The organism is Geodermatophilus siccatus (assembly GCF_900103785.1).
In the GTDB taxonomy this organism is placed as follows: domain Bacteria; phylum Actinomycetota; class Actinomycetes; order Mycobacteriales; family Geodermatophilaceae; genus Geodermatophilus; species Geodermatophilus siccatus.
This window is the reverse complement of the sequence record NZ_FNHE01000002.1, coordinates 57,672-113,768: the sequence shown is the minus strand read 5'-3', so window position 1 is coordinate 113,768 and position 56,097 is coordinate 57,672. Positions and strand designations below refer to the sequence as shown.

The window sequence follows — 56,097 nt, the reverse complement described above, 5'->3', positions numbered from 1 at the left end:
GACCCCGCGGGTGGTGAGGTCCAGGTCGGCCGACGGCGTCACGATCGCGGCGTTGTTGCCGCCGAGCTCGAGCAGGGAGCGGCCGAAGCGCTCGGCCACCCGCGGACCGACCGCCCGCCCCATGCGGGTCGACCCGGTGGCGCTGAGCAGGGCCACCCCCGGCGAGTCCACCAGCGCCTCCCCCACGTCGGCGCCGCCGAGGACGACCTGGCTCAGGTCGGCGGGGGCGCCGGTCTCGGTGATCGCGCGGTCGAGCAGGGCGGCCGAGGCGAGGGCCGAGAGCGGCGCGAGCTCCGACGGCTTCCAGACCACCGGGTCGCCGCAGACGAGGGCGATCGCGGTGTTCCAGGACCAGACGGCGACCGGGAAGTTGAAGGCGCTGATGACCCCGACGACGCCGAGGGGGTGCCAGGTCTCCATGAGCCGGTGACCGGGGCGCTCGGAGCTGATCGTCTTCCCGTAGAGCTGCCGCGAGAGCCCGACGGCGAACTCGCAGATGTCGATCATCTCCTGGACCTCGCCCCGGGCCTCGGAGGTGATCTTGCCGACCTCGAGGCTGACCAGCGTGCCGAGGTCGGCCTTGTGCTCGCGGAGCAGCTCGCCGAAGCGGCGCACCAGCCCGCCGCGGACCGGCGCGGGCACCGTCCGCCACGCCTGGAACGCCTGGCCGGCGCGGGTGACCGCGTCCTGGACGTCGGCCGCGCCCTGCCAGCGGACGGAGGCCAGCCGTGCTCCGTTGACCGGGGAGGTCACCGGGTGGTCGCCGGCGACGGCGTCGAGGTCGACGCCGCAGCGGGCGGCGGCCTCCCGCGCCGAACGGCTGAGGTCCTCGGCGGTGGGCAGGGCGGTCACGTGCGGCTCCTCGGATCGATGGCTGCCGTGCAGGGTCCCGCCACGGCCCCGTCCAGGGCGCCGCCCCGAGCCTGCGAGGGGTGGGGAGGACGGGGTCCTTCCATGGTGGGGGGCACGGTGGTCCTCTCTCAGACGATGTTCAGCTCGGGCCGGACGTCGGCGCCCGTGAAGCGTGCGGCGCTGAGTCCGGAGACGTCGACGAAGGGCTCCCGCCCCAGGTACAGGTCGCGCACGACCTCGCCCACGGCCGGCCCCATCAGGAAACCGTGCCCCGAGAACCCGGTCGCGTACAGGAAGCCCTCCACCGTGTCGGCGCGGCCGATGAGGGCGTTGTGGTCCGGGGTCATCTCGTACAGCCCGGCCCAGCCGCCGGCGACGCCGACCTCGGCGAGCGCCGGCGCGCGCCGCTCGATCGCCGCCCCGAGACGGGGCAGCCAGGCCTCGGACCGGGACAGCGCGAAGCCCGGGGTCTCGTCGGGGTCGGACATGCCCAGCAGCAGCCCGGGCCCCTCGCGGTGGAAGTAGAAGCTGGTCGCGAAGTCGATGGTGAAGGGCGTGTGCGGGTCGAGGCCGGGCACCGGCTCGGTGACCAGGATCTGCCGCCGCAGCGGGGTGACCGGGAGGTCGACGCCCGCCCAGGAACCGACCTCGGCCGACCAGGCTCCCGCGGCGCAGACGACCGCGTCGGTCCGGATCGTCCCGGCCGCGGTCCGCACGCCGCTGACCCGGCCGTCCCGGACGTCGATCCCGGTGACCGGGCAGTGCGGCAGCAGCGTGGCGCCGGCCCGGCGGGCGGCCGAGGCATAGCCGAGGACGACGGACTCCGGCGTGCAGTGGCCGTCGGTCGGCGAGTACGCCGCGGCGAGCAGGCCCTCGGGATCGATGAGCGGGGACAGGCGCCGGGCCTCGTCGACGCCGACCACGCGACTGGGGACGCCGAGGGAGTTCTGCAGCGCCACGTTGGCCTCGAAGGCGGCGACGTCGTCCGGGGTGTCGAGCAGGAAGAGGTAGCCGACCTGCTGGAGGTCGATCTCCTGACCGAACAGCCGGGGGAAGTCGCGGAAGGTCTCCAGGCTGCGTGCGCCGAGGGCGATGTTGACGGGGTCGGAGAACTGCGCCCGGACGCCGCCGGCCGCCCTGCAGGTCGAGCCGGACCCGAGGGCGCCGGCGTCGAGCAGCACGACGTCCCGCACCCCGGCCCGCGCCAGGGCGTGGGCCGAGCTGAGGCCGGTGATGCCGCCGCCGATGACGACGACCGAGGCCGAGGACGGCGGTGGGCGCCGGGGAGCGGTCATCACGGTCCTCACTCGAGGCGGGGCGAGTGCCGGGTGCGCTGCGATCATGCTGCCCCGCGACGTGCAGCACCAGCCACGGTTCGTCGACCCCGCCGTTTAGCGTTCCTGCATGGACACCGGCCTCGACCTGGTCAAGCTGCGCACCCTGGTCGAGATCCGGGAGACCGGCAGCATGACGGCCGCCGCCGCGGCCCTCGGCTACACGACCGGTGCGGTGTCCCAGCAGATGGCCGCCCTCGGACGCTCGGTCCGGGCCGAGTTGTTCACCCAGGTCGGGCGCCGCCTGCAGCTCACCGACGCCGGTCGGCTGCTCGCCGACCACGCCGTGGGGCTGCTGTCCCTGGCCCGGCAGACCGAGCTCGCACTGGCGGGCCTGTCCGGGGGCCCGCGGGCGCAGGTCCTCATCGGCGTCTTCGGGACGGCGGCCGCGCTGCTGCCGCGGGCCCTGCTGCGGGTGCGCGAGCACTGCCCCGGCGTCCGCCTGCGGTCGGTGGAGGTCGACGTGGACGACGCCACCTCGGCCGTGGCCGCCGGGCGCGTCGACCTCGCCTTCGGCGTCGACTACCCGCAGGCACCCATCCCGCGGGCTCGGGACGTGGCGCTGCTCGTCCTCGGCACCGAGCGGTTCGCGATGGCCACCGCCGCCGGCCGCACGGCACCGGAGGGCCCGGCCTCGCTGCGGGACTTCGCCGACGAGCCGTGGATCCTGCCGCCGGAGCAGAGCTCCTACGGCCGTGCCGTGCGCCTGGCCTGCCGCCGGCTGGACGTCGAGCCCCGCGTCGACCACGTCGTGACCGACACCGCCTCGACGCTGTCCCTGGTCGCCGCCGGCCTCGGCGTCGCGCCGGTCACGGACCTGATGCTCGCGCTGCGCCGGGAGGGTCTGGCCACGGTGCCCCTCACCGACCGGGTGGAGCGGACCATGGTTCTGGCGCACCGCCGGGAGCCCGCGCCGCAGCCGGGGGTGCGCGCGGTCATCGACGCCGTCCGGACCTCGGTGACGCCCGGCCGCCACGGCTGAGCGGACGGGGCGAGGGTCGTCCCCCGCCCCTCGAGCGGTGCCGACCTAGCCTGGGAGCGTGTCCACCCGCGCCCGGTCCCGGCTCTCGACGTACGCACGCATGCCGGAGCGGGCCTGGCAGGCCATCGCGGGGAACTCCCCACCGACCGCGCCGATCGGCCTGCGGGCGCAGCGCGGCGGGATGGACGACCTCACCGCGCACGCCGCGCTGGGGCTGGCCCTGCGCATCGGGGCGTCGATGCTGGCCGTCGGGGCCTCCGCGGCCGACGTGACCGCGACGGTGCTGCGGGTGGCCGCCGGCTACGGGCTGGCGCACTGCCAGGTCGACGTGACCTTCACGTCGATCACGGTCAGCTACGACCGCGAGGACGCGGTGCCGCTCACCGCGATGCGGACCGTGCGCACGAGCCGGACGGACTACACCCGCCTGCAGGGGATCACCGCGCTGGCCCGCGCGGTCGGCGGGGGCGGCCTGGACGTCGAGGAGGCGCACCGCAGGCTCGATGGCATCGTGTCGGCACCCTCCACCTACCGCCGCACCGTGAGCGCGCTGGGCTGGGCCGGCGTCGCCGGTTCCGTCGGGTTCCTGCTCGGCGGCGGGTGGCTGGAGGCCCTCATCGCGGCGCTGACCACCGCCCTGATCGAGCAGGTGCTGCGCGTGCTCAACCGGCGCAGCCTGCCCTCGTTCTTCCAGCAGGCGGCCGGGGCCGCGCTCGCGACGGGCGTCGCCGTCCTCCTGCTCGCCTGGGACGTCGACGTGCGCACCTCGCTGGTCGTCGCGGCCGGCATCGTCGTGCTCCTCGCCGGGCTGTCCCTGGTCGGCGCCGCCCAGGACGCGATCAGCGGCTTCCCGGTGACCGCCGCCGCCCGGGCCTTCGAGGTGGTCACGCTGACCGCCGGCATCGTCGTGGGCATCGCCGGCGTGCTGGACGTCGCCCAGCGGGCCGGGATCCCGATGGACGTCGTCGACGCCTCGCCCTCGACCGTGCCCTTCGCCGTCGGGCTGGCCGCGTCGACCGGGATCGCCGGGGGCTGGTCCCTGGCCTGCCACGCCCGGCCGCGCGCCGTCGTCCTCGCCGCGGTGGCCGGGGCCCTGGCGTGGACGACGTCCTGGGCGGCCGGCGGACTGGGTGCCGGGCCGGCGCTCGCCAGCGGGGTGGCGGCCGTCGTCCTCGGGTTCTGCGGGGAGCTGCTGACCGACCGGCTCCGGATCCCGCCGCAGCTCGTCGCGGTGTGCGGGATCGTCCCGCTGCTGCCGGGGCTGGCGATCTACCGCGGGCTGTTCGCGATCGTCGTCGAGGCCGACATCGAGGGTGGGCTGACCGCGCTGGTGGGGGCGGCGGCGATCGGGCTCGCCCTCGCCGCCGGTGTCACGTTGGGCGAGTACCTCGGCCGGCCGATCAGTGCGCGGCGGGACCGGTACGACGAGCGCGTCCGCCGTCGGGCCTTGACCGCCGACTGACCTCCGGTCCCGCGGTCACGGGGCCTCGGTCGGGTAGCCCTCCTCGTCCATCCGGCGGACCACCTTCGGGTCGAGCCGCCCCTCCCCCACGGCGGCGTCCACCTCGGTGTCGACCACGGCACCGTGCTCGTGCATCCACCGGTCCGCACGCTGTTCGGCGGCGGTCCCCTCCGCCGTCAGGTGGGCGTCCCCGATCGCCCTGCGCCGGACGGCGTAGGCGACCAGCACGAGTGCCCAGGCGAGCAGGCTGAGCAGGAGCTGCGACCGGGTGTCCGGATCGACGAACATCTGCACGAGGATCGCGACGATCGCGGCCGCCGTGAGCAGGGTGAGGACCGGGTAGAACCACATCTTCACCCGCAGCCGCTCCGGCGGGATCGTCGGCCGCATCCGCAGCTCGGAGAGCGCGATCAGCAGGTAGACGAACAGGATGATCGCGCCGGAGGAGTTCAGCAGGAACAGGAACACGGTGTCCGGGGACACGTAGGCGGCGACCACGCAGAGGAACCCGATCACCGAGGACGACAGGATCGCCCAGGCGGGCACCCCCCGCCTGTTGATCGAGAGCATCCGGCCCGGGGCCTCGTGCCGGGCGGCGAGCACGAAGAGCATGCGCGAGGCGGTGTAGAGGCCGGAGTTCAGGCACGACAGGACGGCGGTCAGCACCACCGCGTTCATGATCTCGGCCGCCGCCGGGATCCCCATCTCCTCCATCGCGGCCACGTACGGCGAGTCACCCAGCTCCGTGGAGTTCCAGGGCAGGATCGTGGCCAGCAGGAAGATCGAGCCGACGTAGAAGATCGAGATCCGGAAGACCACGGAGTTCGTCGCCTTCGCGATCCCGCGCTCGGGTTCGGCGGACTCGGCCGCGGCGATGGTGGCGATCTCCGCACCGACCATCGAGAAGATCACGATGACGATGCCCGAGAAGAGCGCGCCGACGCCGTTGGGGAGGAACCCGCCGTTCGCGGTGAGGTTGGAGAAGTCCAGGTCGCGGCCCGGCCACAGCCCCAGGACGAAGAGCGTGCCCAGGGCGATGAAGGCCATGATCGTGAGGACCTTGACCCCGGCGAACCAGTACTCGAACTCGCCGTAGGAGGCCACCGAGAAGAGGTTGGTCGCCGTCATCAGCAGCATCAGGACGAGCGCCATGACCCACAGCGGTACGCCGGGCAGCCAGCGCTGCAGGATCTCCGCCCCGGCCACGGCCTCGAAGCCGACGACGATGACCCAGAAGTACCAGTACAGCCAGCCCACGCTGAAGCCCGCCCAGCCGCCGAGCGACTGCCGCGCGTAGTCCGCGAAGGACCCCGTCGACGGGTTGGCGACCGCCATCTCGCCGAGCATCCGCATGACCATGACGATCAGGACACCGGTGATCGCGTAGGTGAGGAAGGCGGCGGGGCCCACCCTCCCGATGACCGCGCCGGAGCCGACGAACAGGCCCGCGCCGATGACGCCGCCGATGGCGATCATCGTGAGGTGGCGCTGCTTGAGGCCCTTCTGGAGGTGGCCGCCCTCGGCGGCGGGTCCGTGTGCCATGTCCGCTCCCTCGCGCTCTGCGGGACGGTTGGGTCCAGGCGTCAGCAACGAATGATGGGGGATGGCGAGCAGCTCCGCAGAACGACGCCGTTCCGTGGACAGGGACGTCCACGGCACGGGACGTGCGTCGGCGTGGGGACGAGGGTCAGACCTGCCAGGGCGTCGCCTCGTCGAGGGTCAGCAGAGCGCGGACCTGGGTCTCGGTGAGGTCCCCGGAGCGGGTCCACTCGTCGCGCAGCTGCCGGCGCGCGGCCGCGGGAGAGCCCAGGCGGTGGCTGCCCGGGGACCAGGAGTCCAGGAGCCCCAGCTGCCCCACCCACCGGACGACGGCCGCGGGGCGGGCGCTCCCGCGGGGCGCGCGGACCAGGCCGCGCACCAGGCGGCGGGTCCGCCGTGCTGCGTCGGAGGCGGAGGGGTGGGGCATGTCGCTGTCCTCGGTCTCGCGGGACGCGGTCGTCCCGCTGTGTCGGGTCTCGGGGATGGGCGCCCGAGCCGCGGGCCGGCGTCCCGGCGCGTCGTCTCCACCGTATGAGCGCGCCGGGCCCTGCCGGCGGATCGCCGCGGTGAGGCCCCGCACACCGCGCGGGGTACGGCCGCGTCCCCCGGGCCGGCGTCATGCTCCGGCGCGGTCTCCGGATCGCCCCGCCACCCGGCACCGCCACGCTGTGCCGACGGCGGCGGATGTGCCAACCTCGCCCTCGTGCCGACACCGGTGGCGTGGGTGCACGCCTTCGTCGACGTGCCCGCCCGGCACGTCGAGGGAACGCGGGCGTTCTGGTCGGCGGTGACCGGCTGGCCCCCGGGCGGGGCGTGGCCCGGCCACCCCGAGTTCACCTCGCTCACGCCGCCGACCGGCACCCCCTACCTGCACGTGCAGACCATCGACGGCGCGCCGCGGGTGCACCTGGACCTGCTGGGCGACCTCGACGTCGACCCCGCCCGCCTCGAGCGGCTCGGTGCGGCCCGCGGACACCCCGGGGACGGGTGGCAGGTCATGACCTCCCCGGCCGGGCTGCCCTTCTGCGTGTGCGCCGAGTCCTCACCGCACCAGCGGCCCGCCGCCACGGCATGGCCGGGCGGGCACCGCAGCCGGCTGGTGCAGCTCTGCGTCGACGTCCCCGCGGAGCGGTACGACGCCGAGCTGGCGTTCTGGCGGTCGGCGACGGGCTGGGCCGACGAGCCGGTCGAGGACCCGGAGTTCGCCCGCCTGGTGCACCGTGCCGAGAGCCCGGTGCAGCTGCTCGTGCAGCGGCTCGGCGACGACGACGGGGCTCTGCGGGCCCGCGCCCACCTCGACCTCGGCAGCGACGACCTGGCGGCCGAGGTGGCCCGGGTACGGGCGCTGGGCGCGCGGGAGCTCTGGCCCGGCAACGGGTTCGTCGCCCTGGAGGACCCGGCCGGCCTGCCCTTCTGCGTGACCGCCAACGACCCGGACCGCTGACCCCACCCCCGGCGCCTCCAGCCCGCTGCCGTGGACTCCGCCGAGCGCCGACCCGGCCGGGCGGTCAGGGAGCGGGGAAGGACCGGTCGCCGAAGAGGATGCGGCGGGCCGCCGCGCGCCCGACCGGCGTGCGCAGCAGGGTGAACGCGGCCGCGGCGACGGCCGGCGTGCGCACCTGGGCCAGTCCCCTGCGCAGCGCGAGCCGCCCCCGGAAGCGGGCGCGCAGCGCGGCACCGTCGTACCGCTCGAGCGCGTCCGGCCGCCCGCTGCGCAGCGCGTCGTCGAGGACGTCGGCCGCGTGCACCGACAGGCGCAGGCACGGGTCGAGGCCGCCGGCGGTGAGCGGGGAGACCGCACCCGCCGCGTCCCCGACGAGCAGCCCGCCGGGACCGCTGATCCGGCGCAGCAGGCCCCCGACGGGGATCGGGCCGCCCCGCCGCTCGACCTCCCCGGGACGGTCGGCGTCGGGCAGCCCGGGCGCCGAGGCGCCGAACCGGTCCAGCGCCCGTCGCATGCCGTCGGGGAAGCGGTCGGCGTAGCCGGCGACGCCGACGTGGGCGTGCCGCCCGTCGTTGACCACCCAGGCCAGGTAGCCGGGCGCCAGGGAGGGGTCGAGCACGCAGTGGAACGTGGGCGGCGCCGTGCCGCGCGGGATCGCGAAGACCTCCTCGGCGCCGACCAGCAGGTGCCGGTTGCGGTCCAGCCCGAGGTCGCGGGCCACGCGCGAGCGGGCGCCGTCCGCGCCGACGACGAACCGCGCCCGCACCCGGGTCGGCCCGTCCGGGCCGGTCAGGAGGTGCGCGCCGTCCCGCCGTCCCTCGTAGCGGGTGCCCAGCGCCATGCGGACGCCGGTGTCGGCCGCGGCGCGGGCCGCCGCCGCGTACAGCGGGCCCATGTCGCCCACGCGGTACTCGTCGCGCTCGCTCTCCAGGGTCACCGGACGGCCGCGTCCCGGGGGGTGGAGGACCACGCGCCGGATCGGCGGGCCGAGGTGCTCCGGGGGCAGCGGGAAGTCGTCGAGCGTCTTGCGGACGAAGATCCCCGTGGTCCGGATCGCGCCGGTGAGCCCGGGTCGCCGTTCGGCCAGGAGCACCTCGTGCCCCTGGCGGGCGAGCAGCGTGGCCGTGTGCAGCCCGGCCAGGCCGGCCCCCACGACGAGGACGTCGGCGTCGTCCCTCACCGGCGGGCCCCGTGGGCGGCGTGCGGGGCCTCGTGCTCGTCGGGGACCCACTCGAGCAGGTCGCCGGGCTGGCAGCCGAGCACCCGGCACATGGCCTCCAGCGTGCTGAACCGGACGGCCTTGGCCCGGCCGTTCTTCAGCACCGCGACGTTCGCCGGCGTGAGCCCGACCCGGTCGGCGAACTCCCCCACGCTCATCTTGCGCTTGGCCAGCTCGACGTCGATGCGCACGACGATCGGCATCAGATGACCGCTTCCATGTCCGTCCGCAGCGTCGTGGCCTGGCGCAGCAGCGCCCGCATCACCACCACGAGCAGCCCGACCACGGCCCCGGCCACCAGCACCAGCAGGAGCACGACCGGCGGGCCCGGGAGGCCCACGGCCACGAGGGACCAGACGAACGTGCCGAGCAGGAGGAGCTCCGCGGCGGCGATCGCCGCCACGATCGCGTCCACCCAGACCATGGACGCCGCACTGAAGATGCGGTCGTCCTCGACCAGGGTGAGCAGCTTCCAGGTGCACACGATGACGACCTGGACGCAGCCCAGCCCCAGGACCGCGACCACGAGCGTCGGCCACCGCAGGTGCGCCAGCTCCGGCGAGTCCTCCGCCATCGCCCGGGACAGCGCCGGCAGGAAGAGCACCTGTGCCAGCACCAGGGCGGCGAACGCCACCGCGAGCAGGAACCTGAGCGGGCCGACCACCCGGCGCGTCGTCGTCACGCATCGAGTGTCGAGAACTACCTATCGAGTGTCAATCGACCGACCGGGTGTGTCCTCCGGCGTGCGCGGCGCCCGGGTCAGCGCGCCGCCTCCCCGAGGACCGCGGCCAGCGCGTCCACGGCCCGGTCGACGTCGGCGGGCTCGACGACCAGCGGCGGGGACAGCCGGATGGTCTGCCCGTGGGCGTCCTTGACCAGGACGCCGCGCGCGGCCAGCCGCTCGCACGCGGCGCGCCCGGTCATCAGGGCGGGGTCGACGTCGATCCCGGCCCACAGCCCGCGCGTCCGCACCGCCTGGACGCCGTGCCCGACCAGGTCGTCGAGCCGGTCGCGCAGCTGCACGCCGAGCTTGGCCGCGCGCTCCTGGTACTCGCCGGTCTCCAGCAGCCCCACCACGGCGTGCCCGATCGCCGCCGCGAGCGGGTTGCCGCCGAACGTCGACCCGTGGCTGCCGGGGGTGAGGACGTCGAGGACCGCGGAGGTGGACACCACCGCCGACACCGGGACGATGCCGCCGCCCAGGGCCTTGCCCAGCAGGTAGACGTCGGGGACGACGCCCTCGAGCTCGCAGGCGAAGGTGGCCCCCGTCCGGCCCAGCCCGGACTGCACCTCGTCGGCGATGAACAGCACCCCGGCGTCGGTGCACGCCTGCCGGACCGCCGCGAGGTAGCCGGGCGGCGGCACGACCACGCCGGCCTCCCCCTGCACCGGCTCGAGCAGCACCGCGACCGTCTCGGGCGTGAGGGCGGCCCGCAGCGCGTCGGCGTCGCCGTAGGGCACCACGGTGAAGCCGGGGGTGAAGGGGCCGAAGCCCTCGCGCGCCGAGGCGTCGGTGGAGAAGCTGACGATCGTGGTGGTGCGGCCGTGGAAGTTGCCCGCCGCGACGACGATCTGCGCCCGGTCGGCGGGGACGCCCTTGACCCGGTAGCCCCAGCGCCGGGCGACCTTGATCCCCGTCTCCACCGCCTCCGCCCCGGTGTTCATCGGGAGCACGCGCTCCATCCCGGCCAGCGCGGCCAGGTCGCGGGCGAAGGGGCCGAGCCGGTCGTTGTAGAACGCGCGGCTGGTGAGCGTGACCCGCTCGAGCTGCTCGCGGGCCGCCCGGAGCAGGACCGGGTGCCCGTGGCCGAAGTTCAGGGCGGAGTACCCGGCCAGGCAGTCGAGGTAGCGACGGCCGTCGACGTCGGTCACCCACGCCCCGCGCGCCTCGGCCACCACCACCGGCAGCGGGGCGTAGTTGTGCGCCGTCGCCGTCTCGGTGAGCGTCGCGTGCTCGCTGGAGGACAGCGACCTGTCGGTGCGCCGCGGCGTGGTCATGGGGGGGCCTCCTCCGGGTCGGCGTCGGACTCGCCACCGGCCGGCCCCGGGGTCACCGGGCGCCGGCCGTGACCAGAGGCTAGAGAGGCCGGACACCGGCATCAATGCACCTGCGTTGCGGCCTCAGCATGGATCCGTTGCGTTCCAGGGCCTACGGTGCTCGATGTGTTGCAGAGGCCCGTGGACCGGCTGGACCCGCTCGACCGGCAGATCATCGGCTGCCTGACCCGCGACGCCCGCGCCACGTACGCCGTCATCGGCGACGAGGTCGGCCTGTCCGCGCCCGCGGTCAAGCGCCGCGTGGACCGGCTGGTGGCCGACGGGGTGATCCGGGGCTTCACCGCGCTGGTCGACCCGGAGGTGCTCGGCTGGACGACCGAGGCCTACGTGGAGGTGTTCTGGGAGGGGACGCCGTCCCCGCTGGAGCTGCGGCGCAGCCTCGGGGAGGTCCCCGAGGTCGTCGGCGCGTGGAGCGTCACCGGCTCCGCGGACGCGCTGGTGCACATCCTGGCCGCCGACATCCCGCACCTGGAGGAGGCCATCGAGCGGCTGCGGCAGCAGCCCAACGTCCACCAGACGCGCAGCGAGGTCGTGCTGTCCCGGCTGATCGACCGCGCGCGCCCCTGAGGCCGTCGCTCCCCCGGCCGGAGCGGCGAGGGGCCGGGCCGGTCAGGCGCCGTCGGCGGTCAGCGGGTCCCAGAACGCGCACTGGTGCTCCTCGGCGACCGCGGCGTCGGGGACGGCGGCGCTCCGGCCGGCGGGCTGCAGGGAGAGCACGACCTGCTCGGCGCCGTACGACGGCCAGGCCGCCTGCCCGGGGACGCCGGGGTCGCCCTGCCGGACGAAGGCGCCCCAGTACTGCTTCATCTCCGCCGCCAGCTGCTGCTCCCCGGCGTCGAACGTGGGCGCGATGGGCACGCCGTTGTGGAAGCTCGGGAACAGGTACGCCAGTTCGGCGGCGTGTCCCGCACCCCACTCGTAGCCCGGGATCGGCCGCACCCCGGGCCCGGTGCGGGCGGCGAACTCGTAGGCCCACGTCGGCACGTGCGCCGCGAGGTCACGGGTGAGCGCCCGGTTGGGGCAGCCGCCGATGCCGAACCCGAGGCCGGCATCGGTGACGATCGCGCCCGCGAGGTGGGCGCCGGTGGACTCGTCGGCGTCGGCCGGCCACGGGTAGCGGGCCAGGACGGCGTCGGCGTCCTCGGCGAAGGCCTCGCGGACCCACGTCTCGTACTGCTCCCGGGTCCACCCGATGCTCCCGGCCATGAAGGTGCGGCCCTCGTCCCGGGTGGCCCCGACGACCACGGGGACCTCCGCGAAGTCCCCGGTGGCGACCGCTCCGCGCGGGTCCGAGGGCAGGAACGGTGTGCCGGCGACCGGCGGGACGACCGGGGTCGGGGCGTCGATCAGCTGGCCCACCGGCGTGTCCCGCAGGCAGGCCACCGCGCTCGCGAACGGGGCGCACCCCACCGCCTGCGCGACGACCTGCCCCTCGGCGTCCGCGGCGTCCTGGCTGCGGCTCGGGCAGGAGCCGCTCTGGATCATGGCCGCGGCGAACAGGTCCCGGGACCCCGGGGCGACGAGGTGGGAGCAGACCGACCACCCGCCGGCCGACTCCCCGCCGATCGTCACCCGCCCGGGGTCGCCGCCGAAGGCGGCGATGTTCTGCTGCACCCAGCGCAGCGCCGCCTGCTGGTCCATCAGCCCGTAGTTGCCGGACTCGCCCTGGCGCGCGGTGAGCTCCGGGTGCCCCAGGAAGCCGAGGAGGCCCAGCCGGTAGTTCATCGTGACCCCGACGATCCCGGTCGCCGCGACGATCGCGGCCATGTCGGCCTGGTCCGAGCTGCCGTTCACCAGGCCGCCGCCGTGGATGAACACGTAGACCGGCAGGCGGTCGTCGGGCGTGGTCCCCGCGGGTCGCTGCACGTTGACGAAGAGGCAGTCCTCGGTCTCCGAGCGCGGGCCGTTCACGCTCTCGGTCGCCGGACAGCGGTTGCCGTAGGCGTCGGCCGCGCGGACGCCGTCCCACCGCGCGGGTGGCTGCGGTGGACTCCACCGCAGCTCTCCGACGGGCGGTGCGGCGTACGGGATGCCGAGGTAGCCGTCCACGCCCTCGGCCTGCACGCCGCTCACCGCGCCCGACTGCGTGTGGACGACGGGCGGCCGACCGGGCGCGGCCAGGGCGGCCGGCGCGGGCAGGCAGGTGAGCAGCAGGCCGGCCAGCACCGCGGCCGACGTGCTCCGGGGGGAACGGGACATCTCGGCTCCTCCTGGCCCGCTGCGCGCGGCTGGGGAGGTGAGGGGCGGACGCGGTCCGCACCGTCGGTCCGGGTGGCTGCGACCGGCGCCGCCCATCCTGCCCCGGACCGGCCGCCGGCGACAGCCGGCAGGACGGCAGCCGGAGGTCGTCACAGGCAGTAGGGGCAGTCCGTGCCGCCGCCGGCGACCGTGCGCAGACAGCGGAGCAGCGGACCGAGGCGGGTGCCCTTCGGCACCAGGGCGTGCGCACCGGCGACCACGGCCTCGGGTCGCGCCTCGGGGCCCTCCCCGGTCAGCACGATGATCCGGGCCTCGGGTCGGGCCGCACGCAGCGCCGCCGTGGCCGCGAACCCGTCGGTCCCGGCCATGGACACGTCCATGAACACGACGTCGGGTCGCAGCCGCACGGCGGCCTCCACCGCCTGCGACCCGTCCTCGCACTCGCCGACGACGGTGAGGTCGTCCTCGTCGGACAGCGCATCGGCCAGGGCCCTGCGCACCATCGGGTGGTCGTCGACGAGCAGCACCCGGATTCCGGCCGGGGCGTCGCGGGCGCAGCAGTCTCCCGCCACCTGCCCACCTCCTCCCCCTCCGGCGCGGGTCGCCGGCCGGTCCCGCCCCGGTGGTCAGCGGTCGTCCACGGGCCCCGGTTGGCCACCACGCCGCCCCGCCGAGGGGCTCCACCGGCCGCTCGACGCCCGGCGCCGCTCCGGCCCCCCTCGCCGACGTCCACAGCGGACGGCCAGCCACCGTGCAGGGCGGTCACACCGCGCGGACCGAGAGTCACGGGCATGACCGCGACCCCTGTGCAGCCTGCCCCCGACGCCGTCGCGGCGCACCTGCTGACCGTCCCGCTCGCGCTCTCCGGCCCGGCCGCCGTGCTGCGGCCCGCCGCCCCGCTCCGGACGGCGCCGGTGGGCGCGCCTGCCGGGGTCCCCACGTCCGGTGGGTGATGCTCCCGGGCAGCGGTCCCGCGCGGTGCGGGGGAGGCTCCGGACGGCACGAGGCCCCGCCGGGGACGGCCGCGGCCGCGCGGCCGAGCGGCCGGTCGGCCCCCGGCGCGGCGGGACGACCTCCAGGCGGGAGCGAGCGGGGTGGACGTGCAGGAGACCGACGGGGTGGCCGGCCTCGCCGGGGTGGCCGGCTCACCTCGCGGGAGGCCCAAGCCCGGCGGCGGCGCGGGGAGGGCAACGTCGCCGTCAGCGCGTCGTCCCGCAGCTACGCCCGGATCCTGCGCACCAACGTCCTCTCCTTCTTCAACGTCATCCTGTTCGTGATCGGCGCGGCGCTGCTGGCGCTGGGCCGCTACAACGACGCCTTCACCAGCGTCGGCCTCGGGCTGGTCAACGCGGCGATCAGCGCCGTCCAGGAGATCCGGGCCAAGCGCAAGCTCGACCGGTTGCGGCTGCTCAGCCGCAGCCCGGTCACCGTGCTCCGCGACGGCCGGGAGAGCTCGCTCGCGCAGGAGGACGTCGTCCGCGGGGACGTGCTGCGCGTGCGTCCGGGCGACCAGGTCGTCGTCGACGGCCCGGTCCTCGACGGCGGCCGGGTCGAGGTGGACGAGTCGCTGCTCACCGGCGAGTCCGAGCCGCAGCTGCGGGGGCCCGGCGAGGACCTGCTGTCGGGCAGCTCCTGCGTCGGCGGCGGAGGACACCAGCTCGCCCGGGACGTCGGCGCGTCGAGCCACGCCAGCCGGCTGACCGCCGAGGCCCGCCGGGCGTCCACGGACACCACCCCGCTGCAGCGCCGCATCGAGTTCGTCGTCCGGCTGGTCATGGTCCTGGTGGCGCTGATGAGCGCCACGATCCTGCTGCAGGCCGCGCTCGAGGGGTTCTCGCTCGTGCGCGTGGTGCAGACCACGGCGGTGCTGTCGGGGCTGGTGCCCTACGGGCTGTTCTTCCTCGTGGCGGTGGCCTACACCGTCGGCGCGGCGAAGAGCTCGGGCAGGGGCGCCCTCGTGCAGCAGGTCAACGCGGTGGAGTCGGTGAGCAACGTCGACGTCGTCTGCACCGACAAGACCGGGACGCTGACCACCGGCCGCCTCTCGGTCGCGGAGGTCCGGCCGGTCGGCCCGGTCGGGGCCGCGGCCGTGGAGCACCTGGTCGGCTCCCTGGCCCGCAGCGCCTCCGCCGCCAACCTGACCTCCTCGGCACTGGCCGCGGCGCTCCCCGGCGCGCCGTGGGAGGTGCGCGAGGAGGTCCCGTTCTCGTCGTCGCTGCGGTGGAGCGCGCTGCGCACCGACGACGGGGCCGTCGTGCTGGGCGCGCCGGACGCGCTGGCCCCGGCCCTGTCCGGCGCACCCCTCACCGGCGCGGTGACCGCGCTGACCGGGCAGGGGCTGCGGGTCCTGGTCGTCGCGCGCGCCGCCGATCCGGCTGCGCGACGGCACCGGGCGGCCGCGGCTGCCGGCGCTGGAGCCCCTCGCCGTGGTGGCGCTCGCCGACGAGCTGCGGCCGGACGTGCACGCGACCCTCGCCGGACTGACCGCCGGCGGCACCGCGGTGAAGGTGGTCTCCGGCGACGACCCCCGCACGGTGGCGGCGCTCGCCCGGCAGGCCGGGCTGGACGGCGGGGCCCCCGTGACCGGCGCCGACCTCGACGCCCTCTCCGACGGGGAGTTCGACGCCGTGGCGGCCCGGACGACGGTGTTCGGCCGGATCGCCCCGGAGCAGAAGGAGCGGCTGGTCGCCTCCCTGCGCCGGCAGGGCCGCTACGTGGCCATGGTCGGCGACGGGGTCAACGACGCGCGCGCTCTCGAGCGGGCCCACGTCGGCGTGGCGATGCGCAGCGGCAGCGCCGTCACCCGCGACGTCGCCGACATCGTGCTCACCGACGACTCGCTGACCGCGCTGCTGCCCGCGCAGCAGGAGGGCCGGCGGATCATCTCCGGCATCGGCACCTCGATGCAGGTGCTCCTCGCCCGGGTCGGCAGGCAGGGCCTGGTGATCCTCGCGGTGACCATGCTGGGGCTGGGGTTCCCCTACTCCCCCGCCAACGTCGGGCTGACCCTGCTCACCGTCGGCCTGCCGACGCTGTTCCTCACGACGTGGGCCCGCCCGGCCCCGCCGGACCCCCACCTGCTGACGTCGCTGTGGCGGTTCGTCGTCCCGGCCATGGTGGTCACCGCTGCCGGCGGCGTCGCGGTGTACGCCTACCACTACACGACGCTGCTCGAGGGGTTCAGCGGCTCCGACGTCCCCGACGTCGTCGTCACCGCCTTCGAGCGCTGGTCCGGGGTCTCCTCCGGCGACGTCGGCTTCGCCGAGGCCGCGGCCACGATCGGCGCCCAGACGGCGCTGTCGACCTTCGTGTCCTACGCCGCCTTCCTGCTGGTCCTGTTCCTGCGGCCGCCGAACCGGCTCTTCGCGTCCTGGACCCGGCCCGACGGCGACCGTCGGCCCGCGGTGCTCGTGGCCGTGCTGGTCGTCGCGTTCACCGGCGGGCTGTTCGTCGAGCCGTTCACCGACCACTTCGGGCTCACCCACGCGGCCGACCCCATCTTCCGGACGGTCCTGCCGGCGCTGGTGCTCTGGTTCGTCCTGCTGACGGCGGCCTACCGGTTCCGGTTGCTGGAGCGGGCGCTGGGGCTGCAGCCGCTCCCCGGGGCGACGCACGGCTGAGCGACCGGCGCCACCGCCCCGCCCGGTGGTCCTCGTCAGTGCTCGGTGGCCGCGCGGATCTCCGTGGTCGCCCGCTCGATCTCCCGGCGCAGCTCCCGGCGGCGGCCGGCGGCCTCGTGCCGCCGGCGTTCCTCGGCGGTCCGGGGCTGCCACGGCGGGACCTCCACCGGACGCCGGTCCGGCCCGATGGCGACCATCGTGAAGTAGCAGCTGTTGGTGTGCCGGACGACCTGGCTCACCAGGTCCTGCGTGGTCACGCGCACCCCGATCTCCATCGAGGTGCGCCCGGTGCGGTTCACGCTGGCCTGGAAGGTCACCAGCTCACCGACGTGGACCGGTTCCCGGAAGACGACCTGGTCGACCGAGAGCGTGACGGCGTAGGTCCGCGCCCAGCGGGTCGCGCAGGTGTAGGCGACCTGGTCGAGGTACTTCAGCAGCAGGCCACCGTGGACGTTGCCCGCGAAGTTGGACATGTCGGGCGTCATCAGGATCGTCATCGACAGGCGGTGGAGGTCGTCGTCCCTGCTGCCGCGGTCCGCCGGTGGGTCGGTGTTCGTGGACATCTCCGGATCCTCCCCGGGCGCGGTGTCGGAGGGGTCCGCCACCGCCGTGGAGCAGGCGTCGTCGGGCGGTCCCCGCCACACTCCTGCCCCCCTCGGCGGAGCAGCCGGGAACGCCCGACGCCGTCCTCGCGCCCGGTCAGGGTCCCGTGCGCGGCGCGGGGGTCGCTCCGTGGCCGAGGCGCACGTTGATCTGCTTGGTCTGGGTGAAGCCGGCGATCATGCCCTCGAGGGAGACCTCCCGGCCGATGCCGCTCTGCTTGTAGCCGCCGTAGGACTGCCCGACGACCTGCCCGCCACCCTGGTTGACCTGCACCCAGCCGGCCTCGAGCCGGTGCGCGGTGGTGATCGCCAGGTCGATGTCGGAGCTCCAGACGTAGGCACCCAGCCCGTAGGCGGTGTCGTTGGCCATGCGGACGACGTCGTCGACGTCGGTCCAGGCGATGGCGACGACCACGGGCCCGAAGATCTCCTCACGGGCCAGGCGGAAGCTGTTGTCGCCGCCGGAGAACAACGTGGGCACGTGGAAGAAGCCCTCGGCCAGCGGGCCCTCCGACGGCGGCAGCCCACCGGTCTCCACGTGCAGCGCCGGGTTGGCCAGCCCGTCCTCCAGGTAGTCCCGGATGGAGTCGAACTGGGTCTCGTTGATGACCGCGCCGATGTCGCTGGCCTCGTCCAGCGGGTCCCCGACCCGCATCGACCCCAGCCGCTCGCCCAGCCGGGCCAGGACCTCGTCGTGCACGTCGCGGTGCAGGAACAGCCGCGAGCCGGCGGTGCAGCTCTGCCCCTGCCGGCTGATCCGCGAGGACAGCACCAGCCCCTCGATCAGCTCGTCGGTCACCGCACCGGGGAACACGATCGACGGGTTCTTCCCGCCCAGCTCCAGGGACAGGTGGGCCAGCCGCTCCCCCGCCTTGCCGGCGATGCCCCGGCCGACCTCGGTGGAGCCGGTGAAGGAGATCTTGTCGACGCCGGGGTGCTCGACCAGGGCGTTGCCCGCCGCCCGGCCGGTGCCGGTCACCACGTTGAGCACGCCGGGCGGCAGGAACCCCTCGCAGATCTCGGCCATCAGCAGGATCGACAGCGGAGCGTCCTCGGCGGCCTTGAGCACGATGGTGTTCCCCGCGGCCAGGGCGGCCGGGACCTTGAAGCCGGCGATCATCAACGGCGAGTTCCACGGCAGGATCGCGCCGACCACCCCGAGCGGCTCCTGCCGGGTGTACTGCAGCTGGGTCGCCCCGGCCGGCAGCGTCGTCCCCTTCACCTCCCCGGCGACACCGCCGAAGTACCGGAACAGGTCGACCAGCAGCGCCGCCTCGGGCCGGGCCTGGGTGCGCAGCGCGTTGCCGGTGTCCTCGGCGGTGACCCGGGCGAGCTCCTCGGCGCGACCCTCGAGCGCGTCGGCGATCCGCAGCAGCACCCGCTGGCGCTCCTTGAAGTGCTGGTCGCGCCAGGCGGGGAACGCCTCCCGGGCGGCGGTGACGGCGCGGTCGACGTCGGTCGCGTCGCCGCGGGGCACGCGGGCGATCACCTGGCCGCGGCGGGCCGGGCTGGTGATCTCCCGCCACTCCCCCTCGGCGGCCTCCACCCAGTCCCCGCCGATGAGCATCAGCCGGGTCGGCGGGGACGCCGTGCCGGGAGACGGGCTCAGGACGCTCTGCTGGGACATGGACTCCTCCTGTGCCTGGGTGGTGGGAGCCGGCCGGGCCGGACGTCCCGCTCGGCGTGCGTGCCTCGAATCGTCAGCCTGCCCCTTCCGGTCGGCGACCCGGAACCCCGGCGTCGCGCTGCCCGCCGGGATCGGTCCGGCCGGCGCTTCCCGACCGTCGGGTCAGGAGGCCGGCCGGCCTCCGCCGCGCGGCCCACGGCTGCGCGCCTTCGGGACGACGGTGGTGCCTGTCGCCCGGACGACGACGGGCTCGGCGAGCACGTCGGCGCCGGACGGGCTCTCGTCGTACCGGGAGGCGATGACCTCGCGGGCCTCCAGCGGGGACCGGGCGACGGGTGGCGCCGATCCGGCTGCGCGCGAGGCGCGGATCCTGGACGGCGGCGCCCGCCGCGGACGCACGCTGGTGCGGGTCTCCTGACCGCGCCGCACGGGAGCGACGTCCGGCCTGCTCGAGGTCGACGTTCCCTAGGCTCATGGCCCACCACCGCCGTGCCGCGGAGCGGCTTCCCGGCACCGTCCGAGGAGCTCGCCTGTGGCCGGCATGACCGTCCGGGACGCACTGGCCGTGCCGGCCCTGCGCGGCGCCGGCCCCCAGGTGCTCGCCGGCGCCGCGGGCCTGGGTCGCCAGGTGCGCTGGGTGCACACCACCGAACTGGTCGACATCGCTCCCCTCCTGCGCGGGGGTGACCTGGTGCTGAGCACGGGGATCGCCCTGCCGGACGCCCCCGACGACCTGGCGGCGTTCGCGGGCAGCCTCGACCAGAGCGAGGCCGCTGGCCTGGTCATCGAGCTGGGACGGCGGTGGACGGAGGTCCCCGCGGCGCTGGTGGCCGCCTGCGAGCGGCTGTCGTTGCCGCTCGTCGCGCTCACCCGGGAGGTCCGGTTCGCGGCCGTGGCCCAGGCCGTGGGCGAGCGGATCGTCGACTCCCAGCTCCAGGAGCTGCGCGAGGCGCAACGCGTCCATGACGTCTTCACCGAGCTCAGCATCGCCGAGGCCGGCCCGGGAGAGATCCTCGAGTCGGTGCAGCGCCTGGCCGGCGCCACGGTCGTCCTCGAGGACGCGCAGCACCGGATCCTCGACTACCGGTCGGCCCCTGGCGACACCGCTGCGCCCCTGGCCGACTGGCAGGCCCGCTCCCGCCTCGTCGTCCTGGACGGGCGCACCGCGTGGGACGAGGCCAACGGCTGGCTGGTGACCCGGGTGGGCAAGCCGGACCGCGGCTGGGGCCGGCTCGTCATCGAGTCACCGGACGAGCCCCCGCAGCGCCTCGTCGCGACGGCGGAGCGGGCGGCGGCCGCCCTGGCCCTCCACCGGCTGCACGACCGGCAGCGCGACAGCCTGGTCCGCCGCACGCACCACGAACTGCTCGTCCGGCTGCTCGCCGACCCCGGCGCCCCCGAGGTGCTGCAGCGCTGCGAGCTCGCCGGCGTCCCGCTCGCCCGCCGGGCGCTCGTCGGCCTGACCCTGCGCTCCCCGGTGGGAGCGAACGAGCCCGGCCGGCGCCCCGGACAGCTCGACGCCGCGGTGGCCGCGGTCGTGCACGCGGTGCACGAGATGAGGCTGCCCGCCCTCGTCTGCGAGATCGACGGCGCCGTGCGGGTCCTGCTGTCCTTCAGCCCCTCGGTCGACAGCACGCGGGCGACCGAGGACCTCGCGCGCCGCGTGCACCGGCGGGTCCGGGTCGTCGTCGGCGCGGGCCGCGCCGTGGACCGCGTGGGCGACATCGGGCGGACCCTGCGTGAGTCGCTGCACGTGGTGGACGCGGTGCGACCGGGCGCCCGGGAACGCGCCGTGCACCGGCTCGAGGACGTGCACCTGCGCGGCCTGCTGACCGTGCTCGTCGACGACGACCGGCTGCGGCTGTTCACCGCTCGGGAGCTCGACCCGCTTCGGGACCACGACGCCCGCGCCCAGTCCGGGCTGCTGGACACGGTGCGTGCGCTGGTCCGTCACCCGGGCAGCAAGTCCGAGGCGGCGGCCGAGCTGCACCTGTCCCGGTCGGCCTTCTACGACCGGCTGGCCAAGGTCGAGCAGGTGCTCGGCGTCGACCTCGACGACCCGGACATCCTCGTGTCCCTCCACGTCGCCGTCCTCGCCGACGAGGTGTTCGGCGACCGGACCGGCTGAGAGCTGGGTCGGCAAGCGCCGACGGCGATGCGCTGCCCCGGGCGCACCTGCCGAGCAGGTGCCCCCAAGGGAGGCGAACGGGTGGTTCAGGCGGTCATGACGCGGGAGTGGTGGTGCTCGCCCTGCTCGGTCGGGCTGGTGAAGATCACGTCGTGCCAGTCCTTGCGCGGCTGCGGGGACAGCGCGGACATGACGTGCTTGACCTGGGTGTACTCGTCGAACGAGTACGTGGACATGTCCTTGCCGAAGCCCGAGGCCTTGTACCCGCCGTGCGGCATCTCGCTGATGATCGGGATGTGGTCGTTGATCCACACGCACCCGGCGGCGATCCCGGCGGAGGCGCGTTGGGCGCGGAAGACGTCGCTGGTCCAGGCCGAGGCGGCGAGCCCGTAGGGGGTGTCGTTGGCGAGCGCCAGCCCTTCGTCGTCGCCGTCGAAGGGCAGCGCGACCAGGACGGGGCCGAAGACTTCGTCCTGGACGATCTCTGAGTCCTGTGCCGCGTCGACCACGAGCGTCGGCTCGTAGTACGCACCGGCCTCCAGGGCGCCGGTGCCGGGACGACCGCCGGTGACGACCTTGGCGCCGGCCTCGCGGGCGCGGTCGACCATGCCGGCGACGTTGTCGCGGTGGTCGAGCGAGATCAGTGAACCGAGGTCGGTGGCGGGGTCGTCGACGGGACCCACCACGACCTGGGACATGAGCTCGGCGACGCGGCCGACGAAGGCGTCGTAGAGCGGGCGCTGGACGTAGGCGCGGGTCGCGGCGGTGCAGTCCTGGCCCGCGTTGATCAGCGACCCCGCGACCGCGCCCCGGGCGGCGGCCTCGAGGTCGGCGTCGTCGAAGACGACGAACGGAGCCTTGCCGCCGAGCTCCAGGTGGACCCGCTTGACCAGGCCCGCGGCCAGCGAGCCGACCCGGCTGCCCGCCCGGGTGGAGCCGGTGAAGGAGACCATGCTGACGTCGCGGTGGGTCACCAGCGCCTCGCCCACGACCGAGCCGCGCCCGGTGAGGACGTTGACCACGCCGTCGGGGATGCCGGCGCGCTGCGCGGCCTCGGCGAAGGCGACCGAGGTCGTGGGGGTGAGCTCGGCGGGCTTGAGCACGATCGTGTTGCCAGCGGCGATGGCGGGCAGGATCTTCCAGGCCGCCATCTGCAGGGGGTAGTTCCACGGGGCGATCGAGCCGACCACCCCGATCGGCTCGCGGCGGATCGTCGAGGTGTGCTCGCCGGAGTACTCGGCGCTGGCCTTGCCCTCGAGGTTGCGGGCGGCGCCGGCGAAGAAGGAGACGTTGTCCACGGTGCCCGGGACGTCGAAGCCCTGGGTGAGCCGGATCGGCTTCCCGGCCTGGCGGCTCTCCGCCGTGGCGAGCTCACCGGCGACGGCGTCGAGCTCGGCGGCCAACCGGTGCATCGCCGTCGAGCGCTCGGCGGGCGTCGCGCCCGCCCAGCCGGGGAACGCGGCCTTCGCGGCGGCGACCGCCTCGTCGACGTCGTCGACCGAGGCGAGGGTGTCGGTGGCGACGACGTCGCCGTTGGAGGGGTTGATGACCCTCAGGGCGTCGGACGAGCGACCGCGGCGGCGCCGTCCGTCGATGAACTGCTGGCCCGTGTCGTCGATGGCGGTGGACATGCTGCTCCTCGGGGATGGGAAGGGGTCGGGTGTCGCTCGGGACGACGACGTCCGCGCGATCAGTCGCGGACGGTGCTCCAGATGTCGCCCACGGTCAGACCCGTGGGAAACGGGTCGTCGGGCTGCAGGACGTGCTGCGCGTAGCCGGTGATCCACGCCCGGCCCTGGATCGAGGGCACCACGGCGTCGCGGCCCCCGACGGTCGTGCTCTCGTGGAGCAGCCCGCGGAACGTCGTGCCGAGCACGCCCTGGTGCACGAACGGGACACCGAGGTCCAGCTCGCCGCGGGCGTGGAGCGCGGCCATGCGGGCGCACGTGCCCGTTCCGCAGGGTGAGCGGTCCAGTGTCCCGCGCCACGACGTCGGGTCGTCGAGGGCGATCCGCCCGGCCGGCAGGACGACGCTGTTGCGCCCCGAGACGCCGGCCGAGTCGCCGGGGCCGTGCAGCATGACCAGGGCGATCTCGCCGACGTCCGGCTTCTCGGGGTGCGCGACCGGCACCTGCTCGCGGGCTGCCGCGAGCAACGCCGTGCCGGCGCGCGCGATCGCGGGCGCGTGCTCGGGGCCGAGCGTGACCCCCATGTCGGCGGCCCGCGCCTGCACGTAGAACTGGCCGCCGAAGGCGATGTCGGCGGCGACGGTGCCGTACTCCGGGACGGCGATCGGCTCGTCGAGCGCCCAGGCGAACGACGGCACGTTTCGCACCCGGACCCAGCGCACCCGCCCGCCCTCGACCCGTGCGGTGGCCTCCACCGGTCCGACGGCGGTGTCGATGCGGACCACCGTCTCCGGTTCGGTCGCAGGCAGGCTGCCCGTCTCCAGCAGGGCGGTGACGGCGCACATCGTGTTGCTGCCCGACATCGGACGGAAGCCGCCCTGCTCGAGCACGATGATGCCCACGTCGGCACGCGGGTCCAGCGGCGGCAGCACGAGGACGGCGCACATCGAGGGGTGCCCGCGCGGCTCGCGCAGAAGCAAGCGGCGCAACCAGTCCAGCTCCGTCGCGCACCAGCGCATCCGCTCGGGCCACGTCGCACCCCGCACGAGCAGGTGGGCGCCGAGCAGGATCCGCCCGGGCTCACCCTCGGCGTGCACGTCGATCGACGCGATGCCCGTCGTGCCGGTGGAGGACGGGGTCACCATGTCGCGCCTTCCTGTCCAGGACTCCGGTTCGCCCCCCCGGTCGGGGAGGGGCTTGACGAACCGCGTGACGCCGTTCACTCTTTCGAGTCATCTGCAGATTGTCAAACAATCTGCACGGCTTCCGTAGAGCCTGCGTCGCCGGAGCTCCTCGAACACCCCCCCCCGCCAACCGAGAGGCACATCGTGACCACCACCGACCTCACCGGCATCCTCGTCGCACTCGTCACCCCCTTCACCGCGGACGGCAGCGAGATCGATGCCGTCGCCCTGGACACCCACGTCGACCGGCTGATCCGGGAGGGCGCGCACGGCCTCGTCCCCGGGGGGAGCACCGGGGAGTTCACGACCCTGACCCTCGACGAGCGCAAGCAGCTCACCGAGCTGGTCGTCAAGGCCGCCGGTGGGCGGGTGCCCGTGGTGGCCGGCACCGGCGCCCTGTCCACCCGCGACGCGGTCGAGCTGGCCGCGCACGCCGCTCAAGCCGGCGCATCGGCGCTGATGGTGGTGCCGCCGTTCTACGACGCGGTCGAGCTGTCCACCTTCAAGGAGCTGCTGCGCGAGGTCCACGCCGCTTCGCAGCTGCCGATCATGTTCTACAACATCCCGTCGGCGAGCGGGCTCAGCCTGTCCCCCGCCGAGATCGCCTCGCTGGCCGAGGTCGAGGGCGTCCGCTACCTCAAGGACACCTCCGGGGACGCCGTCGGGCTGACCGAGCTCCTGCAGCTCCACGCGGACCGCATCACGGCGTTCAACGGCTGGGACACCCTCACCTTCTACGGCCTCGCCGCCGGCGCCAAGGGCTCGGTGTGGGGGGCGACCAACGTCATCCCCGAGCTGTCACGCCAGCTGTGGGACGCCCTCGCCGCGGACGGCGACCTGGTCCGCGGCCGCGAGCTGTGGGCGAAGATCTACCCGATCTGCCGGCTGCTCGAGGCGCACAACTACGCCGCCGCGGTCAAGACCGGCATGCAGCTGCGCGGGTACGCCACCGGCCCGGTGCGCAAGCCCTTCGCGCTGCTCGACGGGGAGGCCCGGGCCGAGTTCGCCCGGCTGCTGCGCGCCGCGGGCGTCGAGGTCGTCGACTGACGCACCGCACCGGCCCACCCAGAGGGGAGGCAGAGCAGTGGAGATCGTGGTGGTCGGCGGCGGCATCGTCGGCCTCGGCAGCGCGTACGAGCTGGTGCGCGACGGACACGACGTGACCGTCCTGGACGCCGGTGCGCTGGGCGCGGGGGCGTCGCACGGCAACGCGGCGAAGATCACGATGGCCGAGGCGACGCCGGTACCGGCGCCGGGGATGGTGCTGCAGGGCCTGAAGTGGATGCTCAAGGCCGACAGCCCGCTCTTCGTGCGGCCGTCGCTGTCCCCGCCCTTCGTGCGGTTCATGGTCACGATGGCGCGCCACTGCAACGAGGGCGACTTCCGTCGCTCGCTCCAGGTCCACCTCGAGATGGCCTCGACCTGTGGCGAGGTGCTCGACGAGTGGGCCGATGACGGGCTGTCGTTCGAGATGCACCGCAGGGGCGTGCTGCTGGTCTACGAGGAGCGGGAGAGCTTCGAGCACCGGGTGGCGCTCAACGACGCGTTCGCACCGTTCGGGATGGTGCCCGAACTGCTCGACGCGGACGCGCTGCACGACCGTGAGCCGTGCCTGTCGGAGCGGGCGCGCCACGCCTTGTTCTTCCCCGACGACCGGCAGGTCGAGCCGGACTCGCTGACCGGGGCGCTGGCGAAGCGGCTGCGGGAGCTCGGCGCCCAGCTGCGCGAGCACACCCGCGTGCTGGACTTCGAGCAGGCCGGTGACCGCGCCACCGCCGTGGTCACCGACGCCGGCCGGTTCGAGTGCGACCAGGTCGTCCTCGCCACCGGCGTGTGGACCGGCGTGCTCGCCGCGAAGCTGGGGCCCGCCCTGCCCATCGGCCCGGGGAAGGGCTACAGCGTCGACTACTTCCCCTCCCCCGTGCCGCTGAACACGCCGCTCACCTTCGAGGACGCGCACGTCGCGGTCACGCCCCTGGACGGGCGGCTGCGGCTGGCCGGCACGATGGAGTTCGCCGGGCTGGACCTCGGCGTCAACGCGCGCCGGGTCGCGGCGGTGAAGCAGGCGGCCGCCCGCGGGTTCCGCAACTGGGACGAGGACACCCCGCACGCCGAGCCGTGGGCGGGGCTCCGGCCGATGACGGCCGACGGGCTGCCGATCGTCGGGCGGCTGCGCCCGGAGGGCAACGTCCTGGTGGCCTCCGGGCACGGCATGCTCGGCCTGACGCTGGCACCCAGCACCGCCAAGACCGTGCGCGACCTCGCCCGGGACGTCGCGGCGGGCCGACCGAGCCCGCTCACGCCCTACGGGCCCGAGCGCTTCCTGCGGTCGTCCCGCAGGAGGGCCCGCCGAGCAGGGGCCCCCATCCGCGACTGAGGCGGCCCCTCCACGTCGACGCCGGGCACGTCGGCCGGGAGGCCCGCGCCCTCGTGCCCCAGGCCGGCGCACGGCCCACCCAGCACCTCGGCCGACCCGTGGCGGTCGAGCCCCTGTGCTGCCCGCAGATCGACGTCCTCCGCCCGACCACCCCCCGGAGGAGGCGGGACCGGTCGCGCCCACCCCCGGGCGGCAGCGGAGCACGCACCGAGATTCATGAGGACCGCACAGCGACACCACCGCACCGGACCAAGGAGAGATCCAGCATGTCCGCAACGCCAGATGCCCTCCCGGTGGAGGGCGCGTACGAGGCGAGCGACGCTCACCTCAAGCAACAGATCAGCCTCTTCGGCCTGATCGCCCTCGCCGTCAGCGTCCAGGTCGGCTCCGGCTGGCTGCTCGCCACCCTCGCCGCGGCGAGCATCGCCGGTCCCGCCTCCATCCTCACCTGGGTCCTCGGCGCCGTCTTCTTCGGGATCATCGGGGTCACGTGGATGGAACTCGGCGCCATGCTCCCCCGATCGGGCGCGGGCGTCCGCTACCCCCGGCTGACGCACGGCGCGTTCCTCAGCTGGTTCAACGGCTGGGGCTACCTCATCGCGGCGCTGGCACTGCCCGTGATCGAGGTCCAGGCCGTCCTGACCTACATCGGCGGAAACTGGCCGGAGCTCGGCTTCCTGGAGGAGCGGGCGGGCATCACGGTGCTCTCCTGGCCGCGCGGCATCCTGGTCGGCTTCGTGCTGCTCTTCGTCTTCTTCCTGCTCAACTCGTTCGGGGCGAAGCTGCTCAGCGAGTCGAACAAGTACGTCACCATCTGGAAGATCGTCATCCCTCTGGTCACGGCGGGACTCATGTTCACCGCGTTCTCCTCGGCGAACTTCACCATCGGCGGCGGATTCGCACCGCTGGGCACCGGCGCGGCCTTCGGTGCCCTCGCAAGCGGGGGCATCGTCTTCGCCTACTCGGGGCTCCGGCAGATCCTCGACTTCGGCGGCGAGGTCGTGAACCCGCAGCGCAACATCCCGATCGCGATCGTGGTCGGCGGCCTCATCATCCCGCTGGTCATCTACATCCTGCTGCAGATCAGTTTCCTCGGGGCGATCGACTGGGCCTCGGCCGGGGTGGAGCCCGGTGACTGGACAGGCCTGATCGGTAGCGGCTGGGCGTCCGCTCCGCTGCTGAACGCCGTCGTCGCGGCCGGCTTCACGTGGTTCTCGATCGTGCTGCTCTCCGACGCCGCGCTCTCCCCCGCGGCCACCGGTTGGGTGTGGTTGGGCATCGGCACCCGCACGGTGTACTCCATGTCGGTCAACAAGGAGTTGCCGACGGTCTTCCAGCGGATCAACCGGCACGGGACCCCGATCCTGGCCCTGGCCGCGTGCACCGGGCTCGGCCTGCTGTTCTTCTTCCCCGCTCCGAGCTGGTACCTCTTCGTCGGGATGGTGTCGATCGCGCTGACCCTCAGCTACGTCATGGGCGGCCCGGTCCTGGCGGTACTGCGGCGTACGGCACCGGACTTCCCTCGTCCGGTCAAGCTCAAGGGGGCCGTCTTCTGGGCCCTGGCGGGGTACGTCGCGAGCCTGATGCTCATCTACTTTGCGGGATGGGTGCCCTTGATCAACCTCTTCACCCTCGTCTTCTTCGCGCTCCCGCTCTACGGGGCCTACACCAGTGTGAGCGAGGGGTGGAGCCGGCCGGGCCCGAGCTGGCTGCTGTCCGCGGCGTTCACAGCCGCCTGGGTCGTCACCGCGGTCGGCGGTGGCTGGCTGGCCACGCTGGACCAGGAGCAGCGCGAGGGTGGCTGGGGGTTCCCGGTGTACTTCACGGCGATCGTGCTCGTCGTCGCCCTGTTCATGGCGGGCCTCTACGCGGTGAGCACGGAAGTCGGCCGGCGACACATCCGCGGCGGAGCCTGGCTGGTAACCACGATCCTGGCGCTGCTCCTCCTCGCCTACCTGGGCCAGTTCGGGCCGGTGGACTCCCCGGTGCTCCCCAACCCGGTCGACCTGGTCCTCATGGTGCTGGTTTCCGTCGGCTCCTTCTTCTGGTCGGTGCGCGCGGGCGGTCCGACCGAGGAGCTCGGTGAGATCCTCGCCGCCCAGGCGGAGCGGGACCGCGCCCGGGCGATGGGGTGATCGGCGTGGCGCGGGCGGCCCGGGTGCTCCGTGGAGGGCGCCCGGACCGTCCGCGTCTCCGGCGCGCGACGTCCGGGCACCTGCGCGGCGACCTACCATCGACGGTCGTGCCCGCCGCCCACACGATGGACCTCGACGTCGCGACGTTGACCGACTTCCTGGGCTCCTGTGCCCCGTTCGACGCCCTGGAGCCGACCGAGCTGGCCCGGATCGCGGCGCACGCCGTCGTCGAGCGGTACGAGGCCGGCGACGTCGTCCTCGACGCCTTCGACGCCCGCGTCGCCGAGCTCTTCGTCGTGTGGGAGGGCCGGGTCGACGTCTGGATCAACACCGACCGGCTCACCGAGCTGCCGGACAAGACAGAAGGAACTGGTGGCCTCTTCGGCTACGTCGCCGCCCTCACCGGCGCGGCGCTGCGGCCGCGGGCGGTCGCCGTGGGGCGGGTCGTGGTCGTCCGGCTGCCGGCCGACCTCGTCGCACCGGTCTTCGCGTCCCGCCGCGGTGCCCGCTTCCTCGCGCAGGAGGTCTGGTCGACCAACCAGCGTGCCGTCGGGGTCCCCGCGTACACGCTCGTCGACGACCTCGTGGCGCACGCACCGCTGGTCGTCGACGCCGGGGCCTCGATCGCCGACGCCGCCCTGCGGATGGCCCAGGCCGACCTCGGCTACGCCGCCGTCCGGATCGCCCCGGGACGGTTCGGGCTGGTCACCGACGCGTCCATCCGCGACGTCGTCGCGGCAGCCCTCCCGACGACCGCTCCGGTCGCTGAGATCATGGACCCCGCCCCACCGATGGTCCCGCTCGGCGCCTCGGCGAACGAGGCGCTCATCAGGGTCCTGGAGCGCGCGGCGGACGTCGTCCTCGTCACCGACCGCGCAGGTGGGCTGTGCGGCGCTGTCGGGCCGATGGACTTCGTGGTGTCGTCGACGACGGCGGGGGCGGCGCTCCACGAGCAGCTCCGTCGCGCGACCACGGTGACCGAGCTGGAGCACCGCTACCGCGGGGTCCCGCAACTGATCGGCGACCTCATGGCCCGCGGCCTGGCCTCGAGCCGGGCCATCACCGTCCACTCGGCGCTCGTGGACACCCTCGTGCGTCGGGCGATCCAGCTGGTCGTGGCGGCACACCCCGACCTCGACGTGGACTCGTTCACCTGGCTGTCCCTCGGCAGCAACGGGCGACGCGAGGCGGTGCTCAGCTCCGACATCGACGCGGCGGTCTCGTTCGCGAACGGGATGAGCGCCGACGAGATCGCCAGCTACCGTCCCGCGTTCCTCGAGATCACGCAGGTCCTCGAGCGGGCCGGGCTGAACCACGACCGCCACGGGGTGAGCCCGGTGAACCCGGAGTTCGCCCGGACACACCGGCAGTGGGAGGCCGCTGCCCGGGGCTGGCTGTCGCGGCCCACCGAGGACGACGCGGTCATCAAGACCTGCCTGCTGGTCGACGGCCGGCCGATCCACGGCGACCTCACCCTGCCCGAGGTCGCCCGCGTGTTCGGCGACCTGCGCCTGCACCCGTCGACGATGCAGGTGCTGCTGGCCATCTCGGTGGACCGGCCGAGGACGCCCCGCGGACGCTGGCGTCGCAAGCAGTTCGACCTCAAACGCCAGGCCCTGCTGCCGATCGCGAACATCGCCCGGTGGGCCGCGCTGAGCGCGGGGTCACCCGCCCTCCAGACCCAGGAACGGCTGCGGGCCGCCGCCAGCTCCCGCATGCTGAGCGCCGAGGACGCCGACACGCTGGACGACGTGTTCGAGATCGTCCAGCGCATGCGGCTGCGCTCCCAGCTCGAGCAGTTCCGGTCGGGCGAGACGCCGTCGGACACGCTTCGGCTGCGCGACCTGTCGTCGATCGAGGTGAGCGTGCTCGACGAGGCGATCGGTGAGATCACCGCGATCCAGCGCCGGATGGCCAACCTGGCGAGGTTCGTCCCAGACCTCCGGGGTTGAACGAGGACCCCCTCCCGGCCACGGCACGGCTCGGGACCAGGAGGGGGTCGGGACGTCACTGCACGAGGAAGACCTGGCCGGTCTCGGCTCCCTCGATGGAGCGGACGTAGGCCGCGGCCGCCTGGTCGACGTCCACGGGCGTGACCCCCGGGAAGAGGGCGCCGTACTCGGCCATGCTCTCGGTGAAGACGGTGGGGCTGACGGCGTTGATGCGCTGCGGGGCGATCTCGATGGCCGCGGCGCGCACGAAGGACTCCACCGCGCCGTTCACCATCGCGGCCGCGCTGCCGGTGACGATGGGATCCCGGTTCAGGACGCCGGCGATCAGGGTGAACGAGCCCCGCTCCGCGACGTGGCGGGTGCCCTGCCGGACCAGCTCGACCTGGGCGGCGACCTTGCCGCGGTAGGCGCGCAGGTAGTCCTCGGGTGTCATGTCCACGATGCGCTTGTACGGGACGTCGCCTGCAGCGCTCGCCACCGCGTCGAGGTCGCCGACCTCCGAGAAGACACGGGCCGCCTGCTCGGGATCGGCCACGTCGGCCCGGATGTCACCGGCGGTGCGGCCGACCGTGACGACCTGGTGCCCCCGACCCTTGAGCGCCCCGCCCACCGCGGCGCCGAGCCGCCCCGTCGCACCCACCAGCAGGACCCTCATGCGCTTCCCCCCTGCGCGACCGTGACCACGGAGTCCGCTCGGCGTCTCACCGCGCCGCGAGGAGCTCGGCGGCGTCGGTGAACGGCAGCTCGTGGGCCTCCGCGACCAGCTGGTTGACGAGCTTCCCGTCGAGCGTGCTCAGCCCGAGGCGCAGGGCGGGATCGGCCTGTGCCGCGCCGACGACGCCGTCGCGTGCGACCCGGACGAGGTACGGCAGCGTGGCCGAGGTCAGGGCCAGCGTCGAGGTGCGGGCGACCGCCCCGGGGATGTTGGCCACGCAGTAGTGGACGACCCCCTCCTCGACGTAGGTCGGGTCGGAGTGGGTGGTCGGCCGGCTGGTCTCGAAGCAGCCGCCCTGGTCGATGGCGATGTCCACCACCACGCTGCCCGGCCGCATCGCGGCGATCATCTCCCGGCTGACCAGCTTGGGCGCCTTGGCGCCGGGCACCAGGACGGCGCCGATCACCACGTCGGCCTCGGCGACGTAGGCCGCCGTCCGGGCCCGGTTGGGCGTGACCAGGTCCAGCCGGCCGCCGAAGATGTCGGACAGGTAGGCGAGCCGGCTCGGGTTGGTGTCGAGGACCCGGACGATGGCCCGCATCCCCAGCGCGATCTTCGCCGCCTCGGTGCCGGCCACCCCGCCGCCGATGATCAGCACCTTCGCCGCAGGGGTGCCGGGCACGCCGCCGAGCAGGATCCCGGCTCCCCCGGCGGGGTTCTCCAGGTGGTGCGCGGCGGCCTGCACGGCCATCCGGCCGGCGACCTCGCTCATGGGGGTCAGCAGCGGGAGCTTGCGGTCGGCGGTCTGCACGGTCTCGTAGGCGATGGAGTCGATCCGCCGCTCCAGGAGGAACTCGGTCAGCCCGCGGTCGGCGGCGAGGTGCAGGTAGGTGAACAGCTGCTGGCCGGGGCGGAAGCGGGAGTACTCCGCGGGCACCGGCTCCTTGACCTTGACGATGAGGTCGGCGGCGTCGAACACCTCGTCGGCGGTCGGCACCACCTTCGCGCCGGCGGCGGCGTACTCGTCGTCGGCGAACCGCGACCCGGCGCCGGCGCCGGCCTGCACGACGACCTGGTGGCCGTCGTGGACCAGCTCCACGACGCCGTCGGGGGTGAGTGCCACCCGCCTCTCGTTGTCCTTGATCTCGCTCGGTACTCCGACGACGAGCGTGCCCATGGGGTGTCTCCTCCGGTCAGGGTCGGTGCGGTGGGGGGCGGCCCCGTCCAGAGGCTCGCCGCGAGCCTGCGAGGGGTGAGGGGGACGGGGTCCTTCTACGAGCGGTGGGGGCAGGGAGTCCTTCTTCAGACCAGGCTCTGGGCCTCGGTCAGCGTGTGCCGCAGGACCTGCTCGATCTCGTCGAACTCCGCCTGGCCGCAGATCAGCGGCGGAGCGACCTGGACAACGACGTCGCCGCGGTCGTCGGGGCGGCAGTACAGGCCGTTGTCGAACAGGGCGCCGGGTAGGAAGCCCCGCACGAGGCGCTCCCGTCCCGCGGCGTCGAACGTCTCCCGGGTGGCCTTGTCCTTGACCAGCTCGACCGCCCAGAAGTAGCCGTCGCCGCGGACGTCACCGACGATCGGCAGGTCCAGCAGCTTGCGCAGGGTCGCGCCCAGCGCCGCCTCGTTCTCCAGCACCCGCTGGTTGAGCCCCTCGGCCTCCATCAGGTCCAGGTTGGCCAGCGAGACCGCCGCCGCCACCGGGTGGCCGCCGAATGTGTAGCCGTGCGGGAACGCCACCCCGGGGCGCAGGAACGGCTCGACGACCTTCTCCGAGGCGATCATCGCGCCGATCGCGCCGTAGCCCGAGCTCATCCCCTTGGCACAGGTGATCAGGTCCGGGGTGTAGCCGAACTTCTCGCAGGCGAACGTCGCCCCGTGCCGGCCGAAGGCGCAGATCACCTCGTCGGAGACCAGCAGCACGTCGTGCCGGGTGCAGATCTCGCGGACCCGCTCGAAGTAGCCCGGAGGCGGCGTGAGGCAGCCGCCGGAGTTCTGCACCGGCTCCAGGAACACCGCGGCGACCGTGTCGGCGCCCTCGAAGAGGATCGCCTCCTCGATCCGGTCGGCGGCCCAGCGACCGAAGGCCTTCGGGTCCTCGGCGAACTCCGGATGGCGGTAGAGGTTGGTGTTGGGCACCCGGAAGCCGCCCGGGGCCAGCGGCTCGAAGTCCTTCTTCATCGCCGGCAGCCCGGTGATGGCCAGGGCGCCGTGCGGCGTGCCGTGGTACGCCACCGCCCGGCTGATGACCTTGTGCTTCTGCGGCTTGCCGATCAGCTTGAAGTACTGCTTCGCGGCCTTCCACGCCGACTCCACCGCCTCGCCCCCGCCGGTGGTGAAGAAGACGCGGTTCAGGTCGCCGGGCGCGAGGTCGGCGACCCGCTCGGCCAGCTCGGCCTGCACCGGCGTGGTGTAGCCCCACACCGGGAAGTACGCCAGCTCGGCGGCCTGCTTCGCGGCCACCTCGGCCAGCTCCCGCCGCCCGTGCCCGACCTGGACGACGAAGAGCCCGGACAGGCCGTCGAGGATCTTGCGGCCCCGGTTGTCCCAGATGTAGGCGCCCTCGCCGCGGGTGACGACCGGGATGGGCGTCTCCGGGTGGCGGCCCTGGCGGGCGAAGTGCATCCAGAGGTGGTCCGCGGCGCGCGCCGCCGTCGCGTCCGGCGCACCGGCCGGGGGCTGCTGGATCGAGGTGGTCATCCCAAGCTCCTCGTGGCGTCTGGTCGGACGAGCGATGCCCTGAGTCTGCGGGTACCGACCTCTGTGGGCACCAGACGATCTGTGCGGCACTCCTCCGCCGACCGGACACTCCGTGGCGGTGGGACGGTGAGCCGCGTCGATGCGGCTCAGCTGAGCCGGCGCAGCACCTCGTCGACGCTGCGCCTGATGTGCTCCTCCACCTCAGCGGCGATCGTCGCCTCGTCGCCCTCCTCGATGACGCGGACCAGCCGCCGGTGCAGCATCGCGTCGCGTTCCGGGTCGTGGCGCACGGCCTGGTCCACGGTCAGCGCGATGTGCACCTGCGACCCGACCAGGGGCCAGATCTTCCGCAGCGTCGGACTGTCGGCCATGTCCCAGATCGCCTCGTGCAGCCCGATGTGGGTGACGTGGGCCTGCAGGGCGTCCCCGGACTCGATCGCGGCGAGGTGCACCCGCAACGCCTCCCGGACGCCGTCCATGGCGGGCCCGTCCGGGTCCCGCGCCAGGCGCAGGGCCGCCATCGTCTCCAACGGCATGCGCACCTCGGCGACGTCACGCAGCTCCTCCGCGGTGGGCTGCGCGACGTGGATGCCCTTGTAGGGCACCTGGACGAGGGCCCCTTCGTGGACCAGCTGCTGGAGCGACTCCCGCAGGGTGGGGCGGCTGACGCCGAGCGCCTCGGCGAGGTGGACCTCCTTGATGCGCTGGCCCGGTCGCAGCTCGCCGGTGAGCAGCGCGCGCCGGATCCGCGTCGAGACCTCCTCCCGACGAGTGGAGGAGACGACCACCCCGCCGCTCAAGGTCACGGCCGGCTCCGGCACACGCGTCTCCTCGCTCATGCAGATTGACTGACGATCTACGCCATTCTCCACGGTCGCGGGCGCATGCGCCCGGAACGGGTACCGACCCCCGCCCGCACGGGCCGCACGCGAGGTGACCCCTCCCTCGAGGAGGCTGTCCCCCGTTCCACGACAGGGGGTCTCGCCGGCGCTCTGGGGGTCCACCGGATGTATCAGCGACCGGGGCTCGCCGATCCTCTACTCGAGAGAACGGCGACCACGGAGCCCCTGATGAACACGTACGACCCCTCGGACCACATCCGCTACGTGCACCTGTCCGGGCCGGCGTCCGCGCGTTCCGCTCCGGCAGCCGGCGCGACCGCGTGCACCACGTTGCCCGGCGGGTACGCCAACCAGTCGCCGCGGACCCGCCTGCAGCGCCGTGCGGCCTCCTCCGTCGTGACCCGGGCGGGAGCCGCCTCGCTGACCGCGTGAGCGGCGCCGGCTCGCCGGGCACGACGACCGGGTCCGCTCCTCACGAGCTCGGTGCCGAGGCTCCGTGCAGCACGAACGCGCCGTAGCCGACGACGCGGTCACGCCCCGCTCCGCTGTCCGCCGACGTGGCCAGCCGGAGCAGGTCGACCGTCCACCGGCGCTCGGCGGCGTGGTGCAGCAGCCCGCGCAGGGGGTGGTGGCCACAGGCGTCCTCGGATCCCAGGGCGCCGGCGTCCCGGGCCAGGACCGCCTCGGCGGTGCGCCGGTCCCGCTCGTGCGCCGCGCGCTCGTCGAGGTGGTGGCTGAGGTCGGTGGAGACGACGGCGAGCGCGCCGTCGACCGCCAGCGCAGCGGTGAGCAGCGCCGACACGGACTCCGGCTGCGTGCGGCCGACCAGCACCGGCAGCACGGCCGGGTCGGGACCGAGGACCCGCTGGAGGAACGGCAGCTGGGTCTCCAGGGAGTGCTCGCCGTCGTGGGGACGGTCGTCCACCGCCACGCCGGGCAGCGCGGTGACCGCCGTCCGGGCGTCGTCGTCGACCGCCACGGTGCCCAGCGGTGTGGCGAGGGCGTCGACGGCCGGCGCCGCCATCCCGTCGAGCGGCCAGAGGTGGGCCGGCCCGAGCAGCACGACCCGGGTGACGGCGCCCGGTGCCGCGGCCAGCTGCGCGTACGCGGTCGCGGCCACCGCGCCCGAGTACCGGTACCCCGCGTGCGGCGCGACCAGCGCAGCGGGGAGCACCGGTCGCGGCCGGGCCCGCACCTCGCCGAGCAGCCGGTCCACCAGGTCGCGCAGCTCCTCCGGGTCCGCGGGGTAGAACCGGCCGGCGACCGCGGGCGGGCGCACGCGCACCGATCAGCTCCCGGCGAGGAACACCGGCAGCCGCCGCGCTCCCCACCGGCCGACCGGCCCGTCGAAGCGGCCCGGGACGGCGGTACCGCAGGAGGCGCAACGCCCGTCGTCGGTGAGCCGGTAGTGCCCGATGACGTACCAGTCCCGCTCCACGAGGGCCTCGCCGCAGGCCGGGCAGGTGGTCCGGCCGCCGTCCGCGTCGTGCACGTTGCCCGTGTAGACGAAGCGCAGCCCGGAGTCCTGGGCGATCCGCCGCGCGCGGGTCAGCGTCGCCGGCGGCGTGGGCGGGACGTCGCGCATCTTGAAGTCCGGGTGGAAGGCGGTGAAGTGCAGCGGGACGTCGGGGCCCAGGTTCTCGGCGATCCACGCGCACTCGGCGCCGATCTCGGCGTCGGAGTCGTTGTGCCCCGGGATGAGCAGCGTGGTGATCTCGAACCACACGTCGGTCTCGTGCCGCAGGTACACCAGGGTGTCGAGCACCGGCTGCAGGCGGGCGGCCGACACCCGTCGGTAGAAGGCGTCGGTGAACGCCTTGAGGTCGACGTTCGCCGCGTCGACGTGCGCGTACAGCTCCCGTCGCGCATCGTCGCCGACGTAGCCGGCGGTGACCAGGACCGACCTGACCCCCCGGGCCCGGCAGGCGTCGGCGACGTCCACCGCGTACTCGAGGAAGACCGTCGGGTCGTTGTACGTCATCGCGACGCTGCGGCAGCCCAGCCGCTGGGCGGCCGCGGCGATGTCCTCCGGCCCGGCGGCGTCGGAGAGCCGGTCGATCTCCCGGGACTTGGAGATGTCCCAGTTCTGGCAGAACCGGCAGGACAGGTTGCACCCCGCCGTGCCGAACGACAGGACCGCGCTGCCCGGCAGGAAGTGGTTGAGCGGCTTCTTCTCGATCGGGTCCACGCAGAACCCGCTCGAGCGCCCGTAGGAGGTCAGCACGACCTGGTCGTCGACGCGGCCGCGCACGAAGCACAGGCCCCGCTGCCCCTCGTGCAGCCGGCACTCCCGCGGGCAGACGTCGCACTGCACGCGACCGTCGCCGAGCCGGTGCCAGAAGCGCCCCGGCACCGTGGAGGGGTCCTGGAGACTGATGTCGGCCGTCATGACGCCTCCGTGCTAGTCCACCCGGCCGAGGAGCTCCGCGGCCCGCAGGCGCGCCCCGCGGGCGCCGCCGTCCGGCGCGCCGGCCCGCGCCCGTGCGCCCTCCGCGCCCGGAGCAGCCGGGGGGACCGCCGAGCTCAGGCGCACGGTGAACCCGCCCGGCGTGCGGTAGGCGTCGAGGCGGTCGCAGGTCTGCCGGGCGAGCCACAGCCCCGCTCCGCTCCGCTCCGCGTCGAGGTCCCCCCGGCTGTACCCGGCGAACAGCAGGTCCGCCCCCGACCCCTGGTCGGTCACCGTGCACAGCAGCCGCGACGAGGTCGCCCACACCCGGACGTGCACGGGCGGCCCGCCGTAGTGGAACGCGTTGGTCACCACCTCGGCGACCGCACCGGTGAACTCCTCGCCGACCACCGTGTCCGGGCAGGCCGCAGCCACCACGGCGCGCACCTCGCCCCGTGCCCGGGCCACGCCTGCTCGATCGGTGATGCCCTCGAGGTCGAGGGAGGGCGGCGTGGCCTCCAGCGGGTCCGGTCGCGGAGGGCTGGTGCCGAGGAGGTCGGCCGGCGCCACGTAGGCGCCGCTGGGGACGGGACCGTCCTCGGTGAGCAGGTGGGGGTGGGCGCGCTGGACGTCGTGCAGCATCGACGCGGACAGCCGACGGACGTCGTACCCGCAGACGCTGGACAGCCGGAGCGCCGAGAGGGTGACGTTGGAGACGGACTCGAAGTCCGCCCACGTCTCCCACGCCTGCGGCTCGCTGCCGTAGGCGGGCTCGCTGACCAGCCGCGTCCCGCGGGCGCCCTCGGCGAGCAGACGGTGCACCAGCCGTTCGTAGGTCACGCCGACGTGGGCGGCGCGGGTGTAGACGGCGTCGCGCGGCAGGACCAGCACGTGGGCGTCGTCGGGCAGCGCTCGGGCCAGCAGGTCGTTGTGCGCCTCCTGGCAGACGACGAGCCCCGCCTCCCCCGCGGACAGCCCCGCCTGCAGGAACGGCAGGGCCTGGGCCAGGAAGTCCTCGTCCGAGTCGAAGAGGAGCGCGGCGTGCCGGTACCCCTGGCGCGTTTCTTGGCTCACGGGCTCTCCCCGACCACCTGGAACCCCGGGAGGTCGTCCAGTCCCAGGAGGCACAGGGTCCGCTCGACCTGGGGCGGGGGTGCGACGAGCAGCAGCCGTCCGCCGGACGCACGGAGGCCCCGGCTCCCCTGCGCGAGTGCCCGGCAGGCCGCGGCGTCGATGAAGGTCAGCTCCGCGAGGTCGAGGGACAGCACACGCGGCGGGACGTCGGTGAACGCGGTCACGGCGGCCTCGAGGACCTCCGCGTTGCAGGCGTCGACCTCCCCCTGCAGGACGAGCCCCAGCTCGCTCTCGCCGGTGCGGAAGCAGGTCTCGCGGATCCCCGGCACGTGGACGCCGATGGCGTCGCGGAGTGCCGGCCCCCGGGTGGAGCTGCGTGCGTACTGGCACAGCACCGACACCGGGAGGCTGCGGACCAACTCCTCCAACCGCTGCTCCACGCTGAGGTGGTGGCGCGGCGAGAGGATGGTCAACGCACCGAGGACGCCGACCGACATGCGCACCGCCGGGAACCCCTCGGCCAGGGCGCGGTCGACGACCAGCCGCTGTCCCTCCGCGGGGTAGAACTCGGCCAGCGGCACCAGCGTGAGACGTCCGTCGCGGAGCGCGGTGGGGACATCCACCTCGTGGGCCTCGAGAGCAGTGATCAGGGAGCCCTCCTGCTCGTCGGGACCCTCGGCGTAGAGCACCTTCTCGCCCAGGTCGAGGCCCCGCTGGACCCACGCGGCCACCCCGGCCTGCCGCTCGGCGGCGGACTCGTGCAGCAGCATCAGGTGGCCGTCCCACTCGGGGCCGGTCGTGGCGCCGTCCACGCCCCACACGGGGGGACGCTACCCCCGGTCGACGTCCGGGCGCGCGGCTCGCGCCTGCGGACTGCCGGGTTCCGGACGACGACCGCGGGCACCGGCTCCCGCACGCCGGCTCCGCCGGTCAGCGGCCCCTGCGGTCGCGGTAGCGGGCGGCCCGCCGGGCGTTGGCGGCCCGGCGGCGCTCGCTGTCCTGCAGGTCGCGCTGGTGGGCGGCCTCCTCACGACGGGCGGTGGCGGTGCCGGAGGGGTACCCGGCCTTCACGACCCGGTTCTCGGTGGTCTCGGGCATGTAGGCCAGCGAGTAGATGAGCCCGAGGAAGATGCCGCCGCCGGCGACCGCCGCGCGCAGCCCGAACGGGGCGGGCAGGAAGACCAGGATCAGCGCGATCGGGATCGACATCTGGACGAGCATGCGGGCGAGGTGCCGCGCCCACCACGTCCCGGTGGTGGTGTCGAACAGCACCCAGCCGCGGTGCCGCGCCGGGAGCCGGCCACCGAACGCGTACCACAGCCAGCGGTGGGGGGCAGGCCGGACGACCGGCTCGGAGGTGTCGTGCTCTGCCGGCTCTGCCATGGCCCCTGGGTGCTCCTGCTCGACGACGGTCACCCCCTCATGGTGCCACCATGTCTGGTGCCCCAATGGTTGGGGTGCAAAGTGTCACCGGTCTCACAACCGCCGGAACGGGCGGAGCGCCGTCAGGCGACCGTGGCCTCCGGCCCGGCGGCCTCGCCCACCGGGGGGTGCGCGAGGGCCTGCTGGGAGGCTGCGATCACCCGGGTGAGCGCGGCGTGCAGGTCCATCAACTGCTCGACCGGCATGCCCAGGCGCTCGACGATGCCGGCGGGGATCCGCTCGGCCTGCTCGCGCAACGCGGTGCCCTTCTCGGTGAGCGCCAGGGCGAGGTTGCGCTGGTCCCTCGGGTCCCGCTCGCGGCGCAGCAGCCCCGCCGCCTCCAGCCGCTTGAGCAGCGGCGAGAGCGTGCCGGGGTCCAGTTGCAGCAGGCCGGACAACTCCTTGACCGACAGCGTCCCGTGCTGCCACAGCGCCAGCATCACCAGGTACTGCGGGTGGGTCAGCCCCAGCGGCTCGAGCACCGGCCGGTAGACGGCGACCACGTTGCGGGCGGCCACCGACAGCGCGAAGCACACCTGCCGGTCCAGGGCGAGCACGTCCTCGGGCCCCATCAGGGCCTGGGGCGTCGGGCTGGTCGTCACCCTCCCAGCGTAGGAGTCGTGGCGATCCGAGCGTTGGTGCACCGACCGGCCGTTCCGTCCCCTGTCTTGGTCATCTGACCAACTCTGTGCCACCATGGCGCCGCCGGCCGGTCGGCCGGCGCTCCTGTCGCACTCCCCCGTCCCCGAGGAACTCCCGTGAGTCCGCTCCGTCGCTGGTCCGCCCTCGCGGTGCTGGCCCTCCCGGTCCTGCTGATCAGCATCGACATGACCGTGCTCGGCTTCGCCGTGCCCGCCCTGACCGCCGACCTGGGCCCGACGTCGACCGAGCTGCTGTGGATCGTCGACATCTACTCCTTCCTGCTCGCCGGCCTCCTCGTGCTGATGGGCAACCTCGGCGACCGCATCGGCCGCCGCCGGCTGCTCGTGGCCGGCGCCGCCGCCTTCGGGGGCGCCTCGCTGATCGCGGCGTTCTCGACGACGGCCGGCATGCTGATCGCGGCCCGGGCCCTGCTCGGGCTCGGCGGGGCCACGCTGATGCCCTCGACGCTGGCGCTGCTGCGCTCGGTGTTCCCCGACGCCCGGGAACGGCGGCTGGCCATCGCGATCTGGGCGGCCGCGTTCTCCGGCGGCGCCGCGCTCGGCCCGATCGTCGGGGGGTTCCTGCTCGAGCACGCCTGGTGGGGCTCGGTGTTCCTGGTGAACGCCCCGGTCATGGTCCTGCTGCTCGTCGGCGCCCCGGTGCTGCTGCCCGAGTCGCGCAACCCGCGACCCGGCCCGTTCGACGCGCTGTCCGCCGTCCTGTCGATCGCCGCCGTGCTGCCGCTGGTCTACGCCCTCAAGACCGCCGCGCACGACGGCGTCGGCGTGTCGGTCCTCGTCGGCCTCGCGGCCGGCCTGGGGCTGCTGCGGACCTTCGTGCGCCGGCAGCGCCGGCTGGCCGAGCCGCTCCTGGACCTGCGCCTGTTCGGCTCCCGCGCGTTCTCCGTCGCGGTGACGACGAACCTGCTCACGGTCTTCGCGCTGCTCGGGCTGCTGTTCTTCCTCCCCCAGTACCTGATGCTCGTGCTCGGCATGAGCCCGCTGGTCGCGGGCCTGTGGATGCTGCCGCTCGCGGGCGCGACCGTGGCCGGCTCGCTGGCCGCGCCCTGGCTGGCCCGCCGGCTGCACCTGCGGTGGGTCATCGGCGGCGGGACGGCGCTGGCCGCAGCCGGGCTGACGGTCGGCACGATGCTCGGGGTCGACGGCGACCGGGTCGTGCTGGTCGTGGCCGGCCTGCTCATCGGCGGAGGGGTCGGCGCGGCCGAGGCGCTGACCAACGACGTCATCCTCGCGACCGCTCCGCCCGAGCGGGCCGGTGCGGCCGCCTCGGTCTCCGAGACCGCCTACGAGTTCGGGAGCGCGATGGGCACCGCGGTGCTGGGCACCCTGGGCCTCTCGGTCTACGCGGCACACCTCGGCGCCGTCGACGGCGTGCCGGCGCAGGCGACCGAGGCCGCCCGGGAGACCCTCGGCGGCGCCGCGGAGGTCGCGGCAGGGCTGCCGCCGGACACCGCCGCGGCCTTCCTGGCCGAGACCGGCCAGGCGTTCGTGACCGGCATGCACGTCGTCCTGCTGGTCGCCGCCGTGCTGGCGGCGTACGTGGCGGTGCAGGCCGTCGTCCTGCTGCGCGACCACCGGGGCAGCGCCACGGCTCCCGCGCCCGGCGACCACCCGGCACCTGAGACCGTGGCCCGGTGACGGAGGCCAGACGCGCGCACCTGCCCGTCGAGCAGCGCCGGGCCCAGCTCGTGGCGGCCGCCATGCGGGTGATGCAGCGCGAGGGCGCGTGGTCGCTGACCACCCGGGCGGTCGCGAAGGAGGCCGGCGTCCCGCTGGGGGCGGTGCACTACGCCTTCGGCTCCAAGACCGAGCTGGTGCGCGCGGTCTTCCGGGCCGACCGCGACCGGTCGACCGCGCTGCTGCGGCGGGCGGTGGACGCGGGTGGCACGCCCGCGGAGGTCCTGACCCGGGCGCTGGTCGGCTACGCCGACAGCGTCATCGCCGACCCCGGCGCCGAGATCGTGCTCCAGGAGCTGACCATGATGGGCGGCCGGGACGACGACCTGCGGGCCGCGGCGCGGGAGTCCACCGAGCAGTACCGCGGCGACGTCCTCGAGCTGCTGCACCGCGTGGCCGAGGCATCCGGCGGCACCTGGTCCGGCGACGTCGAGGTGCTGGCGGAGTCGGTCCTGGGGCTGCTGTTCGGGGCGTCGGTGAACTGGCTGTGCACCGGCGACGACGACCTCTTCCGCCGGTGCGCCGGCGACGCTGCGCAGACCCTCGCCGCCCGCCTCGGCTGAGACGACCCCGGGCCGACGCGAGACGGGCCGCGTTCCAGGGTGGCGCCCGCCTCAGCCGCGGGCGTGGCAGGGGTTGCGCACCCGCTCCGGTCAGGCCCCCGCCGTGGTCGGGTCCCCGGCGGTGTCACCGTGGGCCGCCTCGACCGCCGTCGACCGAGGGCCGGCAGCGGCGCTCGGCCGGCCCCGACGGCCGAGCGCCATCGTCAGGAACGCCGTCCCGACGCCGGTGCCCAGCGCGGCCAACGCCCACAGCGGCCCGCTGCGTTCGGTCCCCAGGAGGTGGTCGAGGGACAGGTCCCCGGGCCCGGTCTCGGCCAGCGACGTCACAGCGGCGATCAGGACGGCGTTGTACTCCCAGCCGCCGTTGGCGGCCCACGGACCGTTGGGCAGGTGCACCTTGCGGATCGCCGTCGTCATGACGCCGGTCAGCGCCGACGACGCCAGTGGCGTCGCCAGCCCCGCGGCCAGGAGACCTCCCCCGACCGTCTCGGTCGCCCCCGCCAGCAGGGCGTGCACCTTCCCGGGGCGCATCTCGAGGGACTCCATCATCGCCGCGGTGCCCTCAGGACCGGGGCCGCCGAACCAGCCGAAGAGCTTCTGCGTGCCGTGCCCGATGAACAGGCCACCGATCACCGTTCGCGCCACCAAGCGTCCGACGCTCATCTCCCACCTCTCCGTCAGGGTGAGCCGTCGAGTGCCCACCGTCGCCCGACTCGTCGCCGACCTGACTCCGTAGGATCCGGCCGGCACCGCTCCGGTCGCCGCAGCCGACCCCGCGCCGCGCGGCCATCTCCCCGCCGTCGGTGTGTCGCTCCGCAGCAGTCGCCGCCCGCTACAGCGAGAGGCCCGTGCCGGCGAACGCCCGGCGATCGCGCTGACCGCTCCGCGCTCCGCGGCCTGGCTCACTGCGTGCAGTACCCCCTCTCGGCCAGTCCGTCCAGGATCATGGGCAGGGCCGCGGGGGTGTTCCGCCCCGTGGCGTCGTGCAGGAGCACGACGCTCCCCGGTCGCACGTCCCGCAGCACGCGGTCCCGGATCGTCGTCGCCGGCGGATCGGCCCAGTCGCGGGGGTCGACGGTCCACAACACCATCGAGTCCAGGCCGACCTGCCGGGCCGCCGCCTCCACGAGGCCGTTGGTGGCCCCGTACGGCGGGCGCCACTCGCCGGGGGAGCGCCCCGTGGCCCGCTCGATGACCTCGCTGGTGCGCCGCAGCTGGGACTCCACCTGCGCCCGGTCCAGCGTGGTGAGCCTCGGGTGGCTCCACGAGTGGTTGCCGATCCGGTGCCCCTCCTGGCTGGCGCGACGCACGAGGTCGGGTCGGGCAGCGGCCATCTCGCCGGTGACGAAGAACGTCGCCTCCACGCCCCGGTCCGCCAGCGTGTCCAGGATGTCGGCTGTGGCGGTCGCGGAGGGCCCGTCGTCGAAGGTGAGCCGGACGGAGCCGGCTGCACACGGCTGCGGTGCCGACGCCGCCTGGGCCGGCGCAGCGAGCAGCACCAGCAGGAGTGCGCCGGCGACGCGGCAGGTCCAGCGGCTCGGACCTGCGCTCGTCAGCGCGCGGGCCGGTGCGTGGTCCCGACCGCCCCTCCCCCTCCCCCGAGCTCCGGTGGCCCTGCGCCGACCCGGGAGGAGCAGGGCCTGCCAACCGGAACCGGGGGACGTCGCGGGAGTCCGGCCCGGCTCACCGGGCCGGCGGGGTCGTCCGGGCGGGTCCGCCGTGGTGGGGCACGCCGATCCCGCTGGCGTGCCCCACCGACCGGCGCCGGGTCCGGGCACGGTGGCGTGCCTCACCCGGGGACCTAGGTCCGGCTGAGTCGGCCGACCGCGGCCCGGGCCGCCTCCAGGTGCTTCCGGTACGAGCCGTTGGTGTACGCCACCCACGGCTTGAAGTTGGTGCCCTTGGCGGAGATCCGATGGGCGGCGTTGGCGTTGCACTGGGCGTCGTAGGCGCAGCTCTTGGAGACCGAGGGGTGCCAGCAGCTGTTGATCTGCCAGAGACCTCGGTCCACCGAGCCGTTCGGACAGCCCTTCGTCGGGCCGTTCGCGTTCTGCGCGTCCGCACGACAGGACGACTCCCCCAAGCCCACCGCGACCGCGGTGACGAGCCGGTCGCCGGTGAAACCGGCACGCGAGGCGACGGTCGCGCACAGGTCCGCTGCCGCACTGGTCGAGGCGGCAGAGTCTGCCCTCGCCGGGGCCGGTACCGCGAGGGCGGCGAGCGCCAGGACCGCCACGATGCCCAGGCGGAGCGGCAGCACCGCCCGGACGGGACGACGCATGCCGAGGATGTGCTGGTGCATGAGATCCTCCGAGCGCGCCTGCGGGATGAGCTGTCGGGTTCGGGCGGGAGGACTGCCCGGCCGTGGAGAGCACGGCTTCACCCCGAGGGCCGATGAGGCGGCCCGGAGGTCCTGCGATCTCCCGTTCCTGCCTGAGGTGAGTCGAGGTCGGCCCAGCCAGCGGCAGGATTCGGCGTGCTGCCGGACCGTCCCGCGAGTGCGGGCGGCCTGACCGTAGGTTGTGACGTGGGTCACAGCAAACGCAACGGGGCACGACGACCGGCGGCCGCAGCGCCGTCACTCCTCCCGGGCCGTGCGCTCACGGTCCGGGACCGACCCGGTGCACACCTCGTGCGGCGCGACCGATGCCGGCGCGCTGGTCGGTCCGGCTGCTCGGCGGCAGCGGCGAGTCGGTCCGCGAGCCGCTGCGCCGGCGCGCGGTCCCTCACACGAGCCGTCCCGACGCCCAGGCGTGGCTCGTGGTGACGACGCCGACGACGGTCTCCGGCTCGGCGGCGTCGCGCGGACCGAAGAGCAGCACCATGCCCGGGGTGAGCCGGACACCGGCGAGCGGGTGGGCCACCCCCGGCCCGTCGCGACCACGTCGGCCGCGTGGGCCGGCGGCAGCGCCACGTGCAGCGAGCCGTCGTGGCCGGGGTGGACCTGCCGGGCGCGAGCCCCTACTCCCGCAGCAGCTTGTGGATCGCCGCCTGGGCCACCGGCTTGACCGTGACCAGGTCCAGGTTCACGTGGTGGGGCAGGTTCACGGCGAAGGCGCAGACCTCGGCCACGTCCTCGGCGGTCAGCGGCTCCCGCACCCCGGCGTAGACCCTGGCCGCGGCCTCGGCGTCCCCGCCCAGGCGCATCAGCGAGAACTCCGGCGTGTGCACGAGACCCGGGGCGACCTCCACCACCCGCACGTTGTGCTCGGCCTCCTCCAGGCGCAGCGCCTCGGTCAGCCCGTGCTGGGCGAACTTCGCCGCGTTGTACCCGCCCCCGCCCTCGTAGCCGCGCTGGGAGGCCAGGGAGGTGAGGTTCAGCACGGTGCCCTGCCCGTTCGCCCGGAGAGCGGGCAGGAACGCCCGGGTGATGCGCATCGTGCCGAGGACGTTGACCCGGTACATCCACTCCCAGTCCTCGTCCTTCGCGTCGGCCACCCAGTCGGTGCCGCGGGCGCCGCCGGAGATGTTCAGCAGCGCGTCGATCCGCCCCTGCTCGCCCAGGACCCGGTCCCGCAGGGCCGTCACCTCGGCCTCGGAGGTGATGTCGCACGGTGCGGCGATCGCTCCCGTCTCGCGGGCCAGCGCGTCGAGCCGCTCGGCGCGGCGCGCCACGGCGTAGACGGTCCACCCGTCGGCGCACAGCCGACGGGTGGCCGCCTCCCCGATCCCGGTCGACGCACCGGTGACGACGGCGATCTCCCCGGCGTGGGAGGGCACGGTCCGCTCCCCGGCGTTCGTGTCTGGGCTCATGGTGCTCACGCTAACCAGCACCCGGGGTCCCACCGGGAGCCACGGGACGCGGGTGCCCGCCGGTCCACCGCCCGGGCACGGACCCGCCCCGGGCTGCCGGCACGACGTCCGTCGCGTCCGTCCCGGCCTCGTCCCACCCGGCCGGCGCACCTGTGCGGGACCGCGCCCACTGGCTAGCGTCGAGCCGCATGAGGGATCCCGACCTCCGCATCGCGATCGTCGGAGCCGGCATCGGCGGGCTGTCGCTGGCCCTGGCGTTGCGGGAGCGGGGTGTGCGGGCCGAGGTGTTCGAGCAGGCCGCGCAGCTGACCGAGATCGGCGCGGCGATCGCGCTGTCGGCCAACGCCACCCGGGAGTACGCCCGGCTGGGCCTGCTCGGCGAGCTGGCCGCGGCCTCGACGACCCCCACTGAGCTGGTCTACCGCCACTGGCAGGACGGCAGCCGCATCGCCGCCCACCCGGTCGCCGAGGGCGGTGCCTACGTGGACCGGTTCGGTGCGCCGTACTTCGGCATCCACCGCGCCGACCTGCAGAAGACCCTCAGCGGCGCGTTCGACGCCGAGCACCTGCACCTGGGCTGCCGGCTGACCGACCTGGTCCCCGAGCGCGACTCGGTCGTCCTGGAGTTCGCCAACGGCCGGGTGGAACGCGCCGACGTGGTCGTCGGCGCCGACGGCGTGCGGTCCACCGTCCGCCGGTGGGTCACCGGCGCGGACGACGCGGTCTACTCCGGCACCAGCGCCTTCCGCGGCATCGTGCCCACCGAGAACCTGCCCTCCCTGCCCGATCCGCACGCGATCCAGTTCTGGATGGGCCCCGACGCGCACCTGCTGCACTACGCGATCGGCGGCGCCGGCGAGCTGGTCAACTTCTTCGCGGTGGTGGAGGGCCCGCCGATCTGGCTGCACGACGGCACGGTGGCCGAGGTGCACGAGGACGTCCCGGTCGCCTCCTTCCGGGGCTGGCACCCCGCCGTCCCCGAGATGATCCGGGCGGCCGAGAGCCCCGTCCGCTGGGGGCTGTTCACGGTGCGCCCCCTGCTGCGGTGGTACCGGGGCCGGGTCGTCGTCCTCGGGGACGCCGCCCACGGCATGCTGCCGCACCAGGGGCAGGGCGCGAACACCTCGATCGAGGACGCCTTCGCCCTGGCCGCGCTGGTCGCCGACGCGCGGCCCGGCGACGACCTGGAGCCGGCGTTCTCCCGGTACCAGACGCTCCGCCGGGCCCGGACGCGCGCGGTCCAGCGCAGCTCCTGGGTCACCAGCTCCCTGCTCCACCTGCCCGACGGACCGGCCGCCCGGATGCGGGACGCGAAGGTGGCGAGGTTCCCGGAGGACTTCGGCTGGATCCACGAGTACGACGTGCAGCGGGCGCTCCAGGCGTCCGCTCCCGCGTCCCGCTGAGCGACGGGACGCCCCGCCACCGACCGGAGGCAGCACCCTGATGACGCGCGACGAGCTGGAGGAGGGGCTGGCGGAGGTCCTGGGGACGGTCGCCGGCATCGAGCGCGCCGACGTCGCCCCGGAGAGGTCCTTCACCGAGGACCTCGGCATCGACTCCCTGACGATGGTCGAGGTCGTCGTCGCGGCCGAGGACCGGTTCGGTGTGCTCGTCCCCGACGACGACTGGGCGCGGTTCACGACGGTGGGCGACGCCCTCCGGTACCTCGAGCAGTCGACCACCGCGCCACCGTGGACGCCGCCCTCGGCTCGGCGGGGGCGGCCCGCCCCGGGCGGCTGATCCCCGACCGTGCGCGCGGCCTCGGCAGGTCCGCCTCGGATCGGCGCCGGAGGGTCCGCACGACCAGCGGCCGCCGGCCCCGGGACCGGCGCTCAGCTCCGGGCCGGGGAGAAGTCCGGGCGCTCCAGCAGCCCGGAGACGGCCAACCCCGCGAGCAGACCCCAGAAGGCGGCACCGACGTTCAACACCGTCACGTCGGCGACGGTCACCACGAAGGTGACGAGGGCGCCGAGGGTGAAGCGGGTGCTGAACGCCGCGACGAAGGACCCCTGCAGCACCCGCAGCAGGGCCAGGCCGCCGAGCGTGGCGATGAACGCCGGCGGCGTGGCCAGCATGGCGCTGGTGAACAGCGGCGCGAACAGACCGAACAGCATGGCCAGCAGGCCGCAGGCGATCCCGGCGGTGTACTGCCGGGAACGCTCTCCGGACGCCGAGAGCAGCGCGTTGGTCGGCCCGGTCAGGCAGGTCGACACCGTGCCCACCGCCGCCGTGAGGAGCGACCAGGCGCCGCAGGCGACGGTGACGACGTTGATCGGTGGAGCGTGTCCGGCGGCGCGCAGCACCGCGATCCCCTGGCCGTTCTGCACCACCAGCACGGTGATGGCTAGCGGCACGACCAGCTCCAGCACCGCCTGCAGCGACCACTCGGGCGCCTGCAGCACCGGCGCAGCGAACCACTCCGCGGCTCCGGCGGGACGGAACCGGCCGGACACCAGTACCGTCCCCGCTCCCACGAGGAGCGCCCCGATGATCGGCGGGATCCGCCGCCCCAGCCGCGGCAGCGCGCTGAGCAGCAGGAAGGCCAGGACCATGGGTGCGGCGATCCCCACGTCGTCCCGCAGGGAGTGCACCAGGTCGATCCCGAACCGCAGGAAGATCCCGGCGACCATCGCCATCACGATCGGCATGGGGACGACCGCCATGGCCCGGCGCACCCAGCCGCTGAGCCCCAGGAGGAGGACGAGCAGACCGGTGGCGAAGAAGGCGCCGACCACCTGCGGCCAGGTGAGGTGGGTCAGGGCCGGCCCGACGAGCACCGTGCCGGGGATCGTCCAGAAGAAGGCCAGCGGCTGCCGGTAGAGCCAGCACGCCACGACGGTGAGGACGCCGTTGAGGAAGAAGGCGCCGAAGATCCACGAGGCCAGCTCCCGCTGGGACAGCCCGCCCTGCGCGCCCACCGCCAGGATCACCGCGACCGGGCCGGTGGCCGCGAAGACCAGGCCGATGAGCCCGTTGGCGGCGTAGACGCCCCCGGCGTCCCGCAGCAGCCGGCGGGGGCCGGGCAGGGGCCGGACGGGGCGCTCGAGCAGGTGCTCACGCACCGCCGCTCCGGTCCCGGCGTTCTCGCCGGCGCGCTGGGCTCTCATCTGCTCCGTTCCCCTCTGGTCGCCGTGCGGAGGAGGCCGTGTCCGGTGCGGGGCGAGGGAGACCGCGGGCGCCGCACTGCCGCGTCGGCGCGCGCCACCCGGGCCCCCGCGACCCGACCGCGGAGGGGGCCACGGGCGTCGCCGCCCCGGATCGTCGCGCACCTGCCCCGCCCGGGCCGGTCGGGGCACCCACGGTCCGGCGGGTCGCGCCGGGGCGGTCGACCGGCGGGAGCCCTAGCGCCGCTCCTCCTGGGGCGGCCGGGCCAGCAGGATCGAGTAGGGCGGGTGCCGGTGGATCACCCGCTCCGCGGTCCGGGATCCCCGGTGGTGCTGGTGGCCGAGGACGAGCAGGTCCACGTCGAGTTCCTCGGCCCGCTGCAGGATGACGTCGGCGGCGTCGTGCTCCGTGGCGACGACGATCTCCCCGTGGGCGTCGATGCCTGCGGCGCTCAGCCGGTCGACCAGCTGCTGCACCGCGGCCCGGTCGGCGTCCTCGGCGTCGTCGTCCGCCGACCAGACGCCGAGGCGGGCCGAGGCACCGGTGATGTCCTCCGGGACGATGTGCCCCCGGGCCACGTGCAGCACGTGCACGGTGGCTCCGGTCAGGGTGCCGATCTGCTCGGTGCGCCGGATCGCCGACGCGTTCTCCTCCGTCGGGTGCGCGTCGATCGCGACCAGGATCCGCTCATACACCGGTGCTCGCCTCCTCGGACGTGCGGGGGACCGCCGGACCGGCCGCTCCCGGGAGCCGGAACGCGCGACCGGCGCTCATCGCCCGGCGGGGGGCTGTGCTGCGGCGGTCGGCTCCACCGGCACGGCCCGGGCCGCGCCTCCCCGTCGGGCCACGGGCACCAGCAGGGTCAGGAGGGCACCGAAGGCCGCCATGCCGGTCAGCACGTAGAAGATCGCCTCCAGTCCGAGCCCCGCGGCGACGAGGAGACCACCCACCAGGGGGCCGGCGACCCCGCCCAGCCGTCCGAACCCGGCGCACCACGCCACCCCCGCGCCGCGCACGTTCGGGCGGTAGTAGTTCGCCACGAAGCCGTAGATCAGGATCTGCGTGCCGCTGGTGCCCGCCCCCACCACGGCGACGAAGAGCAGGAGCAGCGCCAGAGGGGCGTCGACGGTGAGCAGCAGCAGGGCGACCGCACCGAGCAGGAAGGACGCGGCGACCACCATCTTGGGCCCGAACCGGTCGGCGAGCCGGGAGGCCAGCAGGGCCGCGACGACCGCGCCCCCGTTGAGCACGAGGAGGAAGGACAGCGAGCCCTGCGTCGAGTACCCGGCGCGGCCCATGAGCTCGGGCAGCCAGGTGTTCAGCACGTACACGAGGACGAGCCCGGTGGCGCTCATCAGCCCCAGCACCACGGTGGGGAACCAGTACTGGCCACTGAACAGGCCCGCGAAGCCCGCCCGCTCCCGACGGACCGGCGCCGCGGCGGTGGCGCCCGGCGCGGCGGGCGCGCTGATCGGCACACCGGTCCGCTCGGAGACCCTCCGGGCCTCCTCGGAACGACCTCGGGAGGCGAGCCAGCTGGGCGACTCGGGCATCTTGAGCCAGGCCAGCGGCAGCAGGGTCACCAGCGGGAGGGCGCCGATCCAGAACATGCCGCGCCAGCCGATCCGGTCCAGGAGCAGGATCGCCAGCAGCGCGGCCAGCAGGCTCCCGATCGGCACACCGGAGTAGGTGATGGCGTTGGCGAGGTTCTTCTTCCCCGGCGGTGCGTACTCGGCCACCAGGGCGCCGGTGGTGGCCACCAGGGCTCCGACGCCGAGGCCGGTGACGAACCGCATCACCCCGAACCCGCCGGTGCTGTCCATCAGGGCGGTCACGCCCATGCCGACGGAGAACCACGCGTACGCGGTGAGCATGACCGTGCGCCGCCCCACGATGTCGGCGACGCTGCCGGCGAGCAGGGCGCCGACCAGGACGCCGAACAGCGCGTAGCTGCCCAGTGCGCCGGCGACGGCCGGTGTGACCGGCCCGATCTCACCGGGATCGGCGAGGAACAACGGGACGACGGTGCCGTAGACGACCAGGTCGTACCCGTCGAAGACGAGCCCGAGGGTGGCCAGCGCGACGACCCAGGCGACGGTGCGGCGACGCCGGGCCTCCTGCTGCGGGGTCGGCTCCGTGGCGGCGTCCGGTGGACCACCGGTGGCGATCGACATCGCGCACCTCCTGGGTGTGCTGGCGTGGCCGGACAGGTCCGTGGGCACCGCTGGGCCCGGGGCCACGGGTCCGCGCCGGGTGCGAGGTGGTCCTCGAGCAGGTCGTCGAGGGCGGGAGGGGCGGTCCCGCTCCGCCGCCGGGTGCGGCAGGCGGGTGACGCGCCCGGGGGCGGGCGCGGGGACGCCGGCGGTCGTGCCGGCGCCCCGCTCGCGCCCGTACGGCAGTGCGGCGCGGCAGCACCTCGGGGCGGGAGCGAGCGTCGAGGGACCCTCGCCCGGCATGCCCGGTCGTCACGGTCACGGCCACCCCTCACGTGGCCCGGCGCAGCCCGGTGTGCGCAGCTGCGCGGCTCGGATCGCTGCAGCGTAGAGGTGCTGCCGCGACTCCGTGGCCCCATCCGTGGTCCGGACGGAGGTCGTGCACAATCACCGCGCATTCAGACGCGACGACCGGTCCGCAGTGGCGAACGTCCTGGCCAGGGGCCGATGGCGAGCGCGACTGCTGGACGGCTCCCCACCGCGTCGGCGACGATGGCACCTCACCCGTCCCGGCCTCGCAGGCCCGGCCGGTGACGGACGGTCGGACCACCGCGCTGACATCCGAGGAGCACGCCATGACCGACACCCAGCACAGCCCCACCGCGGCCGGTTCGGGGGCCAGCGCGACGGAGTCGTTCCTGACCACCGAGATGTACGAGGCCGCCCGCCAGGTGCCCCCGGAGCGGGTCGACGCAGTGGTCCGGGCGGTCCTCGACGGCGTGCACGCGGCCATCCGGGAGCACAAGGTCACCTATCCGGAGTTCCAGGCCGCCAAGGCGTGGCTGATCCAGGTCGGCGAGGGCGGCGAGTGGCCGCTGTTCCTGGACGTCTTCGTCGAACACGTCGTCGAGGAGGTGCAGGCCGAGACCCAGCAGGGCACCAAGGGCACCATCCTCGGCCCGTACTACCTGCCCGGCCAGAAGCGGCTCACCTCCCCGGCCACCCTGCCGATGCGCGAGGACGAGACGGGCCGTCCCCTGGTCTTCGCCGGGCAGGTCCGCGACGTGGACGGCAACCCGGCCCCCGGCGCGGAGATCGACATGTGGCAGGCCGACGCCGACGGCTACTACTCCGGGTTCGCCCCGCACCTCCCCGAGGGCAACCTCCGCGGCCTGGTGGTGGCCGACGACGAGGGCCGGTTCGAGATCCGCACCATCCAGCCCGCGCCGTACCAGATCCCCACCGACGGCCCCACCGGCAAGCTGATCGGAGCCGCCGGCTGGCACCCGTGGCGACCCGCCCACCTGCACCTGATCGTCAGCGCGCCGGGCCACCGGGCCATCACCACCCAGCTCTACTTCCGCGGCGGCGAGTGGCTCGACAGCGACGTCGCCTCCGCGGTCAAGCCCGAGCTCGTCCTCGATCCCCAGGACCAGGGCGACGGCACCGCGCGCGTCGAGTACGACTTCGTGCTGGAGCGCGACGCAGGCGCCCGCGCCGCGTGACCCCGCGCCCCGGGCCGGACAGCGGGGAGCCGCGGCCGGTCCGGGGCCCCGGCGGGGCTCGCCCGGGCGCTGGAGCTGCCGCGCAGCGGCACGTGGGTGCACCTGTGGCGGGTGGTCGGCCAGAACAGCGACACCAGTGTCTTCGACGTCGGCTCCGGCGCCGAGCTGCACGAGATCCTGTGGAACCTCCCGCTGTTCCCGTTCACGACGATCGCGGTGATCCCGCTGACCGAGCACCCGTCGGCGCTGTCGGCCAACCCGCGAGCTCGAGCGGGAGCCGCGGGCGCAGCCTGGGGTCGCCCGCGACGCCGCCGTCCCCCGGGGGCCGCGTGACCGCCCGCCCGCACGCCGTCGGGGACGGACCCGCCGACGCCCCGGTGCTCGTGCTCGGCCCGTCGCGCACGGACACCGCACTGTTCGACCGGCAGGTCGCCGACCTCGCCGGTGCGCACCGCGTCGTCCGCCACGACCTGCGGGGGCACGGCGGCTCGCAGGTCGTGCCGGGGCCGTGCACGATCGCCGACCCCCGCCGGTGACGTGCTGGCGCTGCTCGACGACCTGCACGTCGGTGGCGGCGCGAGCTCCTAGCGGGGCGCCGGGACACCGGCCTGCGGACCACGGCCCCCGTTCCCCCCGAGAGCGGGTCCGTGGGAGAAGCGCGCGGCCAGTTCGGACCGGGACCGGACACCGAGCTTGGCGTACACCCGGGTGAGGTGGAACTGGACCGTCTTGACCGACAGCAGCATCGACGCGGCCACCTCCTTGTTGGTCAGGCCGGTCGCGACGAGGGTGGCGACGGTCCGCTCCTGCTCGGTGAGGTGCTCGGTGCCGGTCTCGGCTCCGCGGGGCGCCGGCCGGGCCGTCTTGAGCTCCCGGTCGCAGCGCTCCACGTAGACCCGGGCGCCGAGCGCGGCGAAGGACTGCCGTGCCGTGGTGAGCAGAGTGGCGGCGTCCCGCCGTCGGCCGGCGCGGCGCAGGGTGATGCCGTGGGCGAAGTCCACCCGCGCCCGCTCGTACGGCAGCGGCAGCACGGCCAGTCGGGCCCGCGCCTGCTCGAACGCCTCCTCGGCGCCGGGCAGGTCGCCGCGGGCGGCCAACAGCCGGCCGCGGACGTAGCCGAGCCGGGCGCTCGTGGACCGGTGCCCCCGGCGCTGCGCCGTCGTCTCGAGCGGCGCGAGGAACGCCTCGGCCTCGGGGAGCCGGTCGGTGACGACGAGGGCGTTGGCGTAGACGTCGTGCCAGGGCCAGAACCCCGGTTCGTCGAGACCGGCGCGCGGTGTCCGGGCGGCGAGGGGGGCGAGGTGGCGGACGACCGCGTCGTAGTCCGACGCCGCCTCGGCCACGTGCGCCCGCGCGAGGAGTGCGGGGACGGTCATGACGGTGTAGTCGTGCTCGGTGGCCGCGCCGAGCTGCAGGTGCCGCTCGGCGTCCTCGTGCTCTGCGCGCAGGGCGTGGACCTGGGCGCCGGTCCAGTGGACGAGGGGACGCAGCAGGTCCAGCCCGGTGGCGCTGAGCAGGGCCTCGGCCTGACCGACCGCGTCCAGTGCCCCGGGCCAGTCGCCCAGGGCGAAGCGGGTGCGGGCGAGCCACACCAGGGCCCACAGGGAGATCCGGTTCGAGCCAGTCTGCCGCACGGTCGGGACGGCGAACTCCAGCTCGCGCCGGGCGGCCTCGGGCTGGTCCTGCGCCAGGTACAACCAGCCCAGGCCCATGCGCGCGCGCTGGTGCTGGGGTCCGGCCGGGCTCTCGGCGACCGCGTGCCGGTAGGTGGTGAACGCCTCGTCGACGCAGCCCCGGGCGGCGTGGCCCAGCCCCGCGATGGCGCGGGACTCGACGGCAGCAGGCGAGCCGGGGTCGGCGTACTCGACGGCCCGGCCGGCCCACCGGACCAGCGCGTCGCCGTCCCAGTCGGCCAGGGCGTGGAGCACGTACCGCTGGCAGACGACGGCGGCGGCACCCCGGTCGGTCCCCCGGAGGCGCCAGGCGGTGTCGAGGTGGGCGGCGGCCTCGGCGCGGCGGCCGCGCTGGACGGCGACGTAGGCCAGCACGGAGTCGCGGCGGGGGCCGGTGGGCAGCGCCTCGACCTCGGGGAGGGCGTCCACGGCCTGCCCGAGCAGGCCCGCTCCGGCCAGCGCGTCGACGGCCTGGAGGAGGCGGGCCTCGCGGTCGGCCCGGGTGGGGCTGATGCGGCTGGCGTCGATGAGCGCGCCTGCGACGACGGCCCACGCCCCCTCGTCGGCCTTGCGCCGCGCCAGCTCCACCAGCTCCTCGGCGAGGCGCGCGTCGGGGAGCGGTGCCGCCTCGACCCGGTGGCGGAGCCGCTCGGTGTCGTCCGTGACCACGGCGGCCGCGCGCAGGTGGAGCTCGTGCCGCGCCCGCGGGGAGAGGGTCGCGTGGACGGCCCCACGGATGAACCGCTCCGGGAAGGTGAGCGCGTCCAGGCCGTGGCCGGCGGCGGTCGCCAGGAGGCCGGCGGCACAGGCCTCGTCGAGGGCGGCGATCGGGTCGGTGAGCCCGGCCAGGGCCGCGGCGTCGGCGAGCACGGGGTTCCGGCCGAGCACGGCCGCCGCCTCGACCAGCGCCCGCGCCTCCGGGGAGCAGCGGTCGAGGGCCCGGTGCACGCGGCGCTGCACGCTGGCCGGCGCGGGGAGCCGGGTCTGCCAGTCCGACCAGCGGACCGGCGGGGTGTCGCGGAACAGCTCCAGGAGGTGGCCGGGGATGCCGGCGGCGTGCTCGCAGAGGCGCCGCGCGACGGGCATCGGGAGGTCGGCCGCCGCGACCCGCGCGGCGAGCAGCCGGGTCTCGGCCGGCCCGAGGCGCAGCACGGGGACGGAGGTGGCCGCGAGCCGGTCGAGGACGGCGCCGGCGTCCACGGCGCCGGCGTCCGGCCAGCCGGTGGTCCGGGCGAGCAGCAGCAGCACCGGAGCGCGGTGCGTGCGCGCGACCGCGGAGCCGATCGCCTGCAACGAGACCGGGTCCGCGTGGTGTGCGTCGTCGACGACGACCAGCAGCGGCTCCTCCCTGGCCCGGGCCTCCCACCGCCGGGCGAGCGCGGTGCCGAGGTCGACGGGGTCGTCGCCGGCCGGCCACGCCGGGGAGTCCCCGGGGTCGTCGTCGAGGAGCCGCCGGGCCAGCGCCCCGGCCCGGCTGCTCTCCCACGGCAGCCCGGTGGCCGCCGTCGTCGGCACCTCGGGGTGCCGACGCAGGAACCGGCGCAGCAGGGTGGTCTTGCCGATCCCGGCCGGGCCCTCGACGACGACC

At 74.8% G+C, this 56,097-nt stretch carries 52 protein-coding genes, 1 pseudogene and 1 riboswitch (2 of these 54 running past the window's edge); of the genes and pseudogenes, 20 read left to right on the top strand and 33 right to left on the bottom strand.

Translation table 11 applies throughout. The features are described from left to right. A protein-coding gene (gene amaB, locus BLS21_RS03825) for an L-piperidine-6-carboxylate dehydrogenase (RefSeq protein ID WP_091214084.1) crosses the window boundary here: on the bottom strand, positions 1-852 show its 5' portion. The gene continues 678 nt to the left of window position 1, outside the view; only the first 852 of its 1,530 coding nucleotides appear in the window; it begins with the start codon at positions 850-852; its stop codon lies beyond the left edge, outside the window. 128 nt (positions 853-980) lie between these two features. After that, on the bottom strand, positions 981-2,147 hold the full coding sequence (locus BLS21_RS03820; RefSeq protein WP_091214081.1) for an NAD(P)/FAD-dependent oxidoreductase: 1,167 nt from the start codon (positions 2,145-2,147) through the stop codon (positions 981-983). A gap of 109 nt (positions 2,148-2,256) precedes the next feature. Between BLS21_RS03820 and BLS21_RS03815 the strand changes: the two genes are divergently transcribed. Both BLS21_RS03815 and BLS21_RS03810 read left to right on the top strand, forming a co-directional pair. After that, complete coding sequence (locus tag BLS21_RS03815; protein WP_091214079.1) at positions 2,257-3,168, top strand: LysR family transcriptional regulator; 912 nt, start codon at positions 2,257-2,259, stop codon at positions 3,166-3,168. A 58-nt stretch (positions 3,169-3,226) separates the two neighbouring features. Beyond that, positions 3,227-4,630 carry a threonine/serine exporter family protein gene (locus BLS21_RS03810; RefSeq protein ID WP_245700036.1) on the top strand — a complete coding sequence of 468 codons (1,404 nt, stop codon included), beginning with the start codon at positions 3,227-3,229 and terminating at the stop codon, positions 4,628-4,630. 15 nt (positions 4,631-4,645) lie between these two features. Here the strand turns inward: BLS21_RS03810 and BLS21_RS03805 are convergent, their stop codons facing one another. Beyond that, positions 4,646-6,172 carry an amino acid permease gene (locus BLS21_RS03805; protein WP_091214076.1) on the bottom strand — a complete coding sequence of 509 codons (1,527 nt, stop codon included), beginning with the start codon at positions 6,170-6,172 and terminating at the stop codon, positions 4,646-4,648. A gap of 145 nt (positions 6,173-6,317) precedes the next feature. Next, positions 6,318-6,596, bottom strand: a complete 279-nt coding sequence (locus BLS21_RS03800; RefSeq protein WP_091214074.1) for a hypothetical protein — start codon at positions 6,594-6,596, stop codon at positions 6,318-6,320. 276 nt (positions 6,597-6,872) lie between these two features. Between BLS21_RS03800 and BLS21_RS03795 the strand changes: the two genes are divergently transcribed. Further along, complete coding sequence (locus tag BLS21_RS03795; RefSeq protein ID WP_139177007.1) at positions 6,873-7,613, top strand: VOC family protein; 741 nt, start codon at positions 6,873-6,875, stop codon at positions 7,611-7,613. 64 nt (positions 7,614-7,677) lie between these two features. Here BLS21_RS03795 and BLS21_RS03790 read toward each other — a convergent pair whose 3' ends face one another. From BLS21_RS03790 to rocD, 4 genes are all read right to left on the bottom strand, one after another. After that, positions 7,678-8,793 carry an NAD(P)/FAD-dependent oxidoreductase gene (locus BLS21_RS03790; RefSeq protein ID WP_091214068.1) on the bottom strand — a complete coding sequence of 372 codons (1,116 nt, stop codon included), beginning with the start codon at positions 8,791-8,793 and terminating at the stop codon, positions 7,678-7,680. After that, positions 8,790-9,035, bottom strand: coding sequence for a helix-turn-helix domain-containing protein (locus BLS21_RS03785; protein ID WP_091214065.1), 246 nt, complete (start codon positions 9,033-9,035; stop codon positions 8,790-8,792). The genes BLS21_RS03790 and BLS21_RS03785 overlap by 4 nt, the downstream gene beginning before the upstream one ends. Continuing rightward, complete coding sequence (locus tag BLS21_RS03780) at positions 9,035-9,514, bottom strand: DUF2975 domain-containing protein (RefSeq protein WP_091214061.1); 480 nt, start codon at positions 9,512-9,514, stop codon at positions 9,035-9,037. The genes BLS21_RS03785 and BLS21_RS03780 overlap by 1 nt, the downstream gene beginning before the upstream one ends. A 77-nt stretch (positions 9,515-9,591) precedes the next feature. After that, positions 9,592-10,830, bottom strand: a complete 1,239-nt coding sequence (gene rocD / locus BLS21_RS03775; protein ID WP_091214058.1) for an ornithine--oxo-acid transaminase — start codon at positions 10,828-10,830, stop codon at positions 9,592-9,594. 165 nt (positions 10,831-10,995) lie between these two features. Between rocD and BLS21_RS03770 the strand changes: the two genes are divergently transcribed. Beyond that, positions 10,996-11,457, top strand: coding sequence for an Lrp/AsnC family transcriptional regulator (locus BLS21_RS03770; protein ID WP_245700035.1), 462 nt, complete (start codon positions 10,996-10,998; stop codon positions 11,455-11,457). Between the two features lie 42 nt (positions 11,458-11,499). On the opposite strand, the gene BLS21_RS03765 is transcribed toward BLS21_RS03770, so the two are convergent. Then, a complete protein-coding gene (locus BLS21_RS03765) occupies positions 11,500-13,089 on the bottom strand; it encodes a carboxylesterase/lipase family protein (protein WP_091214052.1) in 1,590 nt (529 codons plus the stop codon). Positions 13,090-13,238: 149 nt separating this feature from the next. Beyond that, a complete protein-coding gene (locus BLS21_RS03760; protein ID WP_091214049.1) occupies positions 13,239-13,661 on the bottom strand; it encodes a response regulator in 423 nt (140 codons plus the stop codon). Positions 13,662-13,880: 219 nt separating this feature from the next. On the opposite strand from BLS21_RS03760, the gene BLS21_RS24965 reads away from it, so the two are divergent. The 3 genes and pseudogenes from BLS21_RS24965 (at position 13,881) to BLS21_RS25725 (ending at position 16,709) form a co-directional block, all read left to right on the top strand. After that, a complete protein-coding gene (locus BLS21_RS24965) occupies positions 13,881-14,042 on the top strand; it encodes a hypothetical protein (protein ID WP_175479405.1) in 162 nt (53 codons plus the stop codon). After that, positions 14,042-15,100 (top strand): annotated as a pseudogene (locus BLS21_RS25730) (HAD-IC family P-type ATPase); the annotation flags it as partial. The gene BLS21_RS24965 and the pseudogene BLS21_RS25730, both read left to right, overlap by 1 nt. A 415-nt stretch (positions 15,101-15,515) precedes the next feature. Continuing rightward, positions 15,516-16,709 (top strand): HAD-IC family P-type ATPase, encoded by a 1,194-nt coding sequence (locus BLS21_RS25725; RefSeq protein WP_245700033.1) that lies wholly within the window; start codon positions 15,516-15,518, stop codon positions 16,707-16,709. 35 nt (positions 16,710-16,744) lie between these two features. Here BLS21_RS25725 and BLS21_RS03750 read toward each other — a convergent pair whose 3' ends face one another. Both BLS21_RS03750 and BLS21_RS03745 read right to left on the bottom strand, forming a co-directional pair. Continuing rightward, the gene (locus BLS21_RS03750) at positions 16,745-17,272 is read right to left on the bottom strand and encodes an acyl-CoA thioesterase (protein WP_091215068.1); all 528 of its coding nucleotides are present in this window, start codon (positions 17,270-17,272) and stop codon (positions 16,745-16,747) included. Between the two features lie 136 nt (positions 17,273-17,408). Next, positions 17,409-18,938, bottom strand: a complete 1,530-nt coding sequence (locus tag BLS21_RS03745) for an aldehyde dehydrogenase family protein (protein ID WP_091214046.1) — start codon at positions 18,936-18,938, stop codon at positions 17,409-17,411. Between the two features lie 541 nt (positions 18,939-19,479). Here BLS21_RS03745 and BLS21_RS03735 point away from each other — a divergent pair. Beyond that, positions 19,480-21,066, top strand: coding sequence for a PucR family transcriptional regulator (locus BLS21_RS03735; protein ID WP_091215066.1), 1,587 nt, complete (start codon positions 19,480-19,482; stop codon positions 21,064-21,066). A gap of 86 nt (positions 21,067-21,152) precedes the next feature. Here the strand turns inward: BLS21_RS03735 and BLS21_RS03730 are convergent, their stop codons facing one another. Continuing rightward, positions 21,153-22,697, bottom strand: a complete 1,545-nt coding sequence (locus BLS21_RS03730; RefSeq protein WP_091214041.1) for a gamma-aminobutyraldehyde dehydrogenase — start codon at positions 22,695-22,697, stop codon at positions 21,153-21,155. Between the two features lie 59 nt (positions 22,698-22,756). Further along, positions 22,757-23,839, bottom strand: coding sequence for a proline racemase family protein (locus BLS21_RS03725; protein ID WP_091214039.1), 1,083 nt, complete (start codon positions 23,837-23,839; stop codon positions 22,757-22,759). A 183-nt stretch (positions 23,840-24,022) separates the two neighbouring features. Between BLS21_RS03725 and BLS21_RS03720 the strand changes: the two genes are divergently transcribed. The 4 genes from BLS21_RS03720 to BLS21_RS03705 all read left to right on the top strand — a co-directional run bounded on the left by BLS21_RS03720 (position 24,023) and on the right by BLS21_RS03705 (position 30,342). Then, on the top strand, positions 24,023-24,925 hold the full coding sequence (locus BLS21_RS03720; protein WP_091214037.1) for a dihydrodipicolinate synthase family protein: 903 nt from the start codon (positions 24,023-24,025) through the stop codon (positions 24,923-24,925). Positions 24,926-24,962: 37 nt separating this feature from the next. Then, positions 24,963-26,255, top strand: a complete 1,293-nt coding sequence (locus BLS21_RS03715; RefSeq protein ID WP_091214034.1) for an NAD(P)/FAD-dependent oxidoreductase — start codon at positions 24,963-24,965, stop codon at positions 26,253-26,255. Positions 26,256-26,521: 266 nt separating this feature from the next. Next, the gene (locus BLS21_RS03710) at positions 26,522-28,390 is read left to right on the top strand and encodes an APC family permease (protein ID WP_091214024.1); all 1,869 of its coding nucleotides are present in this window, start codon (positions 26,522-26,524) and stop codon (positions 28,388-28,390) included. A gap of 107 nt (positions 28,391-28,497) precedes the next feature. Next, positions 28,498-30,342: a putative nucleotidyltransferase substrate binding domain-containing protein gene (locus BLS21_RS03705; protein WP_091214021.1), complete on the top strand. Its 1,845-nt coding sequence runs from the start codon at positions 28,498-28,500 to the stop codon at positions 30,340-30,342. Positions 30,343-30,397: 55 nt separating this feature from the next. Here the strand turns inward: BLS21_RS03705 and BLS21_RS03700 are convergent, their stop codons facing one another. From BLS21_RS03700 to BLS21_RS03685, 4 genes are all read right to left on the bottom strand, one after another. Continuing rightward, complete coding sequence (locus BLS21_RS03700; RefSeq protein ID WP_091214019.1) at positions 30,398-30,997, bottom strand: short chain dehydrogenase; 600 nt, start codon at positions 30,995-30,997, stop codon at positions 30,398-30,400. 46 nt (positions 30,998-31,043) lie between these two features. Beyond that, entirely contained in the window at positions 31,044-32,174 is a 1,131-nt protein-coding gene (gene ald, locus BLS21_RS03695) for an alanine dehydrogenase (RefSeq protein WP_091214016.1), read from the bottom strand. A 125-nt stretch (positions 32,175-32,299) separates the two neighbouring features. Then, a complete protein-coding gene (locus BLS21_RS03690) occupies positions 32,300-33,694 on the bottom strand; it encodes an aspartate aminotransferase family protein (RefSeq protein ID WP_091214013.1) in 1,395 nt (464 codons plus the stop codon). Positions 33,695-33,840: 146 nt separating this feature from the next. After that, positions 33,841-34,500 (bottom strand): GntR family transcriptional regulator, encoded by a 660-nt coding sequence (locus tag BLS21_RS03685; protein ID WP_175479404.1) that lies wholly within the window; start codon positions 34,498-34,500, stop codon positions 33,841-33,843. 264 nt (positions 34,501-34,764) lie between these two features. Here BLS21_RS03685 and BLS21_RS03680 point away from each other — a divergent pair, with 264 nt between their 5' ends. Further along, a complete protein-coding gene (locus BLS21_RS03680; protein WP_091214009.1) occupies positions 34,765-34,968 on the top strand; it encodes a hypothetical protein in 204 nt (67 codons plus the stop codon). 40 nt (positions 34,969-35,008) lie between these two features. On the opposite strand, the gene amrB is transcribed toward BLS21_RS03680, so the two are convergent. The 6 genes from amrB to BLS21_RS03650 form a co-directional block, all read right to left on the bottom strand. Beyond that, complete coding sequence (gene amrB, locus BLS21_RS03675) at positions 35,009-35,821, bottom strand: AmmeMemoRadiSam system protein B (protein ID WP_091214006.1); 813 nt, start codon at positions 35,819-35,821, stop codon at positions 35,009-35,011. 3 nt (positions 35,822-35,824) lie between these two features. Next, the gene (gene amrS, locus BLS21_RS03670; RefSeq protein WP_091214003.1) at positions 35,825-36,925 is read right to left on the bottom strand and encodes an AmmeMemoRadiSam system radical SAM enzyme; all 1,101 of its coding nucleotides are present in this window, start codon (positions 36,923-36,925) and stop codon (positions 35,825-35,827) included. 12 nt (positions 36,926-36,937) lie between these two features. After that, on the bottom strand, positions 36,938-37,996 hold the full coding sequence (locus tag BLS21_RS03665) for an anti-sigma factor RsbA family regulatory protein (protein ID WP_175479403.1): 1,059 nt from the start codon (positions 37,994-37,996) through the stop codon (positions 36,938-36,940). Beyond that, on the bottom strand, positions 37,993-38,817 hold the full coding sequence (locus BLS21_RS03660; protein ID WP_139177005.1) for an MEDS domain-containing protein: 825 nt from the start codon (positions 38,815-38,817) through the stop codon (positions 37,993-37,995). Before BLS21_RS03660 ends, BLS21_RS03665 begins: the two co-directional genes overlap by 4 nt. Positions 38,818-38,926: 109 nt before the next feature. After that, positions 38,927-39,379 carry a DUF5313 family protein gene (locus BLS21_RS03655; protein WP_091215064.1) on the bottom strand — a complete coding sequence of 151 codons (453 nt, stop codon included), beginning with the start codon at positions 39,377-39,379 and terminating at the stop codon, positions 38,927-38,929. Between the two features lie 122 nt (positions 39,380-39,501). Continuing rightward, positions 39,502-40,020 carry a MarR family winged helix-turn-helix transcriptional regulator gene (locus BLS21_RS03650; RefSeq protein WP_245700032.1) on the bottom strand — a complete coding sequence of 173 codons (519 nt, stop codon included), beginning with the start codon at positions 40,018-40,020 and terminating at the stop codon, positions 39,502-39,504. Between the two features lie 156 nt (positions 40,021-40,176). On the opposite strand from BLS21_RS03650, the gene BLS21_RS03645 reads away from it, so the two are divergent. After that, on the top strand, positions 40,177-41,718 hold the full coding sequence (locus tag BLS21_RS03645) for an MFS transporter (protein ID WP_091213992.1): 1,542 nt from the start codon (positions 40,177-40,179) through the stop codon (positions 41,716-41,718). Then, complete coding sequence (locus BLS21_RS03640) at positions 41,715-42,320, top strand: TetR/AcrR family transcriptional regulator (protein ID WP_091213990.1); 606 nt, start codon at positions 41,715-41,717, stop codon at positions 42,318-42,320. Before BLS21_RS03645 ends, BLS21_RS03640 begins: the two co-directional genes overlap by 4 nt. A 90-nt stretch (positions 42,321-42,410) precedes the next feature. Here the strand turns inward: BLS21_RS03640 and BLS21_RS03635 are convergent, their stop codons facing one another. The 5 genes from BLS21_RS03635 to BLS21_RS03625 all read right to left on the bottom strand — a co-directional run bounded on the left by BLS21_RS03635 (position 42,411) and on the right by BLS21_RS03625 (position 46,073). After that, positions 42,411-42,983: a DoxX family protein gene (locus BLS21_RS03635; RefSeq protein ID WP_091213987.1), complete on the bottom strand. Its 573-nt coding sequence runs from the start codon at positions 42,981-42,983 to the stop codon at positions 42,411-42,413. A 239-nt stretch (positions 42,984-43,222) separates the two neighbouring features. Then, positions 43,223-43,819 (bottom strand): polysaccharide deacetylase family protein, encoded by a 597-nt coding sequence (locus BLS21_RS24960; protein WP_175479402.1) that lies wholly within the window; start codon positions 43,817-43,819, stop codon positions 43,223-43,225. A gap of 302 nt (positions 43,820-44,121) precedes the next feature. Next, the gene (locus BLS21_RS24955; protein WP_175479401.1) at positions 44,122-44,622 is read right to left on the bottom strand and encodes a transglycosylase SLT domain-containing protein; all 501 of its coding nucleotides are present in this window, start codon (positions 44,620-44,622) and stop codon (positions 44,122-44,124) included. Position 44,623: 1 nt separating this feature from the next. Next, a riboswitch (cyclic di-AMP (ydaO/yuaA leader) is annotated at positions 44,624-44,807 on the bottom strand. 239 nt (positions 44,808-45,046) lie between these two features. Then, entirely contained in the window at positions 45,047-45,184 is a 138-nt protein-coding gene (locus tag BLS21_RS24950; RefSeq protein ID WP_175479400.1) for a hypothetical protein, read from the bottom strand. A 97-nt stretch (positions 45,185-45,281) separates the two neighbouring features. Continuing rightward, positions 45,282-46,073: an SDR family oxidoreductase gene (locus BLS21_RS03625; protein WP_091213979.1), complete on the bottom strand. Its 792-nt coding sequence runs from the start codon at positions 46,071-46,073 to the stop codon at positions 45,282-45,284. A gap of 188 nt (positions 46,074-46,261) precedes the next feature. Here BLS21_RS03625 and BLS21_RS03620 point away from each other — a divergent pair, with 188 nt between their 5' ends. Further along, positions 46,262-47,476, top strand: a complete 1,215-nt coding sequence (locus BLS21_RS03620) for an FAD-dependent monooxygenase (RefSeq protein WP_091213976.1) — start codon at positions 46,262-46,264, stop codon at positions 47,474-47,476. A gap of 40 nt (positions 47,477-47,516) precedes the next feature. Beyond that, positions 47,517-47,813, top strand: coding sequence for an acyl carrier protein (locus BLS21_RS03615; RefSeq protein WP_091213973.1), 297 nt, complete (start codon positions 47,517-47,519; stop codon positions 47,811-47,813). Between the two features lie 92 nt (positions 47,814-47,905). On the opposite strand, the gene BLS21_RS03610 is transcribed toward BLS21_RS03615, so the two are convergent. The 3 genes from BLS21_RS03610 to BLS21_RS03600 all read right to left on the bottom strand — a co-directional run bounded on the left by BLS21_RS03610 (position 47,906) and on the right by BLS21_RS03600 (position 51,352). Continuing rightward, a complete protein-coding gene (locus tag BLS21_RS03610) occupies positions 47,906-49,180 on the bottom strand; it encodes a benzoate/H(+) symporter BenE family transporter (RefSeq protein WP_091213970.1) in 1,275 nt (424 codons plus the stop codon). 234 nt (positions 49,181-49,414) lie between these two features. Then, positions 49,415-49,873: a universal stress protein gene (locus BLS21_RS03605; RefSeq protein ID WP_091213969.1), complete on the bottom strand. Its 459-nt coding sequence runs from the start codon at positions 49,871-49,873 to the stop codon at positions 49,415-49,417. 75 nt (positions 49,874-49,948) lie between these two features. Then, on the bottom strand, positions 49,949-51,352 hold the full coding sequence (locus tag BLS21_RS03600) for an MFS transporter (RefSeq protein WP_091213966.1): 1,404 nt from the start codon (positions 51,350-51,352) through the stop codon (positions 49,949-49,951). 614 nt (positions 51,353-51,966) lie between these two features. Between BLS21_RS03600 and catA the strand changes: the two genes are divergently transcribed. The 3 genes from catA to BLS21_RS03585 all read left to right on the top strand — a co-directional run bounded on the left by catA (position 51,967) and on the right by BLS21_RS03585 (position 53,372). Then, positions 51,967-52,836: a catechol 1,2-dioxygenase gene (gene catA, locus BLS21_RS03595; protein ID WP_091213963.1), complete on the top strand. Its 870-nt coding sequence runs from the start codon at positions 51,967-51,969 to the stop codon at positions 52,834-52,836. Between the two features lie 69 nt (positions 52,837-52,905). Next, the gene (locus tag BLS21_RS03590) at positions 52,906-53,169 is read left to right on the top strand and encodes a muconolactone Delta-isomerase family protein (RefSeq protein WP_091213961.1); all 264 of its coding nucleotides are present in this window, start codon (positions 52,906-52,908) and stop codon (positions 53,167-53,169) included. After that, a complete protein-coding gene (locus BLS21_RS03585) occupies positions 53,166-53,372 on the top strand; it encodes an alpha/beta fold hydrolase (protein ID WP_091213958.1) in 207 nt (68 codons plus the stop codon). The genes BLS21_RS03590 and BLS21_RS03585 overlap by 4 nt, the downstream gene beginning before the upstream one ends. Before the next feature lie 48 nt (positions 53,373-53,420). On the opposite strand, the gene BLS21_RS03580 is transcribed toward BLS21_RS03585, so the two are convergent. Beyond that, positions 53,421-56,097, bottom strand: partial view of a helix-turn-helix transcriptional regulator gene (locus tag BLS21_RS03580; RefSeq protein WP_091215063.1) — the 3' portion only. 101 nt of this gene lie beyond the right edge of the window; only the last 2,677 of its 2,778 coding nucleotides appear in the window; its start codon lies beyond the right edge, outside the window; its stop codon occupies positions 53,421-53,423.

What these genes read in the sequence shown, in the direction of transcription:
- BLS21_RS03820 (WP_091214081.1), bottom strand. Translation starts at nt 2,147, where the DNA reads ATGACCGCTCCCCGGCGCCCACCGCCGTCCTCGGCCTCGGTCGTCGTC.
- BLS21_RS03815 (WP_091214079.1), top strand. Translation starts at nt 2,257, where the DNA reads ATGGACACCGGCCTCGACCTGGTCAAGCTGCGCACCCTGGTCGAGATC.
- BLS21_RS03805 (WP_091214076.1), bottom strand. Translation starts at nt 6,172, where the DNA reads ATGGCACACGGACCCGCCGCCGAGGGCGGCCACCTCCAGAAGGGCCTC.
- BLS21_RS03800 (WP_091214074.1), bottom strand. Translation starts at nt 6,596, where the DNA reads ATGCCCCACCCCTCCGCCTCCGACGCAGCACGGCGGACCCGCCGCCTG.
- BLS21_RS03785 (WP_091214065.1), bottom strand. Translation starts at nt 9,035, where the DNA reads ATGCCGATCGTCGTGCGCATCGACGTCGAGCTGGCCAAGCGCAAGATG.
- rocD (WP_091214058.1), bottom strand. Translation starts at nt 10,830, where the DNA reads ATGACCACGCCGCGGCGCACCGACAGGTCGCTGTCCTCCAGCGAGCAC.
- BLS21_RS03765 (WP_091214052.1), bottom strand. Translation starts at nt 13,089, where the DNA reads ATGTCCCGTTCCCCCCGGAGCACGTCGGCCGCGGTGCTGGCCGGCCTG.
- BLS21_RS24965 (WP_175479405.1), top strand. Translation starts at nt 13,881, where the DNA reads ATGACCGCGACCCCTGTGCAGCCTGCCCCCGACGCCGTCGCGGCGCAC.
- BLS21_RS03750 (WP_091215068.1), bottom strand. Translation starts at nt 17,272, where the DNA reads ATGTCCACGAACACCGACCCACCGGCGGACCGCGGCAGCAGGGACGAC.
- BLS21_RS03745 (WP_091214046.1), bottom strand. Translation starts at nt 18,938, where the DNA reads ATGTCCCAGCAGAGCGTCCTGAGCCCGTCTCCCGGCACGGCGTCCCCG.
- BLS21_RS03735 (WP_091215066.1), top strand. Translation starts at nt 19,480, where the DNA reads ATGACCGTCCGGGACGCACTGGCCGTGCCGGCCCTGCGCGGCGCCGGC.
- BLS21_RS03730 (WP_091214041.1), bottom strand. Translation starts at nt 22,697, where the DNA reads ATGTCCACCGCCATCGACGACACGGGCCAGCAGTTCATCGACGGACGG.
- BLS21_RS03725 (WP_091214039.1), bottom strand. Translation starts at nt 23,839, where the DNA reads ATGGTGACCCCGTCCTCCACCGGCACGACGGGCATCGCGTCGATCGAC.
- BLS21_RS03710 (WP_091214024.1), top strand. Translation starts at nt 26,522, where the DNA reads ATGTCCGCAACGCCAGATGCCCTCCCGGTGGAGGGCGCGTACGAGGCG.
- BLS21_RS03700 (WP_091214019.1), bottom strand. Translation starts at nt 30,997, where the DNA reads ATGAGGGTCCTGCTGGTGGGTGCGACGGGGCGGCTCGGCGCCGCGGTG.
- ald (WP_091214016.1), bottom strand. Translation starts at nt 32,174, where the DNA reads ATGGGCACGCTCGTCGTCGGAGTACCGAGCGAGATCAAGGACAACGAG.
- BLS21_RS03690 (WP_091214013.1), bottom strand. Translation starts at nt 33,694, where the DNA reads ATGACCACCTCGATCCAGCAGCCCCCGGCCGGTGCGCCGGACGCGACG.
- BLS21_RS03680 (WP_091214009.1), top strand. Translation starts at nt 34,765, where the DNA reads ATGAACACGTACGACCCCTCGGACCACATCCGCTACGTGCACCTGTCC.
- amrS (WP_091214003.1), bottom strand. Translation starts at nt 36,925, where the DNA reads ATGACGGCCGACATCAGTCTCCAGGACCCCTCCACGGTGCCGGGGCGC.
- BLS21_RS03655 (WP_091215064.1), bottom strand. Translation starts at nt 39,379, where the DNA reads ATGGCAGAGCCGGCAGAGCACGACACCTCCGAGCCGGTCGTCCGGCCT.
- BLS21_RS03635 (WP_091213987.1), bottom strand. Translation starts at nt 42,983, where the DNA reads ATGAGCGTCGGACGCTTGGTGGCGCGAACGGTGATCGGTGGCCTGTTC.
- BLS21_RS24955 (WP_175479401.1), bottom strand. Translation starts at nt 44,622, where the DNA reads ATGCACCAGCACATCCTCGGCATGCGTCGTCCCGTCCGGGCGGTGCTG.
- BLS21_RS03625 (WP_091213979.1), bottom strand. Translation starts at nt 46,073, where the DNA reads ATGAGCCCAGACACGAACGCCGGGGAGCGGACCGTGCCCTCCCACGCC.
- BLS21_RS03620 (WP_091213976.1), top strand. Translation starts at nt 46,262, where the DNA reads ATGAGGGATCCCGACCTCCGCATCGCGATCGTCGGAGCCGGCATCGGC.
- BLS21_RS03615 (WP_091213973.1), top strand. Translation starts at nt 47,517, where the DNA reads ATGACGCGCGACGAGCTGGAGGAGGGGCTGGCGGAGGTCCTGGGGACG.
- BLS21_RS03610 (WP_091213970.1), bottom strand. Translation starts at nt 49,180, where the DNA reads ATGAGAGCCCAGCGCGCCGGCGAGAACGCCGGGACCGGAGCGGCGGTG.
- BLS21_RS03600 (WP_091213966.1), bottom strand. Translation starts at nt 51,352, where the DNA reads ATGTCGATCGCCACCGGTGGTCCACCGGACGCCGCCACGGAGCCGACC.
- catA (WP_091213963.1), top strand. Translation starts at nt 51,967, where the DNA reads ATGACCGACACCCAGCACAGCCCCACCGCGGCCGGTTCGGGGGCCAGC.